We start from the raw sequence: 57448 nt of genomic DNA on the forward strand, positions 1-57448 counted from the left end.
GCGGCGATGGTCTCGCGGCGGATACGACTCTCGGCGAAGGCCACGTCCTCGGCGATGCTCGGGTCCAGGTGGTGGCAGACCATGAGCATGTCCAGGTGCTCGTCGATGGTGTTCTTGGTGAAGGGCCGCGTCGGGTTGGTGGAGCTGGGCAGCACGTTGAGGAAGCCGCAGGCCTTGATGATGTCCGGCGCGTGGCCGCCACCGGCACCCTCGGTGTGGTAGGTGTGGATGGTGCGGCCCTTGAAGGCGCCCAGGGTGGTCTCGACGAAGCCGGATTCGTTGAGGGTATCGGTGTGGATGGCTACCTGGATGTCGAAGCGATCGGCTACCGCCAGGCAGTTGTCGATGGCGGCCGGGGTGGTGCCCCAGTCCTCGTGGAGTTTCAAGCCGATGGCGCCGGCGCGGACCTGCTCTTCCAGCGGCCCGGGCAGGCTGGCGTTGCCCTTGCCGGTGAAGCCGATGTTCATCGGGAAGGCGTCGGCGGCCTTGAGCATCTGCGCCATGTGCCAGGGACCGGGGGTGACGGTGGTGGCATAGGTGCCGGTGGCCGGCCCGGTGCCGCCGCCGATCATGGTGGTGGTGCCGCTCATGAGCGCCTCTTCGATCTGCTGCGGGCAGATGAAGTGGATGTGGGAGTCGATACCGCCCGCGGTGAGGATCATGCCCTCGCCGGCGATGACCTCGGTGGCGGCGCCGATAGGGACGCTGACGCCGGGCTGGATGTCCGGGTTGCCGGCCTTGCCGATGGCGTGGATGCGGCCGTGCTTGAGGCCGACGTCGGCCTTGACGATGCCCCAGTGATCGACGATCAGGGCATTGGTGATGACGGTATCGACCACCTCGGCGGCGGGCAGCTGGCTCTGGCCCATGCCGTCGCGGATGACCTTGCCGCCACCGAATTTCACTTCTTCGCCGTAGACCGTGTGGTCCTCTTCGACCTCGATCCAGAGATCGGTATCGGCCAGGCGCACCCGGTCGCCGGTGGTGGGGCCGAACATGTCGGCATAGGCTTGGCGGGAGATTTTCATAGGCGTTGATCCCGAATATAGGTGGTCCGGTTTGCCCTCACCCCGACCCTCTCCCGGAGGGAGAGGGGGAGGGGCGGGTGGCATCCTGTTGCCTCGTGCAGGGAGTTGTCCCTGAGAGGCTGGGTGTTCTGGTTTGCCCTCACCCCGACCCTCTCCCGGAGGGAGAGGGGGAGGAGCGGGTGGCATCCTGTTGCCTCGTGCAGGGAGTTGTCCCTGGGAGGCTGGGTGTTCTGGTTTGCCCTCACCCCGGCCCTCTCCCAGGGGGAGAGGGGAAGGGCGGGTGTTCCGGTTTGGCTTTTCGCTCCGCGCACTTCTCGCGGAGCAAGAGGTAAGGGCGAAAGGCACGGTCTCTGCTTTTAGCCCCCTCTCCCCTTGGGAGAGGGTTGGGGTGAGGGGGGGCGTAAAGGCGAAGGGCCCGAGCGCCCCTACAACTTCCCCATCACCCGCCCGGCGAAGCCGTAGACGGTGCGCAGGCCAGCCAGCTCGACCAGCTCCACCTCGCGGCTTTGGCCCGGTTCGAAGCGCACCGCGGTGCCGGCGGCGATGTTCAGGCGCATACCGCGCGCCAGGGCGCGGTCGAACACCAGGGCGTCGTTGGTCTCGTGGAAGTGGTAGTGGGAGCCCACCTGGATCGGTCGGTCGCCGCTGTTGGCGACCGTCAGGCTCAAGGTGCGGCGGCCGGCGTTGAGTTCTATCTCGCCGTCCTGGATCTGGTATTCGCCGGGGATCATGGGCGTTGCTCCAGCATGAGTTGCATGAAGGTGAGGTCCAGCCAGCGACCGAACTTGGTGCCGACCTGGGGCATCTGCCCGGTGGTGAGGAAGCCCAGGCGTTCGTGCAGGCGGATGGAGGCCAGGTTGCCGCTCTCGATGGCGGCCACCATCACGTGCTTGTCGCAGGCGCGGGCGCGTTCGATGAGCACCGTCATCAGCCGCGGGCCGATGCCCTGGCCACGCTGGTCGTTGCGCACGTAGACCGAGTGCTCGACGGTGTGGCGAAAGCCGTCGAAGGGCCGCCAGTCGCCGAAGGAGGAGTAGCCCACCACCTCGTCGTTGGCGTTCTCGGCCACCAGGATGGGGTAGCCCTGGTCGGCGCGCAGGTCGAACCAGGCCTGGCGGTTGGCCAGGTCGACGAGGTTGTCGTTCCAGATCGCCGTGGTGTTGGCCACGGCATCGTTGTAGATGGCCAGGAGCGCCGGCAGATCGGCGGGGGTGGCGTCGCGGACGATCAGGCTCATGCTGGCTTCCCTAGGCGATGGGCTGGTGGACGGTGACCAGCTTGGTACCGTCGGGGAAGGTGGCTTCCACCTGGATCTCCGGGATCATTTCCGGAACGCCTTCCATCACCTGGTCGCGGGTCAGCAGGGTGGTGCCGTAGTGCATCAGCTCGGCCACGGTGCGGCCGTCGCGCGCGCCTTCGAGCAGGGCGGCGGAGATCAGCGCCATGGCTTCCGGGTAGTTGAGCTTCACCCCACGCGCCAGGCGGCGTTCGGCCACCAGGCCGGCGGTGAAGATGAGCAGTTTGTCTTTCTCGCGGGGCGTCAGGTCCATGGGTGTTCTCTTTGGCGAAGGGCATCGCGGCCATGGGCCGCTCCTACAATTCTGCGCTTCCATGTAGGAGCGGCCCATGGCCGCGATCACGAAGATATCAGGTACTCCAGATTCGCGGCGGTACGGCGGCGCGGCCGAGCAGCGCCGGGCGCAGCAGGCGCCAGACTTCGATCAGCCAGGCGCGGGCCTGCAAGGATTCGGCGGCCAGACAGCGGGCGACTACTAGGCCGGGGAGTTGGGTCAGATCGCCCCGCACCGGTAGGCTGAGCGCGCGGCAGCGTTCGAGGTTGTCGGCGTCCAGGGTGCCGGTGATCAGGAGAGTAGCGAACACCGGTTGGCCGGCGAGGCCGATGGGCGAGTCCAGCAGGCGATCCGCACCGATGAGACGCTGGCGCTCGTGCCACAGCGGGGTGCCGTCGCGGCGGATGTCCAGGTGCGCCTGGAACAGGCCGTCGGTGAAGCGCTCGGCGCTGGCCGGGCGACCCAGGGCGACGATGTCCCAATAGCAGAGGCGGGCGTCGCCTTCCAACTCGATACGGGTGGCGAGATGGGCCTGGGCGCCGGAGAAGACGATGGTCTCCTGGGGCAGCCATTCCAGGGTGGCGCCGGCGGCCACGCGCAGCTCGATCTGCTGGTACGCGGCGCTGTCGGCGCGATACCACTTGGCCGCGCCGGGGCTGGTGAGTTGGGCCCAGGCGGTCTCGCCGACGCTGACCTCGATATCCAGCCGATCGCCACCGGCGATGCCGCCTGGGGGGTGCACCAGGATGTGTTGGCAGACCTCAGGGCCTTCGGCGTGGAGGTGTTTCTGCACCCGCAAGGGGCCGAGGTGGCGGCGGGTGGTGGGGCGCGTCCAGTCGCCCTGGCGGGCATAGGCCAGCTCCAGGCGCGCCAGCCAGGCGGGGGTGAAGAGGGCAGGGGGCAGGGCGGAGGTCATCGTTTGGGTGAGTTCGTTGTTCTGGTTGGGGCGGTTTCGGTTGGCCTTGCAAGAATCTGACCGGTTGGACAGAGGTTGCCTTTCGGCTGGGTATTGTTAGGGGTGTTTGGCTGATTATCGCGTTTTGATGATGCTTATATTTCGCCCACCCAGACGCATCACCTTCACCGTTTCGGTAGGTTGGCGCTGAGCGGAGCGAAGCCCAACGTTGCGATGGTGCAAAATTGCTTTTATTGGTTCCTCAGCTGCTTACCGAGTTTTGCTGATACCTCTTGTTTCGCCCACCCGGGCGAGTCACTTTTGCCAATCGCGGCAAAAGTAACCAAAAACGCTTGCCCCACCATCCGGCCCTACGCTGCGCTGCGGGTGACTCGCGTTGCTCGCCCTTCGGGCCAGCCTGCGGCTGTTACTCCGCTACGCTACGTCTCGCTCACGCCAGCGCCGTTCCGGGGTCGGCCTACACGGGCCGTCCATGGCCCGTTAGGCCTCTCGCCGCCTCCCTGCGGCTCGACCCGCTCCACGACACTGGCGTTCGCCCTGCTGAACGGGGCGATTCGCCAGCTTGAAAGTGTTGGTTGAAGAGACATGAACAGCCCGTAGCCGTGGATAACGGCAAAGCCTTCCACACTCTGCGATCATGTACATCTGTGGAAAACGCTTCGCGGTTTTCCACGCTACAGATCTCGTGAACACCCAAGCATCAGGCTGGCGTCCCGTCCCCGTCAGTGAGGCCGAGTGTAGGTGTTGCGGAGGGGGATGCGAGGCAGGACGCCGAGCAAGGCGCGAGGGGCAGGAAGCCCCTTCGTGCCGTGCCCCCGGAGCGGCGCCGGAGCGAGGGGACCCGGAGCGCAGCGGAGGGCCGAAGCGTGGGGACAGCGTTTTTGCTTACTTTTTTCGCGACTGAAAAAAGTGAGTCGCCCGGGTGGGCGAAATAAAAACCATCAGGCCACGCGATAAGCAGCCAGGGCAGTGATAATCAAGGCATCGCAGCCAAGGTCGCAATGTTGGGCTTCGCTGCGCTCAGCGCCAACCTACGCGTGCCGCTGCCAGCGGCGCCTAAGCCAACCTAGGCCTGCTGCCGCCACTGCCTTGGACTCACCTGAAACCACCGTCGAAACGCCCGCGAAAAGGCGCTCGTCTCGGAATAGCCCAGCAGCGGCGCCAGGTCGGTGACCGGCAGCCGCTGCCGCAGGTAATGCTGCGCCAGATCGCGGCGGACGCCCTCGACCAGCGCCGAGAAACTCGCGCCCTGATCGCGCAGGCGGCGTTGCAACTGGCTGGTGGAAAGATCCAGGCGCTGGGCGATGGACTCCAGGCTGGGCTCGCCCAGCGGCAGCGCCAGGCGCACCGAGGCGCGGACTTCTTCGAGCAGTTCCACCTGTGGCAGGCGTTGACCGAGTTGGCGGATGGCGTCCTGCACCACCAAGAGGAGCAGCGGATCGTGGTCGGGCATGGCGCGGCCGCGCAGGTCGGCCTTGGGTACCAGCATGGCGTTGCAGGGGTGGCCGAAGCTGACCGGAGCGTCGAACAGCCGGCGGTGCTCGTGCCAGCCTTCGGGGCGCGGGTGTTCGAAGTGCACCGCACGCGGCGCCCAGGTCGGGCCGAGCACGTGGCGCAAGAGATTGAGCAGCATACCCAGGGTCAATTCGGCGTCCTGGCGGCGGGCGACGATGGCGCCATGGCGCACCTGGTAGTCGAAGCGCCAGCAGTCGCCGGCATCCACCAGCTGGATCAGGGTGCTGTGCTGGTGGAAGGGAAAGGCGGCGGCGAAGTTCTGCAGCGCCGCCTCGGCGGTAGGCGAGCAGAGCCCCACGTAGCCCAGCAGGCCGAGCATCTGCGGCTTGAATTGCTGGCCGTAGTGCAGGCCGAAATTGTCGCAGCCGGATTGGGCGGCGGCTTCTTCCAGCACCCGGCAATAGTTGCCCAGCCCGAGGCTGAGGGTGGGGTGCTGCAGCTGTTCGGGGTCGATGCCGGCGGTGCCGAAGATGCGGTCCACATCGCCGCCGTGGCTGGTGATGACGGCATCCAGTCCGCTGGCGGCCGCGGAGAGCACGCCGAGGTTGCGCGACGGTGAGGTCAGGGCGGCGAAGCTGGAGGCGGCCAGAGACATGGGTGGGGTCCGTGGAGAGAGTAGGCACGGATGAAGCAAAGGCTGTGCCCCTGGGCGAGGAATGGCCGCCGGGGACCGTCAAGACGCCGAGGGTTTCACGGTATTACCGTCCTTGCTACGCCACATTCTAGGGCGATCCCTATAGGTGCGCACCCTGGTGGTGCGGTCTCGGGTAGCACTCTGGGAAGAGGGGTAACGCCAACTTGACCCGCGGTCGCAGCGACCGTGCTGACGGGTCAAGTCGGCATGGCCCCAGGCTCGCTAAGCTCGAAAAAGCCGGGCATCGCGGGATCGCGGTGACCCATTTGGATCTTGTCGCTACAAGGGGAGTGGCCTGTCATGAGCAACGAGAAACTCAAGCCGACCCTCGGCACCCTGCATCTCTGGGGCATTGCCGTGGGCTTGGTGATCTCCGGGGAATACTTCGGCTGGAGCTACGGCTGGGGCGTTGCCGGGACGCTGGGCTTCCTGATCACCGCGCTGGTGGTGGCGGTGATGTACACCTGTTTCATCTTCAGCTTCACCGAGTTGACCACCGCCATTCCCCACGCCGGCGGGCCCTTCGCCTATAGCCGGCGGGCCTTCGGTCCGGTCGGCGGTACCCTCGCCGGGATCGCCACCCTGATCGAATTCGTCTTCGCCCCACCGGCCATCGCCATGGCCATCGGCGCCTATCTCAACGTGCAGTTTCCCACCCTCGATCCCAAGCTCTGCGCGGTGGCGGCCTATTTCATCTTCATGACCCTGAACATCCTCGGAGTGAGCATCGCCGCCACCTTCGAGCTGGTGGTCACGGTGCTGGCGGTGATCGAGTTGCTGATCTTCATGGGCGTAGTGGCACCGGGCTTCAGCCTGACCAACTTCACCAGCGGCGGCTGGGCCGGTCAGGACCAGTTCTCCCTGGCCGCGGTGGGTGGCATGTTCGCCGCCATACCCTTCGCCATCTGGTTCTTCCTCGCCATCGAGGGCGCGGCCATGGCCGCCGAGGAAGCCAAGGACCCCAAGCGCACCATTCCCAAGGCCTATATCGCCGGCATCCTTACCCTGGTGACCCTGGCCATCGGCGTGATGATCTTTGCCGGAGGGGTGGGCGACTGGCGCGCCCTGTCCAACATCAACGATCCGCTGCCCCAGGCCATGAAGGGCGTGGTGGGCGAGGGCTCGATGTGGCTGCACCTGCTGGTGGGCATCGGCCTGTTCGGCCTGGTGGCCAGCTTCCACGGCATCATCCTCGGTTATTCGCGGCAATTCTTCGCCCTGGCCCGCGCCGGCTTCCTGCCCCATGGCCTGGCCAAGCTGTCGCGCTTCCAGACCCCGCACCGCGCGGTGCTGGCCGGTGGCGTGGTGGGCATCGCCGCCATCTTCAGCGATGGCGTGATCAGCCTGCAGGGCATGACCCTGACCGCCGCCATGATCACCATGAGCGTATTTGGCGCCATCGTCATGTACATCATGAGCATGCTCAGCCTGTTCAAGCTGCGCCGCAGCGAGCCGAACCTGGAGCGCACCTTCCGTGCCCCCGGTTATCCGGTGGTGCCGGCCATCGCCCTGGTGCTGGCGGTGGTCTGCCTGATCGCCATGGTCTGGTACAACCCGGTGATCGCCAGCGTCTTCGTGGTGCTGATGGTGATAGGCGCGCTGGTCTGCGGTCTCAGCCGTAGACAGAGCGACATCGCCCCCGACGCCGCTTTCGGCGAGGCCTGAGAGCCTACTCAAAGTCTGCTCGCGAGCCTTTGAACAGGCTCTGAGCAGCGCAACTCCAGGAGGTAGCATGAGCGGTTTCCAGCACAGCGTGGGCGGCCAGACCTGGCGCTTCGCCGATCTCAAGGAGCTGTTGGCCAAGGCCACCCCGGCGCGCTCCGGGGATGTCCTGGCCGGGGTCGCCGCTGGCAGCGATGTGGAGCGGGTGGCGGCGCAGATGGCCCTGGCGGAGCTGCCGCTCAAGCACTTTCTCACCGAGGCGGTGATCCCCTACGAGGCCGACGAGGTCACCCGGCTAATCCTGGACAGCCATGATGCCCAAGCCTTCGCCCCGGTCGCCCATCTCACCGTGGGCGGCTTTCGCGACTGGCTGCTGGGTCCGGCGGCGGACGAGACCAGTCTCGCTGCCCTGGCGCCGGGACTGACCCCGGAGATGGTTGCCGCGGTGTCCAAGATCATGCGCATCCAGGACCTGATCCTGGTGGCGCAGAAGGTCCGGGTGGTGACTCGCTTCCGCAACACCATCGGCCTGCGCGGGCGGCTGTCGACCCGCCTGCAGCCCAACCATCCCACCGACGATCCGGCCGGCATCGCCGCCAGCGTCCTCGACGGCCTGCTCTATGGCAACGGCGATGCGGTGATCGGCATCAACCCGGCCACCGACAGCACCAGCGGCATCTGCGAACTGTTGAAGATGCTCGACGCCGTGATCCAGCGCTACGAGATCCCCACTCAGTCCTGCGTCCTGACCCACGTCACCACCAGCATCGCCGCCATCGAACGCGGCGCACCGGTGGACCTGGTGTTCCAGTCCATCGCCGGTACCCAGGGCGCCAACGAAAGCTTCGGCATCAGCCTGGCACTGCTACAGGAAGGCTACGAGGCGGGCCTGTCACAACGGCGTGGCACCCTGGGCGACAACCTCATGTATTTCGAGACGGGGCAGGGCAGTGCGCTGTCCGCCGGAGCGCACCATGGCGTCGACCAGCAGACCTGCGAGGTGCGCGCCTACGCCGTGGCGCGCAAATTCAAGCCGCTGCTGGTGAACACCGTGGTCGGCTTCATTGGCCCGGAGTACCTCTACAACGGCAAGCAGATCATCCGCGCCGGCCTGGAAGATCACTTCTGCGGCAAGCTGCTCGGCGTGCCCATGGGTTGCGATATCTGCTACACCAACCATGCCGAGGCCGATCAGGACGACATGGACATGCTGCTGACCCTGCTGGGCGCGGCGGGCATCAATTTCATCATGGGCATCCCGGGGTCGGACGACGTGATGCTCAACTACCAGACCACCTCCTTCCACGACGCCCTCTACGCCCGCCAGGTGCTGGGCTTGCAGCCGGCGCCGGAATTCGCCTCCTGGCTCGACCGCCTGGGCATCCTGCGGCTGGAAGATGGCCGCTTCCGCCTCGGCGAGGGCTTGCCGGCGCCTTTCCAGCGGGTGTTGGCGCAGATTTAGGGAGGATCGCGGCCGTGTCGATGTGCCGATGCGGCCTTATCGCGGCCATGGGCCGCTCCTACAGGCCTACTCCGTGCCGCGATGAACCTAATAGCTCAGGAGTCTCCCCATGAACCCCAACGACACCGCCCGTCCCGACCCCTGGGCCGAATTGCGTCGGCTGACCCCCGCGCGCATCGCCTTGGGCCGTGCCGGTACCAGCCTACCGACCGCCGCCCAGCTGGATTTCCAGGCCGCCCACGCCCAGGCCCGCGATGCCGTGCATCTGGCCTTCGATCATCAGGCCCTGCGTGAAGGCCTGACCGCCCAGGGCCGCGAGACCCTGGTGCTGAAGAGCGCCGCGCCGGATCGTCATACCTATCTGCAACGCCCCGACCTGGGGCGCAGGCTGTCCGAAGAATCCGCGCGTGAGCTACAGGCCTACGCCGTCGACCATCCCGAGGGCTTCGACGTCGCCGTGGTCATCGCCGATGGTCTCTCCGCTCTGGCGGTACATCGCCACGCGCTGCCGTTCCTCGAGCGCCTGGCCGACCAGGCCCAGGCCGAGGGCTGGCGTTGGGCGCCGGTGACCCTGGTGGAGCAGGGCCGGGTAGCGTTGGGCGACGAGATCGGCGGCCTGCTCAAGGCGCGCCTGCTGGTGATGCTGATCGGCGAGCGCCCAGGTTTGAGCTCGCCCGACAGCCTCGGCCTCTATTTCACCTACGGGCCGCGGCCCGGCCTCAACGACGCCTATCGCAACTGCATCTCCAACGTGCGACTGGAAGGTCTCGCCTATGGCCTGGCGGCGCATAAGCTGCTCTACCTGATGCGCGAGGCGGATCGCCGCAAGCTGTCTGGCGTGCAACTCAAGGACGAGGCCGAGGTGCCGCTGCTGGATGGCGGGCAGGAGAACGCGCGGATCGGCAACTTCCTCACCGATCAGTGAGCGAGCCTGACGCTCAGGCCGGCCTAAGCGTCTTGCGCAGGAAAAACCGTGCGAAGCCAGGCGGATAATCCGTCAGCTCGCCGAACAGCTCATAGCCCAGGCGTTCGTAGAAACCCCGGGCCTGGAATTCGTGGGTGTCGAGCCAGGCACCATGGCAGCCGCGGCTGATCGCTTCGGCCTCGGCGCGCAGCAGCAGCTCCCGGCCGGCACCCTGACCGCGAACGGCTTCGTCCACCGCCAGCAACTGCACATAGAGCCAGCCATAGCTGGTGTAGCCCCAGAGGCCGCCCAGCGGGACGCCCGAGCGTGTCAGGGTGACGACCAGGGCGCGATAGCCGCTCGGGCCGACCTGATCCTCGTTGTACTGCCGGAGCGGTGCGGCTATGGCGTCGCGCAGGTCCTCGCGTGGCTCGTCGGTGAGGCGATATTCCAGGTGTGCCGGGGGCATGGCGTTGTTCTCCGCGCGTACAGGTTCGTGACCACCGGGTTCTCGTGCTTTCGCCGGTGCGTCCCTGGAGTAGCATGAGCTTTTGCCCGGTCGTGGTGAAGCATGGACATTCGTGAAGGGCGGGCCCGGGTCGGCGCGCTGGAGCTGGCCTACGAGGACTGGGGCGATCCCGCCGATCCGGCGCTGCTGCTCATCATGGGCTTCGGCGCCCAGTTGCTGCTGTGGCCGGAGGGTTTCTGCGAGGCCCTGGTGCGGCGCGGCCTGCGGGTGATCCGTTTCGACAATCGCGACGTTGGCCAGTCCTCGCGGCTGAGCTGGCCGGGTGGCCAGCCGCCTTCGCTGTGGCCGGTGCTGGGCCGGGCGCAACTGGGCAAGACCAGCGCGGTGCCCTATCGCCTGGAGGCCATGGCCGCGGATGCCATCGGCCTGCTCGATCACCTGGGCATCGACCGCGCCCATGTGCTGGGCGGCTCCATGGGCGGCATGATCGCCCAGATTCTCGCCGCCGACTGGCCACAGCGGGTGAAGCGGCTGGGTATCCTGTTCTCGTCGACCAACCAGCCGCTGTTGCCGCCGCCGTCGTTCAAGTTGCTCGGCAGCCTGCTGTTGCGGCCACCGGCCGAGCTGCCGCTGGACGCGGCGATCGCGCGGCAGAAGGCGCTGCTGCGCGGCATCGAAAGCCCCAGCTACCGGCAGAGCGACGCCGACCTCGAACGGCTGGTGCAGCGCATCCTGGCGCGCGGCGTGGATGTAGATGGAGTGCAACGGCAGCTGTTCGCCCTGCTCGGCAGCGGTGACCTGCGCCCCTACGCGCGGCGTATCCAGGCACCGACCCTGGTGGTGCACGGCGCCTGCGATCCGCTGCTCAAGCCCGCCTGTGGTCGCGCCGTGGCGCGAGCCATCCCCGGGTCACGCTTCGAACTCATCCCGGAAATGGCGCATGACCTGCCGGCGCCGCTGTGGCCGCGGTTGAGCCAGCTGTTCGCCGACTTCTTCCTGGCGCCCTGATTCCGCGCTCAGGTGGCGGGACGGGGCCTCAGGCCCTCGATGATCAGGGTCTCGAGGCCTTGCAACACCTCGTCGAAGAAGTCCGGGTCGGTCAGGTTGCGCCCGCAGAGGACCTGTACCTGTACCCGGAAGTCCGCGTAATGCTGGGTGGTGGCCCAGATGCTGAAGATCAGGTGGTGCGGGTCCACCGGTGCCAACTTGCCCGCGGCGATCCAGGCGCGGATCACCCTGGCCTTTTCATCCATCAGCTCATGCAGGCTGCCCTGCAACTCCGGCAGCAACAGCGGCGCGCCCTGGACCATTTCCAGACAGAACAGACGGGACTCGGCCGGATAATCGCGGGACATCTCCAGCTTCTGGCGCAGATAGCCACGCAGGGCGTCGAGCGGTTCCTGATCTTCGCTGAAGGTACGCAGCGGGGTCAGCCAGGTCGCGAGCAACTGGCGCAACACGGCCAGGTACAGCTCTTCCTTGTTGCTGAAGTAGTACAGGAGATTGGTCTTGGAGACGTCCGCCTGCAGCGCGACCTGATCCAGGCTGGCGCCATGCAGGCCGAAGCGGGAAAAGATGTCGAGGGCCGCACCGAGGATCTGCGCGCGCTTGGCCTCGATCTGCCGTAGCCGTCGCTGCTGGGCGGCCGGGCTGGGGGTGCGGGACTTGCGTGGGGGCGAAGCGTCACTGGCCTGACTCACGAACTGCTCCTTGGGCCTTATCGATGTCTGACGCGTGCCAGTCACTCGGTTCAGGCACGGTCGCTCGGTTCGCACCATCCTGGCGACGAACAAATGGCGGCGCCGCGATGGCCGCCAAAGGTTCAACTCTAGCATGTGGAATGGCTATTCATGCCCCGGATTCGGGCGTCTTGCACAAACCGGGTGCTCTAATGTGGACCAAATAGTCTGAATCTAATTCGGCGTTCGATCCAAGTGATTGATTGAGTTGAATTTTCAGAACTTGGCAAGCTTTCTGCTCTCATCCTGCAGCAACGGCGCCCTCGGGTGCGTTCCGATTCCTGACTGCGGGAGAGTGCGAGCGATGAACATCGGTGTCTTCATTCCCATCGGCAACAACGGCTGGCTGCTCTCGGAAAATGCGCCTCAGTACCGGCCCACCTTCGAGTTGAATCGCGAGATCGTGCAGCGCGCCGAGCACTATGGCTTCGACTTCGCCCTGTCGATGATCAAGTTGCGCGGCTTCGGCGGTAAGACCGAATTCTGGGACCACAACCTGGAATCCTTCACCCTGATGGCCGGGCTGGCCGCGGTGACCTCGCGCATCAAGCTGTTCGCCACCGCCGCGACCCTGACCCTGCCGCCGGCCATCGTCGCGCGCATGGCGTCCACCATCGACTCCATCTCCGGCGGCCGCTTCGGCGTGAATCTGGTCACCGGCTGGCAGAAGCCCGAGTACAGCCAGATGGGCCTTTGGCCGGGCGACGACTTCTTCGCCAGCCGCTACCAGTACCTCGGTGAATACGCCCAGGTGCTGCGCGATCTCTGGGGCACCGGTCGCTCGGACTTCCAGGGCGCGCACTTCCGGATGGAGGACTGCCGGGTGAGCCCCCAACCCCAGGCGCCCATGGAAATCGTCTGCGCCGGGGCGAGCGATGCCGGCCTGGCCTTCGCCGCCGAACACGCCGACTACAGCTTCGTCTTCGGCAAGGGGGTGAACACGCCCAAGGCCTTCGCCCCGGCGGTGGAGCGGCTGCAGGCGGCCACCGCCAAGACCGGGCGCGACGTCACCTCCATCGCCCTGTTCATGATCATCGCCGCCGAGACCGACGAGGCGGCCCGCGCCAAGTGGGAGCACTACAAGGCCGGCGCCGACGAGGAGGCCATCGCCTGGCTGGGCGCCCAGGCCGCCGCCGACACCAAGTCCGGCAGCGACACCAACGTCCGCCAGATGGCCGATCCGACCTCGGCGGTGAACATCAACATGGGCACCCTGGTGGGCTCCTTCGCCAGCGTGGCGCGGATGCTCGACGAGATCGCCGAGGTGCCGGGTGCCAGCGGCGTGCTGCTGACCTTCGATGATTTCGTCCAGGGCGTGACCGACTTCGGCGAGCGCATCCAGCCGCTGATGCAGAGCCGCCGTCATGTCGACCTGCTCAAGGAGAGTGCCTGATGAACGCTGTGGAAACCCTGGCGGGCTATGCCCTGCCCGCGAGCGACGCCGAAGCCCTGACCCTGCCGGCACGACCCGAGCCGCTGCGGCTCAAGGCCAGCGAGACCGCCCTGATCGTGGTGGACATGCAGAACGCCTACGCCAGCCAGGGCGGCTATCTGGACCTGGCCGGCTTCGACGTCTCGGCCACCGAACCGGTGATCGAGAACGTCGCCGCGGTGGTGGAGACCGCCCGCGGCGCGGGTATCCAGGTGGTCTGGTTCCAGAATGGCTGGGATCCGGAGTACCGCGAGGCCGGCGGCCCCGGTTCGCCCAACTGGCACAAGTCCAATGCGCTGAAGACCATGCGCAAGCGACCCGAATTGCAGGGTCAGCTGCTGGCCAAGGGCGGCTGGGACTACGCCCTGGTGGATCGGCTGCAACCGGCGGCGGAAGACCTGGTGGTGCCCAAGACCCGCTACAGCGGCTTCTACAACACCAACCTGGACAGCCTGCTGCGCGCCCGTGGCATCCGCAACCTGGTGTTCGTCGGCGTCGCCACCAACGTCTGCGTGGAGTCGACCCTGAGGGACGGCTTCTTCCTCGAATACTTCGGCGTCTGCCTGCACGACGCCTGCCACCAGGCCGGGCCCCGTTCGGCCCACGAGGCCGCACTGTTCAACATCGAGACCTTCTTCGGCTGGGTCGCCAGCTGCGCCGACTTCCACACCACCTTCGCCAAGGACTGAGCCGCCATGCCCAAGCAAGCCGTGATCCCCGCCGGTACCGGTACTCCCATCGCCCCCTTCGTGCCTGGCAGCCTGGCCGACGGAATTCTCTATGTCTCCGGCACCCTGCCGTTCGATGCCCAGAACAACGTCGTCCACGTCGGCGACGCCGCCGCCCAGGCACGCCACGTGCTCACCACCATCCAGGGCGTGGTGGAGGCGGCCGGCGGCAGCATGGCCGATGTCACCTTCAACATGATCATGCTCACCGACTGGGCCAATTACGCCGCCATCAACGTGGTGTACGCCGAGTTCTTTCCCGGCGAGAAGCCGGCGCGCTACTGCATCCAGTGCGGCCTGGTGAAGCCCGACGCCCTGATCGAGATCGCCAGCATCGCCCATATCGGCTAGGGCTGCGCTCCGTTTAGCCCCCTCTCCCCCTGGGAGAGGGCTGGGGTGAGGGAAGCCCCAACCACTGAACCACCGAGGACCGCCCATGCATTTCGAACTCCATGGCCGCCAGGACCCGGCGGCCGACACCTTGCTGCTCAGCTCCGGGCTGGGCGGCGCCGGGGCCTTCTGGACGCCACAGCTGGCGGCTCTGGGCGAAAGATTCCGGGTGGTGGTCTACGACCAGACCGGCACCGGCAAGAGCCCGGCCGAGCTACCGGCCGACTACCGCATCCAGCATATGGCCGAGGATCTGCTGGCCCTGGCCGACCGCCTGGAACTCGATAGTTGCCTGTTCATGGGCCATGCCCTGGGCGGCCTGGTGGGACTGCAGGCCAATCTGCTGCGGCCAGGCCTGATCCGCCGCCAGGTGTTGGTCAATGCCTGGAGCCGACCCAATCCGCACACCGGGCGCTGCTTCGCCCTGCGTCAGCGGCTGCTGCGCGACAGCGGCGCCGCGGCCTATGTCCAGGCCCAGGCGATCTTTCTCTATCCGGCCACCTGGATCGCCGAACACGGCGAACGCCTGGCCGCCGACGAAGCCCATGCCCTGGCGCACTTCCCCGGTGAGGCCAATGTGCTGCGGCGCATCGGTGCCCTGTTGGCCTTCGACGTGGACGCCGAGTTGGCGCGGATCGAGGTGCCGACCCTGGTGCTGGCCAATCGCGACGATGTGCTGGTGCCTTGGAATTCGTCCCAGCGACTGGCCGCCGGCCTGCCCCAGGCCACCTTCCAGTTGCTGGAGTGGGGCGGCCATGCCTCCAGCGTCACCGATCCCACCACCTTCGACCGGGTGGTGCTCGACTATCTCAGCCAACCTTCCGAGGAATAGCGCCATGTCCGTTGCCCATGCCTTGCCGCCTGCCACGGCGCCCGCCACCCCGGTCGAACGCGACCTCTTTCGTGGGGCCATGGCGCGCCTGGGCGCTGCGGTCAACCTCGTCACCACCGACGGCCCGGCCGGGCCCGCCGGCTTCACCGCCACCGCCGTGTGCAGCGTCAGCGATACCCCGCCGACCCTGCTGGTCTGCCTCAACCGGGGTGCCTCGGTGCATCCGGCCTTCAGCGCCAACGGGGTGCTCTGCGTCAACGTCCTGGCCGCCGGCCAGCAGGCGCTGGCCAACCTCTTCGGCGGCAAGACCGCCATGGCCGAGCGCTTCGCCGCCGCCAGTTGGACGCGCCTCGCCAGCGGTGCGCCGGTGCTGGACGGCGCCCTGGTGGCCTGCGATTGCCGCATCGCCGGGGTGCAGTCGGTGGGCAGCCACGACCTGCTGCTCTGCGAGGTGCTGGGCGTGGCCGAACCGGGCGGCAAGGGTGGCCTGCTGTACTTCGATCGGCGTTATCACGAGTTGGCGTGAGGTCCGGTCCACGCCGGCACGGTCTCGTTGGGCAGCGCTACCGCCCAGGCCATGGCCTAAGGACGCGCCACTGCGAGCTACCGCGGTGCACGTTGATCGGTCACGGTGCGCCCGGTCGGCCTCGTGATTCAGCTGTTTCACTCAAGTATTTGGTTTAGAAGAACTTTTTAGTTTTTACCAAATGGTCCAAAGATGGCACAACGGTTGCACTTGCCCTGCTGCCGCCCTGCCCGGTGAACGTGCGTCGCGCTGTCTCCTTTCGTCCCACTCGTGAGGTTCGTCATGCCGCTGTCCAGTGTTCCCATCATCGATCTGGCTCCCTACTTCGAGGGTTCGACCGCCGGCAAGCAGGCGGTGGCCAAGGCCGTCGACCAGGCCTGCCGCGATATCGGCTTTCTGGTCATCACCCACCATCAGGTGCCCGAAGAACTGGTCGAGCGCGTCTCGCGCCTGTCGCGGGCCTTCTTCGACCTGCCGCTGGCCGAGAAACGCAAGGCCGATCGGCCGCGTCCGGACCAGGTGCGCGGCTATAGCGCGGTGGCCGAGGAAAGCCTGTCCTACAGCCTGGAAGAGGCGGCGCCCGGCGATCTCAAGGAGTCCTTCTCCATCGGACCGCTGGAGGTCCCAGAGACGGCCTATTACCGCGGCCCCGAAGCCGGGCCGCACTTCGCGCCCAATGTCTGGCCGACGGCCATCCCCGGTTTTCGCCAGGCCTATGCCGAGTACTTCGCCGCCATGAGCGACCTGGCGCGCACCCTGATGCGCCTCTTCGCCCTGGGGCTGGAGTTGCCGGAGACCTACTTCGACAGCCGCATCGATCGCCACATCAGCATGTTCCGCACCCTCTGCTATCCCCACCAGAAGGAGGCGGCGCTGCCCGGCCAGCTGCGCGCCGGGGCCCATACCGACTACGGCAGCCTGACTATCGTCCGTCCCGACGACGCCCCTGGCGGCCTGCAGGTGCGCAATGCCGATGGCGAGTGGGTGGACGTGCCCAAGGTGCCGGGCGGCTTCGTGGTCAACATCGGCGACCTGATGATGCAGTGGACCAACGATCGCTGGGTCTCGACCCTGCACCGGGTGGTGAATCCACCGGCGGATGCCGGTTGCGATACCCGCCGCCAATCCCTGGTGTTCTTCCATCAGCCCAACTACGACACCCTTATCGAATGCCTGCCCGGCTGCGCTACGCCCGGCACGCCGCCGCGCCACGCGCCCATCACCTCGGGCGATCACCTGAGATCCAAATTCGTCAAGCAGACCACCTTCGGCGGTACCCAGTCCGGCGTGCGGGTGGCCTGATGCCGAGCCTCTCCTACGTCAACGTCTTCGCCCAGGACGTGGTGGCCCTGAGCGGCTTCTACCAGCGGGTGTTCGGCTTTCCCGAGATCGAGGCGATCCGCTCGCCAATCTTCCGCGGCCTTGATACGGGCAAGACCGCCATCGGCTTCAACGCGCCGGAGGCCTATGAACTGCTGGGGCTGGGCGATTTCGCCGGCAGTGAAGGCTGCCGCTTCCTGCTCAACCTGGAGGTGGACAGCCGCGCGGAGGTGGATCGGCTGGTGCCGGTGGCCGAGGCCGCCGGTGCGCGCCTGGTGAAGGCGCCCTACGAAACCTACTACCACTGGTACCAGGCCGTACTGCTGGACCCGGAAGGCAACGTGTTCCGTATCAACCACATGCTGTAGACAAGACTAAGGACGAGACGATGCTGAGCAGATGGCTGGGAAGAGTGGCGTGCGTGCTGGCGCTGGTAGGGCTGGGCGCGGTGGCGCGGGCGGACGACGAGGGCTTCACCCTCAAGGGCGAGCCGAAGATCGCCATGCTGTATTTCACGGCCAAGAACGACGGCGGCTGGACCCAGGCCATGGACGAGGCGCGGGTGAAGATCGAGAAGGAGCTGGGCATGAAGATCCAGTTCGTGGAAAACGTGCCGGAAACCGCCTCGGCCATCCGCCCGGCCGCCGAACGCTTCATCAAACGCGGCGCCAATATCGTCATCGGCACCGCCTTCGGCTATTCCGACACCTTCAAGCAACTGGCCGAGCAATATCCCGAGGTGGCCTTCCTCAATGCTTCGGGCACCACCAACGGGCGCAACCTGGAATCCTTCTACGGTCGTACCTACGAAAGCCAGTATCTCTGCGGCATGGCCGCGGGCGCGACGTCCAAGACCGGTAAGCTGGGCTTCGTCGCCGCCAATCCCTTCGGCGTGGTGAACTGGACCATCAATGCCTACGAGCTGGGCGCCCGGCAGATGAATCCCAATGCCACCCTCACGGTGATCTACACCGGCAGCTGGAACGACCCGGTCAAGGAACGCGCCGCCGCCGCGGCGCTGATCGACCAGGGCGCCGATGTCATCGGCCAGCACGTGGACACCCCCACGCCGCAGATCGTCGCCCAGGAGCGCGGCGTCTATGGCACTGGCCACCACCGCGACATGCGCCAATTCGCGCCCAAGGCCACCCTCTGTTCCTCGGTATGGGTCTGGGATCGCTTCCTGGTGCCGGAGCTCAAGCGGGTCATGGCCGGCAACTGGAAGCCCGCGCCCCATGGCGCCTTCGTCTCCATGGCCGACGGCGGCACCGACATCGCCGGCTTCGGCGACGGCGTACCCAAGGCGGCCCAGGAGAAGATCCTCGCCGAGCGCGAGGCCATCCTCAAGGGCAAGCAGATCTACGCCGGTCCCCTGAGCGACCGCGACGGCAAGGAGCGGGTCGCCGCCGGCCAGGTGCTGTCCGACCCGGCGCTGTGGCAGATGGACTGGTTCGTCCAGGGCGTGACGACGCAGAAGTAGCGGTTCTCTCATGCGTAGGGTGGAAAACCGCGCCGCGTTTTCCACGAAAGCGATGCCTGGACAGAGGGCGACCCTCATGAAAAGACATAACGCCCTGCAACTGCGTGGCGTCGGCAAGACCTTCGATGGTTTCCAGGCGCTGCAGCAGGCGGATTTCCTGGTGCGCTGGGGCGAGGTGCATGCGCTGCTCGGCGAGAACGGCGCGGGCAAGTCGACGCTGATGAACATCGCCGCCGGTCTCTATGCACCGGAGACCGGCGAGTTGCTGATGGACGACAACCCTGTACGGCTGCGCGGCCCGGCGGACGCCGCTCGCTTGCGCATCGGCATGGTCCACCAGCACTTCAAGCTGGTCCGGCCCTTCAGCGTCGCCGAGAACGTGCTGCTCGGCCTGCCGGCGGGGGCGGGCAGTCATCGAAGACGCCTGGCCGAGATCAGCGAGCGCATCCGTGAGCAAGCCGCCGCCCTGGGTTTCGCCATCCGCCCCGAGCAGCGGGTGGCGGAGCTGTCCATCGCCGAGCAGCAGCGGGTGGAGATCCTCAAGGTGCTGCTGGCCGGGGCGCGCATCCTCATTCTCGACGAACCCACCGCGGTGCTCACCGATGGCGAGGGCGAGCGGCTGCTGCAGACCCTGCGCGCCCTGGCCGCGGAAGGCGCGGCGGTGGTACTGGTGACCCATCGCATGCAGGACGCCCTGACCTATGCCGACCGCCTCACGGTGATGCGCGGCGGCCGCACCCTGCGCAGCCTGGACCCCGCCGAGGTGTCGGTGGACGAATTGGTGCGCCTCACCGTGGGCGACGCCCAGCCGCTGGCCGATACCCCGCGCAGCACGGCCGGGGCGCCGCTGCTGACGGTACGTGGCCTGCGGACCCCGGAACGCGGCGGCCGGCGGGCCCTGGACGGCATCGATCTGCAATTGCACGCCGGCGAGATCTACGGCATCGCCGGCGTCGGCGGCAACGGCCAGGGCGAGCTGGCCGATGTCTTGATGGGCCTGCCGCAACCCTATGAAGGCGAGGTGCGGCTGGAAGGCTTCGGCGATCTGGCCGCCACCACCAGCGCCGGGCGCCGCGACTTGCGTATCGCCGCCATTCCCGCCGACCGCTATGGCAGTGCCCTGGCCGGGTCCCTGTCGGTGGCCGACAACTTCGCCATCGGTGCGGTGCACAGCGGTCGCTTCGGTGGCTTCGCCCGCCTGGATAGAGGCGCCCAGGAGGCGGCGACCCAGACGGCGGTGGCGCAATTCGATGTCCAGGGCGTGCGCTCGGTGCGGCAGAAGGCGGCGCTGCTGTCGGGCGGCAACGCCCAGAAGCTGGTGATCGCCCGGGAATTCGGCCGCGAGCCGCGGCTGGTGCTGGCCCACAGCCCCAGCCGGGGCCTGGACGTGCGCGCCGGCGCCGAGGTGCAGGCGCGGCTGCTGGCCGCCCGCGAGGCCGGCGCCGCGGTGTTGTTGATCAGCGAAGACCTGGACGAGGTACTGGTCCTCGCCGACCGCATCGGGGTGATGAGCGCCGGGCGCCTCGTCGCCGAATTCCAGCGACCCGCCGATCGCCAGGCGATCGGCCATGCCATGGTGAATCATGCTTGAACCCTTGAATCCGCCGCTGGTGCAGAGTTCGGTCGTGCGACCGCGGCAACCGCTGTTCAGTCGTCGCTACACCCTGGAGATCCGTCAGCAACTGGCCTGGCCCTGGCAGGCCCTGATCCTCGGCCTGGCGCTCTTGCTGGGCCTGGGTCTGTCGGCCGCCATCCTGGTGCTGGCTGGGGTGCCCGCCGGCGAGCTGCTCAACGAATTCGTGGTCGCCACCCTGTTCGATGCCCAGAGCCTACAGGCCACCCTGTTCCAGGCCGCGCCGGTGATCCTGGTGGGGCTGGCCGGTTGCCTGGCCTTTCGCGCGCGCTTCTGGAACCTGGGCCTGGAAGGCCAGATGATCTGGGGCGCCATCGGCGCCACGGCGGTGTCGCTGTTCGAGATCGGCCCGGAGGCCCTGCGCCTGCCGCTGATGCTGGTCGCGGCGCTGCTCGGCGGGCTGCTCTGGGCGCTGGCGCCCTTGCTGCTCAAGCTGCGCCTGGGGGTGAACGAGATCATCGCCTCGCTGATGCTCAACTACATCGCTGCCAACTTTCTGCTGCACCTGGTGTTCGGCCCCTGGAAGGACCCGCGCGACGCCTTTCCCTATTCGCCGCTGTTCCGCCCCTTCGAGCGGCTGCCGGAATTGCTGCCCGGGTTGAGCCTGGCGGTGCCCCTGGCGTTGCTGGTAGCGGTGCTGGCTTGGTGGTTCGTGGCCCTGAGTCGCGCCGGGCTGTACCTGAGATTCGTCGACGCCAATCCGCGGGTGGCGGGCGCCGTGGGCGTGCCGGTGCGCGCCACCATCCTCGCCACGGTGCTGGCCTCCGGTGCCCTGGCCGGGCTGGCCGGCTTCGTGGTGGCAGCGGGGCAGGAGGGGCGGCTGACCCAGTCCTTCTACCAGGGCTACGGCTTCTCCGGCATCCTCATCGCCTTCCTGGCGCGCAACAACCCGCTGGCCGCGGCGGTGGTGGCCTTCCTGGTGGCGACCCTGTTCGTCGCCGGGCGCAATCTGCAGGTGTTCTACCAGATCCCCTTCGCCATGGTGCAGCTGATCCAGGCGCTGATCGTCATCTGCGTGGCCTCTTCGGACTTCTTCATCCGCCATCGGCTCAGACGCAGCCAGGGAGGTGCCGCTTGAACCTGCTCGCCAGCTGGCTGGGTAACGTACCCGACTTCGCCGTGCCCTACGCCCTGGCGGCGCTGGGGCTGATCCTCACCGAGCGATCCGGGGTGCTGGCCCTGCATGCCGAGGGGCTGATGCTGGTCGGCGCCCTGTTCGGCATAGGGGCGCAACTGGCGCTGGGCAATGCCGGCCTGGCGCTGCTGGCGGCCATGGGCGCGGCGGCGCTGGTCTCGCTGCTGTTCGCGGTCATGGTGATCTGGCTGCGCATCAACCAGGTGATCGCCGGCCTGACCCTGGTGTTCTTCTGCCAGGGCCTCACCGGCCTGCTCGGCACCCTCTGGGGCTGGACCAACCAGCCGGTGGCCGGCCTGCCAGCGCTGGCACTCTGGCCACTCTCCGATTTGCCGCTGGTGGGTCGGCTGTTCCAGCAGAACCTGCTGGTCTACCTGACCCCGCTGATCTTCCTCGCCGTCATCGCCTGGCTCGAACGCACCACCCCCGGCCTGCGCCTGCGGGCGGTGGGCGAGAATCCCCAGGCGGCCGATGCGGCGGGGCTCTCGGTGGCGGGCTATCGGCTGCTGGCGATCCTGGCCGGCGCGGCCCTGGTGGGTCTCGCCGGGGGCTACATCGCCGTGCTCAGCACCAAGCTGTGGATCGCCGAGATGACCGGCGGTCGCGGCTGGATCGCCGTGGCCCTGGTGATCTTCGCGCGCTGGTCGCCCTGGCGCGCCCTGGCCGGGGCGCTGCTGTTCGGCTGCATCGAGGCGCTGATTCCGCAACTGGCCGCCGCCGGGGTGCGGCTGTCGCAATACTTCATCCTGATGGCGCCCTATGCCGTCACCCTCGGCGTGATGATCTGGGTCGCCCTGGCCGGGCGTGACCGCCTGAGCCAACCCGGCGCCCTGGGCGAAGCCTTTGTCCGTGAGGAGCGCCGATGAGCCTGCGTGCTTTCGTCTACGAGGAACCCCGGCTGCTGGCGCGGGCGGACTTCGCCGATTACCTGGACCTGGCCACCACCGCGGTGCTGTCCATCGACCTGCACCGCGGCCACCTGGACGCCACGCCGGATTGCCCCTGCCCGGCGCCCCGCGCCCGTGACCTGGTGGCGCCGGTGGATGCCTTCCACCGCCAGGCGCGGGCCCTGGGCGTGCGCATCGTCCACGTGAAGTCGGTGCTGCGCACCAATGGCGCCGATGACCTGGGCGGCATTCCCGCGGCCTGGCGGCGGACCTTTCCGCTGCACGTCGGGCCGATTCCCAATGCCGACGCCCATGCCCTGGAAGGCTCGCCCTGGACCGAGCTGCTCACCGAGGTGCTGCCCGAAGACCTGCGGGTGGAAAACAAGCGGCGGCTGTCGGCCTTCTATCCCACCGACCTCGATTTTCTGCTGCGCAACCAGCGCATCACCACCGTGGTGCTGGACGGTGGCTTCACCGACTGCTGCGTACTCAACACCGCCTTCGACGCCAGCAACCGCACCTACCGGGTGATCGTCTTGCGCGACTTGGTGCGGGGGACCGACGAAGGTCTGGAGCGGGCGGCGTTGAGCATGGTCTCTCTGCACCTGGGACTGGTGATGGAATCCCAGGATCTGCTCGCGGCCTGGGGCGAGGACGGTGCCGTCAGGGCAGCGTCGTCATCCGGCTAAAGGCGCGGAAACGCTCCTTGAGATTGCCGGGCCGGGCGCCCTGCCAGAGCAGGTGCCAGCCCGGCGGCACCGCCACCGGTTCGTGCCACTCGTCCTGCACCACCAGCACCTGGCAGGGCACCTGGCGCAGGCTGACCTGTTCCTGCGGGGGATAACCGCTGTAGACGTGCAGCATGGAGCGCTCCGACTCGCCCAGGCCGTAACTGGCCACGCAGTCCGCCGCCGGGAGTACCCGCTGCAACTCGGTGAAAGGCCGCGCGTAGCTGTTGCCCAGGTCGACCCAGGGCAGCCACAGGGTATTGGCCAGGGTCCAGCTGAGGGTCAGGCCGACGAACCAGGTGCTGGCAGCGCCCAACTGTGCACGCAGCCCGAGCGCTACGCCCCAGCCGACCAGGGCCAGCAGGCCGACCGCCCAGGCCAGGGGGCTCAGTGACAGGCGTTCCGCGATCGGCAGGTGATCGCGCACCAGATGCGGCCAGGGCAAGGCCCAGCCCAGGGCCAGACCGATACCGCCCAGGGCCAGCAGGGCAATGACAGGGGTCCAGAACGCGTAGCTGGCGTCACGGCCGAGGCGGGCGATGGCCGGTGGTGGCTCCAGCCGCGCTGCCAGCAGCGCCAGGGCAGGAAACAGCGGCAGCAGATAGAGGCTGCGGAAGACCGCCGACTTGAGCAGCACCCCCAGGCAGACGAAGGCGTAAAGCACCACCGTGGCCAATCCCGGATGCCGGCCCAGCCGCCTCAGGGGGCTGCCGCCGCGGCGATACAGCTGCCAGAGCGTGGCGCCGAGCAGGACCAGTCCGGTGGGAAAGGACAGCGCCGCCAGGTCCGCCAGGCTGGAAAGCAGGCCGTCGGTATCGCTGTTGCGTGCCTCCAGGCCGAAGAAGCGGCCGATGTTGTTGGTCCATAGCCAGGTATGGAACAGCTCCGGTGCCTGGCGCCAGAGCAGCGCCGGCCAGATCAGCAGCCAGGGCAGGGCGGCGAGAATGGCCGCGAGCAGCCAGCGACGAGTGGCCGGCTCGACCAGGCGCTGTGGCCAGCAGAGCGCGCAGAGTCCTCCGGTGAGACCCAGCACCCCCGGTACCAGCAGGCCCTTGCTCATGAAGGCGATACCCAGGCCGCTGCCGAACAGCAGCCCGCGCTGCCAAGGGTTTTCGCCATCGTGGAGATAGGCGGCGAGGCCGGCCAAGCCCAGGGTGGCGCCGGCCAGCTGGGGCACGTCGGCAATCAACAGATGGCTGTGCTGCACCACGCCGAGCATGCCCAGCAGGGCGAGCAATGCCTGGCGGGCACGCCCGGGCAGCAGCTGTTGGGTCAGCCAGGCCAGGGCCGCCAGGGTCACCAGCATCCAGCCCAGCACCGCCAGCCGCGCGCCGTCCGGCTCACCGAGCCAGGGCGAGAACAGCGAGGCGGTGAGGGCGCCGCTCCAGTACATCAGCGGCGGCTTTTCCATGAAGGGCGCATCGCCCACCCGGGGGATCAGCCAGTCCGGGGTGGTGAGGAAATTCCACACCATACCGAAGGAGTAGGGCTCGTCGGCCTTCCACAACCCACGGCCGAACAGCCCGGCGAGCAGGTAGGCGGCCAGGCAGCAGAGCAGCAGCGTCCGCTCCAGTTGTGCGGCTCTTGGGGCGGCAGGGGAAGAAGAGGGGAGCACGGCAGGGACTCTTGGCAGAATCCTGCCGGTATACGGGATTTGGCTTAGAGGGGGCTTAAGGATGTGACGGGGGGATGACGGGTATGGGCAGGGGGCAATCGCGGCCATGGGCCGCTCCTACAGATCCGATCAACCTGTAGGAGCGGCCCATGGCCGCGATTGCTTTTGGTGTCTTGGCTGGTTATCGAGGTCTGTTGAGGCTTTTTGTTTCGCCCACCCGGGCGAGTCACTTTTGCCAATCGCGGCAAAAGTAACCAAAAACGCTTGCCCCGGACATCCGGCCCTGCGCTGCGCTCCGGGTCCGCTCACGCCAGCGCCGTTCCGGGGTCGGTCCAGATGGGCCGTCCATGGCCCACTGGACCTCTCGCCGCATCCCTGCGGCTCGACCCACTCCACGGCACTGGCGTTCGCCCTCCTGAACGGGGCGATTTCGCCAGCCTGAAAATTTTGGTTGAGGAGCCCGTAGCGTGGACAACGCCGGAGCCTTGTCCACTGATGGTGTGGGTGCCTACCAGTGAAAAACGCTGCGCGGTTTTCCACGCTATGAATCACTATGCCGCCTATTTAAATACCGAATTCTCAGGCTGGCGCCCCGTCCCCGTCAGTGAGGCCGAGTGTAGGTGTCGCGGAGGGGGATGCGAGGCAGGACGCCGAGCAAGGCGCGAGGGGCAGGAGGCCCCTTCGTGCCGTGCCCTCGGAGAGGCACCGGAGCGAGGGGACCCGGAGCGAAGCGTAGGGCCGAACTGTTGGGGTGTGCTTTCTTTTGCTTACTTTTCTTTGCACAAGCAAAGAAAAGTGAGTCGCCGGCAAGGCGAAACAAGAGGTGTCAGCAGAACTCAGTAAGCAGCTGGGCATTTGTAAAGCCAAGATTGCAGCTCCGTAATGTTGGGCTTCGCTTACGCTCAACCCAACCTACGAAAGCAGGCGTCCCTACGCCAGATGCTTCAACCGCTCCACCAACAGCTCATGCAACTTCGGATCACCACAGGCCAGGATGGCCCCGCCCTGCTGGGCGTCACCGCCATCCCAGGCGGTCATGCGCCCGCCGGCGCCTTCGATGATGGGGATCAGCGCCTGAACGTCGTAGGGCTGCAGGCCCGCCTCGATGATCACGTCGACGAAGCCCGAGGCCAGCATGCAGTAGGCGTAGCAATCGCCGCCGAAACGGGCCAGCTGCACCTCGGCGGCCACGGCGTCGAAGGCGGCCAGGCGTTCGGGAGTGTCGAAGATGTCGCGGCTGGTGCACATCAGCCGCGCCTGGGCCAGGCTGGCGCAGGGGCGGGTGCGCAGGGCGGCGCCGTTGCGCCAGGCGCCGGCCGGGGTACCCAGGTAGCGTTCGCCGGTGAAGGGCTGGTTCATCACCCCGATCACCGGGCGGTTGCCGTCGTTGAGCGCCACCAGGGTGCCCCACAGCGGCAGGCCGGTGATGAAGGCGCGGGTGCCGTCGATGGGGTCCAGCACCCAGGTCAGGGGGCTGCTACCGGCAACGTTTTCCTCTTCTTCACCGAGGATGCCGTGGTCCGGATGGGCGTCCTGGATGAGTTCGCGCATGGCGCGTTCGGCGGCCTTGTCGGCCACGGTGACCGGGTCGTAGCGGCGACCGGCGACGGCGGCGTCGCCCTTGTCGTCCACTGCCAGCTGGGCACGGAAGTAGGGCTGGATAGCCACGGCGGCGGCGTCGGCCAGGCGCTCGGCGAAGCGTTCGTAGTAGGAAATCTCGGCAGCGGTCAGGCTCATGCTCATTTCACCAGGCGTGCATCGAGGCTGTTCTGCGCCAGGCGCCGGGCCTGCTCCTGGGTCATGCCCAGGCCTTCGTGCAGGGCTATGAAGTTCTCGGTGACGTAGCCGCCGAAGTAGGCCGGGTCGTCCGAGTTGACCGTGACCTTGAGGCCGCGATCGAGCATCTTGAGGATGGTGTGCTGGCTCATGTCGTCGAACACGCAGAGCTTGGTGTTGGACAGCGGGCAGACGGTGAGCGGGATCTGCTGGTCGATCAGGCGGGCCATCAGGCGCTCGTCCTCGAAGGCGCGCACGCCATGGTCGATCCGCACCACGCCGAGCTGGTCCAGGGCCTCCCAGATGTATTCTGGCGGACCTTCCTCGCCGGCGTGGGCCACGGCCGGAAAACCCTCGGCGCGGGCGCGGGCGAAGACGCGCTTGAACTTGCTCGGCGGATGGCCCTGCTCGGAGCTGTCCAGGCCGACGGCGATGAAATGGTCACGGAACGGCAGCGCCTGGTCCAGGGTGGCCTGGGCGGCGTCTTCGGAGAGATGGCGCAGGAAGCTCAGGATCAGCCCGCTGGTCACGCCCAGTTGCTTTTCCCCGTCGGCCAGCGCCTGGGTGATGCCGCGCACCACCACCTCGAAGGGAATGCCGCGGTCGGTGTGGGTCTGGGGATCGAAGAAGGGCTCAGTGTGGATGACGTTCTGTTCCTTGCACTTCTGCAGATAGGCCCAGGTCAGGTCGTAGAAGTCCTGCTCGGTGCGCAGCACGTCGGCGCCAGCGTAGTAGAGGTCGAGGAATTCCTGCAGGTTGCCGAAGTTGTAGGCGGCACGCAGGGCTTCGACGTCCTGCCAGGGCAGGGTGACGCCATGGCGCTCGGCCAGCTTGAACAGCAGCTCGGGCTCCAGGGTGCCTTCCAGGTGCAGGTGCAGTTCGGCCTTGGGCAGGGCATTGAGCCAGTCGTACATGGAAACCTCGGGATAGCTTGAATCAAGAAAAGATGGACGATTGTCGCACGCTTTGCCCGGTTTTCCGCAGCCCTCCGGGTTCCCCCTGACCGATGTACGGTGGTCCTGGTCGCCAGAAATTCCCAGCATTCCACGCTTTGGGCCAGCAAAAGGCCATAACGCCCGCAGCGGGTCCGAATCTGACTAGAATCGGGAAGCATGGCTCCAAACACCAGGCGTGAGGTATCCGTGCAGACCGTTCAGGATCATGTTGGCGGCAAGAACAACAATCTCAATCTGATTCGCATGCTCGCGGCGCTCGCCGTGGTCTTCAGCCACAGCTTCGCCATCTCCAGCGGCACCCCTACGGCAGAGCCCGGCCGCGAGAGCCTCGGCATGACCCTCGGCGACATCGCGGTCGACATCTTCTTCATCACCAGCGGATTTCTGGTCACCAAGAGCCTGCTCAGCCGCGCCGACATCATCGATTTCGTCTGGGGTCGCGCCCTGCGCGTGGTGCCGGGCCTGCTGGTGATGCTGGTGCTGACCGTGCTGGGCCTCGGTGCCTGGCTGACCCGGGCGCCGCTGCAGGATTATCTGAGCGATGGCGAGACCTGGCTCTACCTGCTGAAGAACACCGGCCTGATCGCCGGCGCCGAGTTCGACCTGCCCGGCCTGTTCGAGGGTAATCCCTTGCAGACCATCGTCAATGGCTCGCTGTGGACGTTGCCGTTCGAGGTGGGCATGTACGGCGCCCTGGCGCTGCTGTGGTTGTTCGTCCTCTGGCTGCGGCTCGACAGCCGGCACTTCCAGCGCGCCATCCTGCTGTTCGCCGCGGGCGCGGCGCTGTTCAAGCTGTTCGCCTACTACTTCTTCGCCAGCGAATCGCACCTGTTGCGGCTGTTCCAGATGTTCTTCCTCGGCGGCGCCTTCTATGTGCTGCGCGCCTACATCCCGCTGTCACGCGCGGCCTTCGTCGCCGCCGTGGCGCTGCTGGTGGTGGCCACCCCCGACCGTGACAGCTTCTTCCTGGTCTACAACCTGGTCCTGGGCTATGTGCTGCTCTATCTCGCCTTCGTCCCGGCCGGACGCATCCGCGCCTTCAACGAGGTGGGCGACTATTCCTACGGACTCTACATCTACTCCTTCCCGGTGCAGCAGACCCTGGCGGCGGTGATCCCCGGCATCGAGGCCTGGACCATGGTGCTGCTCTCCATCGGTATCACCCTGCCGCTGGCGGTGGTGTCCTGGTACCTGGTGGAGCGCCATGCGCTGGGCTATCGCCAGGCCTGCGCGACGGGCACCAAGGCGGTGTGGAAGCGCCTGGCACCGGGGCTGCGGCTGCACTGAGGGGCATGAAGAGGCCGCCGCTGCAGGTGGGACGCGGCGGTTTGGCGCGGATGCGAGCGTTTTGCCGTCTACGGCGGTCGTAACAAGGCATTGCTCATTCAAGGACGCCTTTCTCCATGCTCGCCGCCCTCAAAGACGAAACCCTGCTGCTGGTCGCCATCGGCGCCACGGTGCTGGCCTATGTGTTCGAACACGCGCTGCTCGGCGGCGGCCAGACTCTGGCCCTGGTCGCCGCCGGTGGCCTGATCGCCGCCATTATCTGCGCCGCCATGCGCGTGGCCCACCACGCCGAATTGCTGGCGGAAAAGGTCGGCGACCCCTACGGCACCATGATCCTGACCCTCTCCGCCGTGCTGGTGGAGGTGATCATCCTGGCGATCATGATGAGCCACGACCACTCGCCGACCCTGGCCCGCGACACCATCTACGCCGCGGTGATGCTGGACATGAACGGCATCATCGGCCTGGCCGCGCTGCTCGGTGGCCTCAAGCACGGCGAGCAGCCCTACAACGACGATTCCAGCCGCAGCTACGGCGTGATGATCATGACCGCGGTGAGCATCTCCATGCTGGTTCCCGAGTTCATCCCCTCGGCCCAGTGGCACGTCTATTCCTTCTTCACCATCGGCGCCATGGCACTGCTCTATGCCCTGTTCCTGCGCATGCAGACCGGCCCGCACAGCTACTTCTTCAGCTACAGCTATCCCGAGAAGAAGCGCAAACGTCCGGCCGTCGAAGGGCAGGGCGAGACGGCTGGTCATGGCGAGAGCAGCGCGGCGCTGTCCATCGGCCTGCTGATCGTCGGCATCGTCGCCACCGGCGCCCTGGCCGAGGTGATGTCCAAGTCCCTGGACACCGGCCTGGAAGGCCTGGCCGTCCCCGCCCTGGTGCCGGCGTTGGTGGTGGCGGTGATCTCCGCCAGCCCCGAGATCCTCACGGCGCTGCGTGCGGCCATGGCCAACCGCATGCAGTCGGTGATCAACATCGCCCTGGGCGCCAGTCTGTCCACCGTCATCCTCACCGTGCCGGTGGTGGAAGCCATCGCCCTGTTCAATGGCCAGCCGATCCAGATGGCGATGACGCCGGTGCAAACGGTGATGATGGCCGTGACCCTGATCGTCGCCGCCATCAACCTCAACGATGGCGAGACCAATGCCATCGAGGGCATGACCCACTTCGTGCTGTTCGGTACCTTCATCATGCTGACCATTCTCGGTCTCTAAGGACGCGCCATGATCGACAGCGAGGTCATCAGCAACTACGGCTACGGCGCCGCCGTCCTGGGTGCCCTGATCGAGGGCGATGGCGTCGCCATCCTGGCCGGCATCGCCGCGCGCCATGGCTACCTGCTGTTTCCGCTCACGGCGGTTTGCGTAGCCCTGGGCGGCTTCATCGGTGACCAGACGCTGTTCTTCCTCGGCCGCCGCTATGGCGATGGCATCCTGCGCCGCTTCAAACGCCAGCAGGCGCGCATCGACTGGCTACGCAGCCGCATCCATCGCCACGAGGCGCTGTGGATCATCGGCATCCGCTTTGCCTACGGCTTCCGCCTGATCGGCCCGCTGCTGATCGGCGCCAGCGGCGTACGACCGCGGCGCTTCCTATTCTACAACGTCATCGGGGCGTTGCTCTGGGGCTTCGTGATGACTGGCATCGGCTATGCGGTGGGGGAGATCCTGCGGGATTTCTTCGCCGAGCATCACGTGTCGAAGCGCTGGCTGATCGCGGCGGCGATCTGCGTGGCGGTGCTGTTTGTCGCCGCGCACCTGGTGTTGCGGCGGCGGGAGGAGGTGTAGGGGGAGGGTTGCTGCTTAGGTTGGGTTGAGTGCAAGCGAAGCCAAAGGCTTTTGGGGTTTGAGTTGTTGTACTGGCTGATTATCGCGGTTTGCTGATGGTTTCTGTTTCGCCCACCCGGGCGAGTCACTTTTTTCAAACGCCAAAAAAGTAACCAAAAACGCTTGTCCCCACGTTTCGGCCCTCCGCTGCGCTCCGGGTGCCCTCGTCCCGGCGCCGTGGCGGGGGCACGGCACGAAGGGGCCTCCTGCCCCTCGCGCCTTGCTCGGCGTCCTGCCTCGCAACCCCCGCCACGACACCGGAACTCGGCCTCACTGACGGGGACGGGGCGCCAGCCTGAGGCTTGGGTGTTCGTGGAGCTGTAGCGTGGAAAACCGCGCAGTGTTTTCCACGGGCAGTCCCTCAATCATCGAAACCCAGGAACCTTAAGGCACTGCCTTTATCGCGGCCATGGGCCGCTCCTACAGAAGCCGGATACCCCGTAGGAGCGGCCCATGGCCGCGATTTCAGCTGCGTCAGGTCGTGGTGGCGTTTTACACCGGTGAGCACTCAGCCATCAGTGGACAAGGCTTTGCCGTTGTCCACGCTACGGGTTCTTCAACCAAAACTTTCCGGCTAGCGAATCGCCCCGTTCAGAAGGGCGAACGCCAGGGTCGTGGAGTGGGTCGAGCCGCATGGATGCGGCGAGAGGTCCAGTGGGCCATGGACGGCCCATCTGGACCGACCCCGGAACGGCGCTGGCGTGAGCGAGACGTAGCGTAGCGGAGTAACAGCCGCAGGCTGGCCCGAAGGGCGAGCAACGCGAGTCACCCGGAGCGCAGCGTAGGGCAGGATGGTGGGGCAAGCGTTTTTGCTTACTTTTTTCCGGGGCGCGCAGCCGCGACTGAAAAAAGTGACTCGCCCGGGTGGGCGAAACAAGAAGTACCAACGAAGCTCGATAAATAGCTAGGGCACCAATATGAGAGTTAACCCTGGCAACGTTGGGCTTCGCCGCGCTCAACGCCAGCCCCCAACGAAAAAGGCGCCCCAAGGCGCCTTCTCCAAACCAATCAAACCCCGACTCAGACCTTAACGATCCAGCCTTCCGGAGCAGGCTTGTCGCCGGTCTGGATGCCGGTCAGTTCCTCGTACAGCTTGCGCGTCACTGGGCCGACGTCGGTCAGGCTGTGGAAGACGTGTAGCTTCTCGCCGTACTGGATGCCGCCGATGGGGGTGATGACCGCCGCGGTGCCGCAGGCGCCGGCTTCGACGAACTGGTCGAGCTGGTCGATGAAGACATCGCCCTCTACCACCTCCAGGTTCAGGCGGTCGCGGGCCAGTTCCATCAGCGACATTCGAGTTACGCCCGGCAGCACCGATTCGGAGCGCGGGGTGATGAACTTGCCGTCGCCGGTGATGGCGAAGAAGTTGGCCGAGCCGACTTCTTCGATCTTGCGATGGGTCAGCGGGTCCAGGTAGATGCAGTCGGCGAAGCCTTCGGCCTTGGCCTGGGCGCCGGGCATCAGGCTGGCGGCGTAGTTGCCGCCGACCTTGGCGGCACCGGTGCCCTGGGGCGCGGCGCGGTCGTAGCTGGAAATGACGAAGTTGTGCGGGGTCATGCCGCCCTTGAAGTAGGCGCCGACCGGGATGCCGAACACCACGAAGTGGAATTCGGGGGCGGTGCGCACGCCGATGTTGTCACCCACACCGATGACGAAGGGACGCAGGTAGAAGGCGCCGCCGCTGCCATAGGGCGGAATCCAGGCGTCGTTGGCCTTGACCACCTGCTGGCAGGCGTCGATGAACAGCTCGGTGGGCACCGGCGGCATCAGCAGGCGGGCGCAGCTCTTGTGCATGCGCGCGGCGTTGCGGTCGGGACGGAACAGATTGACCGAGCCGTCCTCGCAGCGATAGGCCTTGAGGCCTTCGAAGCACTGCTGGCCGTAGTGGATGGCCGTGGAGCCTTCGCTGATGTGCAGTTGGTTGTCGCGAGTCAGCTCGCCGGGTTGCCAGCTGCCGTTGCGATAGGTGGCGATGAAGCGGAAGTCGGTCTTGATGTAGTCGAAACCGAGGGTCTTCCAATCGATATCCGCAGCGCTCATAGATCCTCGCAGTGCTCTCCGGCGCCTCGGCCGGTCGTTTCAGGGGGAGTGGCCGTACGCCTCGCCGGCGACGGTTCAAGGGGTGGACGGGAGCGAACTCGTCCTCAGACTGTGAAAGATACCGCTTATCCAGACCGGCGGGGGCACCTTTCAGCCAATCGGGTCTCCAAAGGGTGACGCTGGCCCTTTGCCGCCTCTGCCTGCTGCCTCAGGCTAGGCGCTCCGGTCGCGACCAGGAGCTCGTTTTGAAAACAACGATGGCGTTGCTGGGTGCCCTCACCCTGCCAACGCTGCCGGCGCAGGCCGCCGGCATCTTCACCGATGCCTTCGATACGGCGCTCAATCGCCGAGTCATCGAGTGGCGTGGCGCGCCCTCGCCCGAAGGCATCGTCTTCAGCGTGATCGCCAGTCAGTTCAAGACCAGTGCCGGCCACGCCACCACCGATTTCCGCACCCAGCTCTCCACCTTCGGCGACAGGGTGCGCTTCCATGGCTGCAGCGCCAGTCGCTGGGAAATGAACGGGCAACTCTACCTGCCGCTCAAGGGTCAGTACCGCATGGCCGGGCTGGACGAGCGTTACGGTGAGTACTTCGTCGCTCAGCCCACCCGCCAGGACCTGGAGTGGGTGGCCATGAACACCCGTGTTCACTATCGCCTCTGCCGCCTGCGCGAGACCCTGTCCGCCGAGGATCTGCAGGGCTTGCGCTGGGTACTGCAAGCGGCCGAGGCCGATTAGTGTGGCCTAGCTGAAATCGGTGATCACCGTGACCCCGGTACCCTGGAAGCTATCCATCTGCATCAGCGCCGCGATGGAATCGGCAAGGCTGATTTCCCGGCCAATCAGTTTGTCCGGTGCCAGGGTGCCCTGGCGCAGCATGGCCATCAGCACATCGTAGCGATGGGCCTGCATGCCGTGGCTGCCGAGGATCTCCAGTTCATGGGCGATCACTCGATCCATCGGCAGCGCGGGCGTCGCCTGGTCACCCAGTAACAGGCCCACCTGGACGTGCTTGCCACGTTTGCGCAGGCTGGTAATGGAATTGCAGCAGGTGGTGGGATGACCCAGGGCGTCGAGGGAGACGTGGGCGCCGCCCCCGGTGATCTCCCGCACCGCCTCGGGCACGCTGGTCACCTGGGTGGCATCGAGGGTGGCCACGGCGCCCAGGCGGCGGGCCAGCTCAAGTTTGTCCGCGGCGATGTCGATGGCTACCACCTGGGCGCCCAGGCTGCTGGCGATCATGATGGCCGAGAGTCCGACGCCGCCGCAGCCATGCACCGCCACCCACTGGCCCGCGCTGACCTTGCCCTGGTCGACCACGGCGCGAAAGGAGGTGACGAAGCGGCAGCCCAGGCTCGCCGCAGTGGCGAAGCCCAGCGTCTCGGGCAAAGCGACCAGGTTGAGGTCGGCCTGATGGATGCCGACGTACTGGGCGAAGGAACCCCAGTGGGTGAAGCCCGGCTGGAACTGGTGATCGCAGACCTGCTGGTGGCCGGCATGGCACTGGGGGCAGGCGCCGCAGCCGCCGACGAAGGGTACCGTCACCCGGTCGCCGACCTGCCAGCGGGTCACGTCCTTGCCAACCGCCTCGACGATTCCGGCCAGTTCGTGACCGGGCACATGGGGCAGTTCGATATCGGGATCGTGGCCGACCCAGCCGTGCCAGTCGCTGCGGCAGACGCCGGTCGCCATGACCTTGAGCACCACGCCGTGGGGCTCGGGGGTGGGGTCTGCCACCGTGGTCAGGCGTGGCGGCGCGGAAAAGGCTTCGTAGACGACGGCTTTCATGGGGCGACCTCGAGCGGGAGAATTCCTCCAGTATGGCGGGGCGGCCTGAATTAGCCTGTCTGAATGCCTTCTTGGAAGCCAGTAAGGTGAAATATCCTTTCGTCCACACGCTAGTTATGGAAGGGGCTTTCAATGGGGAAGTTTGATCGTCTCGACGCCGCCATCGTCGAGCGCCTGCAGCGTGATGGCCGGCTGTCCAATGCGCGCCTGGCCGAACAGCTGTCAATGAGTGAAGCCTCCTGCTGGCGCCGGCAGAAGCGGCTGGAAGAGGCGGGCGTCATCGAGGGCTACCAGGCGGTGGTCAATCGGCGGCGCCTGGGAATCGGGGTGATGGCCTTCGTGCAGATCGGGTGCACCCAGCACAGTGAAGAGGTGACGGCGCAATTCGAGGCCATCATCGGCGCTTCGAGCAATGTACTGGCCTGCTACAACGTCACCGGCGAGGCGGACTTCCTATTGCACGTGGTGGCCCGCGACCTGGACGACTACAGCCGTTTCGTCGAGCAGGTGCTGCGCAAGCTGCCGGGCGTGTTCAACATCCGCTCCAACCTCTGCCTGCGTGAGCTGAAAAGCGAGCGGCGCCTGCCGGTGGACTATCTGGTCGACTAGCCCGCCAGCGCCCGCACGGCCTGCCAGGTGGCCGGTGACTCGCCGGCCAGGGCCTGGACCAGGGCGGCCTTGAGGCGGCAGTCGGGCAGGGCGCGATGGGTTTCCTGGACCGGGATGCCCTGTTGGCGGGCGGCCATGGCCAGGGCCTTGCGGCGCCAGCCGTCCTGGTTGCGGCTATCCAGACTCGGCTCCTGCCAGAACTGGGCATAGAGCTGCATCAGGCAATGCAGGCGAGTGCCGTCCACCAGCTGCACCGGTGGCGTCTCGCGCTCCAGTTCCGGCGGCAGCGCCAGGCCGTGCAGGTGGGCGTTGTAGCCCAGCAGGCGGTAATCGAAAGGCATGCCGTAGGCCAGCACGGTGCGGCCCTGCAGCAGCGGCCAGAGTCGGGCGAACACCTCGGGGAAGCGGGGTGCCTGAGCCAGATCGGCATCGGTCAGGCCGTGGATCAGGGTCGCCTCGCGCGGCACGGCGATGGTGGGGCGGACCAGGGTATCGAGCAACACCCGGCCACCGAGGGTCATCACCGCCACCTCGATAAGCTGCGCCTCCTCGCCCAGGCCGGTCGCCTCGGTATCCAGTACCAGCACGTCCTGTTCCAACCAGCGGCGGGCCTGCTCGCGGACGAGCCCTTGCTGGGCGTTGTAGCGGGGAACGGACGACGACAACGAATTCATGACACTGCCTGAAACGGTAATCAAGGAGGCGCCCAGTAACCGAACGAGTCGGCTCTACGACGGGTGTGGGCATTCGATGCAAGATCATCGCCATAGGACACAGAGCTTTTGGTCGGCGCGACGAGTGGACCATTGGGCGTGCCGGGGTCGCCCCGCCCGGCCAGCCTTGCGAGAATGGCGCCCCGAGCGAATGAGAGGAGCGCGATGGCCGTGGCCGCCGCCCAGGGTTTTCTGCTGACACGCCTCTGGCGCGAGACTCCAACCGGAACGGAATTGGTGTTCTGGTTCGCCACCGACGCAGGGCCGCGGCAGCTGCGGATACCGGCCCAACAGGCGGTAGCCTTCGCCCCCGCGGAGCGACGAGCGGACATCGAACGTCTGCTACCGGCCGGGGTGGAGCTGCGCGAGTTGGCGTTGCAGGACTTCCACCGGCGCCCCGTCCTGGGGCTCTATGCGCCGCGTCATCGCACCCTGCGTGACCTGGAGCAGCGGCTCACGGCGGCGGGCATCGAGGTCTACGAGGCCGACATCGCCCCGGCTGATCGCTTCCTCATGGAGCGTTTCATCACTGCGCCGGTCCAGCTGCCGGACGGCGAGTCCGCGCCGCTGCGGCCCGCGCCCGACTACCGTCCGCAGCTGCGTACCCTGTCGCTGGACATCGAGACCAGCGAGCGCGGCGAGCTCTACAGCATCGGCCTGCACGGCTGCGGCCAGCGCCAGGTGTACATGCTCGGCCCGCCTACCGGGGAAGAGGCGGCGGTGGACTTCGACCTGGAATACGTCGCCGACCGCGCCACCTTGCTGGAACGCCTCAACGCCTGGCTGGCGCGCCATGATCCCGACGTCATCATCGGTTGGAGCGTGCTGCAGTTCGACATCCGCGTGCTCCACGAGCATGCCCGCAAGCTGGGTGTGACCTTGCACCTGGGCCGGGGGACGCCCGAGGACGATCGCTACGAAGCCGGCGGTCAGGGGCGGCCGTTCTCCGCTCTGCTGGCCGGGCGGCCGATCATCGATGGGGTGGAGGCGCTCAAGTCGGCGACCTGGGTGTTTCCCTCCTACAGCCTGGAGAACGTCTCGCGCAGCCTGCTGGGCGACGGCAAGGCCATCGACAATCCCCACGACCGCATGGCCTCCATCAACCGGATGTTCGCCAGCGAGAAGAGTGCCCTGGCGCGCTACAACCTGGTGGACTGCGAACTGGTCACGCGCATCTTCGCCAAGACCGAGTTGCTGCGTTTCCTCCTGGAGCGGGCCAGCGTGACCGGCCTGCCGCTGGAGCGCCATGGCGCCTCCATCGCCGCCTTCTACCACCTCTATCTTCCATTGATGCACCGCCAGGGCTTCGTTGCACCCAACCTCGGCGCCCAGCCGCCCGAGGCCAGTCCCGGCGGCTTCGTCATGGATTCCCGGCCGGGGCTCTACGATTCGGTGCTGGTGCTGGACTACAAGAGCCTCTATCCCTCGCTGATCCGCACCTTTCTCATCGACCCGGTGGGGCTGGTGGAGGGCCTGGCGCTGCCCGAGGCCGAGACGGTTCCCGGCTTTCGCGGCGCCCGTTTCCATCGCACCCGGCATTGCCTGCCGGAGATGGTGGCGCGGGTCTGGGAGGGGCGTGACGCCGCCAAGCGCGCCGGCAACGCACCCCTGGCCCAGGCGCTGAAGATCATCATGAACAGCTTCTACGGGGTGCTGGGCACGCCGCACTGCCGCTTCTTCGATCATCGCCTGGCCTCGTCCATCACCCTGCGCGGCCATGCGGTGATGCACCGTACCCGCGAATTGATCGAGGCGCGCGGCCACCAGGTGATCTATGGCGACACCGACTCCACCTTCGTCTGGCTCGGCCACGCCCATGAGGAAGCCGACGCCGAGCGCATCGGCCGCGAGCTGGTGGCGGCGGTCAACGCCCACTGGCGTGATCACCTGCAGGCCGAGCTGGGGCTGGAAAGCCACCTTGAGCTGCAATACGAGACCCACTTCGCCCGTTTTCTCATGCCCACCATCCGCGGCGCGGAGGAAGGCAGCAAGAAGAGATACGCCGGGCTCCGGCCCGGCGCGGACGGCCAGCCGGAACTGGTGTTCAAGGGCCTGGAGACGGTGCGCAGCGACTGGTCGCCCCTGGCCCAGCGCTTCCAGCGCGAACTGTACCTGCGTGTCTTCACCGGTGCGCCCCATGCCGACTATGTACGGGACTTCGTCGCCCGTACCCGCGCGGGTGAGTTCGACGACCTGCTGGTCTATCGCAAGCGCCTGCGTCGGCCGCTGGAGGAATACCAGAGCAACCTCTCGCCCCAGGTGCGCGCCGCGCGGCTGGTGGAAGCGGAAAACGCTCGCCTCGGCCGCCGCAGCCAGTTCCGCCGCGGCGGCTGGATCAGCTACCTGATCACCACCGCTGGCGCCGAACCGGTCGAGCTACCCCATGCGCCACCGGACTACGACCACTACATGGAGCGCCAGCTGGCGCCGGTGGCCGATGCCATCTTGCCCTTCGTCGGTGATCGCTTCGACCGGCTGCTGGATCGGCAACTGGGGTTGTTTTGATGGGAGAGGCGGTCCGGTGCAGGTGGGCGGGTCTCGCGTGGGGTCTATCGCGGCCATGCCGGTGCGCCGTAGCGACCGCTCCTACAGCCTGTAGGAGCAACTGTCTTATCGCGGCCATGGGCCGCTCCTACGGTAGCTTCCGTGCCTGTAGGAGCGGCCCATGGCCGCGATAAGCCAAGGAGTGCGGAGCGGCCGCATCGGCGGAACGCTATGACCGCGATGAGCCTTGCATAGGGTGGCTGACGGCGCAGCCTCATCCACCAGCTTCGCGCCGGGACTAACCGACTACCCTCTCCCGCCGGCGGGAGAGAGGACTATCCGGCGTCGGGCCGCACGCTTCGCCCGCACTCGCGAGTGCTCCGTCAGTCCTATTCCGCGGAGGGTTAAACGTCGGCTGGGTCGCCTCTCTGCAGGATGATGCCGGCCCTCCCGGCGAGCCCTCGTTATACTGAGCGGCTTGGCGTCGTTTCCGTGCGAAAAGGATGGACGACCTGGCCGCGGCGCTCGTGGCAACCACGAATTCTCATGGATTTTCAGACGGCGGATAGATGAGCAACCAGGCGGATGTGGCCAAACCCAACGACTCCAGGCACCTGACCCCGAGCGACCTGCCGTTTCCGGTGGTGGGCATCGGTGCCTCCGCTGGCGGTATCCAGGCCCTGCTGCGCTTCTTCGAGGCCCTGCCGGCGGATTGTGGCCTGACCTTCGTGGTGGTGATGCATCTGTCGCCCGAGCACCAGAGCAATCTCGACCGAATCCTGCAGCGCGCGACCCGCCTGCCGGTACGGCAAGTCACCCAGCCGGTACCCATCCAGGCCGAGCACGTCTATGTGATTCCGCCCGGCGCCGACCTGACCATGAACGATGGCTATCTGCGCCTGAGTCCGGCGGAGCGGCCCCAGGGCGATCACGTAGCGGTGGACCTGTTCTTCCGCGCCCTGGCCGAGGTGCACAAGACCCGCGCCATCGCCATCGTCCTCTCCGGCAACGGCGCCGACGGCTCGGTAGGCCTCGGTCGGGTCAAGGAGCAGGGCGGGGTGACCCTGGCCCAGGCGCCGGAAGACGCCGAGTTCGATTCCATGCCCAGTAGCGCCATCGCCGCCGGGGTGGTGGACTTCGTGCTGCCGGTGGTAGAGATGCCGCAGAAGCTGCTGGAGCTGGCCACGACCCTCAGCACCCTCAACCAAGGCGAGCTGCGCCAGCTGGACCTGGAGTCGCGAGTGCCGGGGCCGTCGAGCAAGGCCATGCAACTGGCGCTGCGCGACATCCTCACCCTGTTGCGCACCCGCACCGGACACAACTTCAAGCAGTACAAGACCGCCACGGTGCTGCGCCGGGTGGAGCGGCGCATGCAGGTCAACGCCATCGCCGACATGCCCGCCTACGCCGGCTTTCTCCATGACCATCCCGAGGAAACCCCGGCGCTGCTCAAGGACATGCTCATCGGCGTGACCAACTTCTTCCGCGACCGTGAAGCCTTCGAAGCCCTGGAGCGCTATGTCATCCCGGAGTTGTTCGAGCACCTGCCGGGCAACGAAGACGACCAGGAGCTGCGCATTTGGAGCGCGGCCTGCTCCAGTGGCGAAGAGGCCTACTCCCTGGCCATGTTGCTGACCGAGCAGGCCGAGCTGTGCCAGTCCGGCGCGCGGTTGCAGGTGTTCGCCACCGATCTCGACGAGCAGGCCCTGGCGCTGGCTCGCCATGGCGTCTATCCCGGTTCCATCGTCACCGACGTCGCCCCCGCCCGGCTTCGTCAGCACCTGCTCAAGGAGCAGAACCAGTACCGGGTGAAGAAGGAGCTGCGCGAGAAGGTGCTGTTCGCCCAGCACAACCTGCTCAGCGATCCACCGTTTTCCCGCCTCGACCTCATCAGCTGCCGCAACCTGCTGATCTACCTGGATCGCGAGGTGCAGGCCGAGATCCTGCACACCTTCCACTTCGCCCTCAAGCCGGGTGGCTACCTGTTCCTCGGCAGCTCCGAGTCGGCCGACGTGCAGAGCAGCCTGTTCGCCACGGTGGACAAGAAGAACCGCATCTACCGCGCCAAGCACACCACCAGCGTGGGCCGCCCGACGCCCATGCTCAACCTCAACCCGGGGATCCACAGCGTGCGCCTGCCACCGCACCAGGTGGGCCGGCGCAAGAAGGTATCCTTCGCCGAGGTGCACCAGCGGGTACTGGAGCAGTACGCTCCGCCGAGCATTATCGTCGACCGCGAATCCAACATCGTGCACCTGTCCGAGCGGGCCGGGCGCTTCCTGCGCTACGTCGGCGGCGAGCCCAGCTACAACCTGCCGGCGCTGGTGCTCGAGGAGCTGCGCCTGGAGCTGCGTACCGCGCTGTTCCAGGCGCTGCAGAGCAACAAGAGCGTCGAGGCGCGCCGCGTGCACATCCAGCGCGACGAGCGCAGCTACTACATCAACATGGTGGTACGGCCCTTCCGCGACAGCGACACCAGCACCGACTACCTGCTGGTGCTGTTCGACGAAGTCGAAGACGTCATGAGCACCGATTCCACCAGTGACCACACCGAGGCCAAGGACAGCGTCCTCACCCAGCTGGAAGCCGAGTTGCAGCGCACCAAGGAGCAGTTGCAGCTGACCATCGAGCAATCCGAGACCTCCACCGAAGAACTCAAGGCCTCCAACGAGGAATTGCAGGCGATCAACGAGGAATTGCGCTCGGCCACCGAGGAGCTGGAGACCAGCAAGGAAGAGTTGCAATCGATCAACGAAGAGCTGATCACCGTCAACTACGAGCTGAAATCCAAGATCGAGGAAACCGGCAAGATCAACGACGATCTGCAGAACCTCATCACCTCCACCGACATCGCCACGGTGTTCGTTGATCGCGGCATGCGCATCAAGAGATTCACCCCGCGCGCCGCCAGCATCTTCAACATCATCGTCAGCGACACCGGGCGGTCGCTGCTGGACATCACTCACCGGCTGGACTACCCGGAACTGGCCGCCGATGCCAACCAGGTGTTCGAATCCCTCGGGCTGATCGAGCGTGAAGTGCGCAGCCACGACGAGCACTGGTACCTGGCGCGGCTGCTGCCCTACCGCACCGCCGAGGATCGCATCGAGGGCGCGGTGCTGACCTTCATCGACGTCACCGAGCGGCGCCTGGCCCAGGATCGCGCCCGCGCCGGCGAGGAGAACATGCGCCTGGTGGCGCAGAACATCCAGGACTACGCCATCGTCACCCTGGACGCCGCCGGCATCATCAACAGCTGGAACGGCGGCGCCACCCGGCTGTTCGGCTACAGCGAGCGCGAGGCCCTGGGCCAGCCGGTGGAGCTGATCTTCACCCCGGAAGACGTCGCCGCCCAGGTGCCGGAAGCGGAAATGCGCCAGGCCGACGAGCACGGCGCGGCCCAGGACGAGCGCTGGCTGAGGCGCAAGGACGGCAGTCGCCTGTATTGCACCGGGGTACTCAGCCGCATGAGCAATGCCTCCGGCGGGCGGGGCTACGCCAAGATCGCCCGCGACGCCACCGCTGACCACGTGCGTTCCAGCGAGGCGGCCACCCAGCAGGCCCAGCAGCGCGCCCTGGGGCAGCTCAAGGACGAGTTCTTCGCGGTGATGTCCCATGAGCTCAAGCACCCGCTCAATCTGATCCAGCTCAACAGCGAGCTGCTGACCCGCTCCCCGGTGCTGCGCGACGTGCCCCTGGCGCGCCGGGCCACCGAGGCCATCCAGCGCGCGGTACGCAGCCAGGCGCAGATCATCGACGACCTGCTGGACCTGTCGCGCATCCGCACCGGCAAGCTCAAGCTGGAGCGGCAGAGCCTGGACCTGGCCCAGCAGTTGCGCGAGATCGCCGAGGTGGTCAGGCCGCTCGCGGGGGAGGTCGAGGTCAGCTGCGTGCAGTTGCCCAAGACCCCGCTGTATGTCCGGGCGGACGCCACCCGCATCGGCCAGATCGTCTGGAACCTGCTCAACAACGCCATCAAGTTCACTCCGGCCGGTGGCCAGGTGGAGATCGCCCTGGGGGTGGACGGCGAGGACGCACGGCTGGACGTCAGGGATACCGGCCAGGGCATAGCTCCCGACTTCCTGCCGCGGGTGTTCGAGATGTTCGGCCAGGCGGAAATGAAATATACCGCGCGCGCCCAGCACGGTCTGGGCATAGGGCTGGCGCTGGTCAAGCAACTGGTGGAGGCCCACGGCGGGCGCATCGAGGCCCATTCCGCGGGGCTCGGCCAGGGTGCCCAGTTCAGCGTCTGGCTGCCGTTGTGCCAGGGCGAGCGGCCCTGCGCGGCGGAGCCCCGTACCGACGGCCGCTCCGTGGCCGGGCTGCGGGTGCTACTGGTGGACGACTCTCCCGACATCGTCGAGACCCTGCAACTGCTGCTGGAGGAAGAAGGCGTGGCGGTCACCGCGGCCACCGAATCCCGCGGCGGCCTGGCGCTGGCCCAGGCCCAGGACTTCGACGTCATCCTCTCCGACATCGGTATGCCGGAAATGGACGGCCATGAATTCCTGCGCCAGATCCGCAGCGGCGACCGCAACGTCGGCACCCCGGCGGTGGCGCTGTCCGGCTATGGCTCGCGGCTGGATGTCGACAAGGCGCGGGCGGCGGGCTTCGCCCGGCACCTGAACAAGCCGGTCAGCTTCGAGGCGCTGATCGCCGTGCTGCACGAATTGCGGGCGTCCGGCTGAAGCCGGAGCGCTGCGCGGGTGGTGACATAGTCAGACGATTCACGGCACACTCGGCTCCAGCCGGGGCGCCGACCCATCCGGGTCGGACGCCCCGATTCCCGCCAGAGGAGCACCGCGATGACCCGCCTCACCGCCAAGGATTTCTCGCCCGAACTGCTCGAACTCTACGACTTCTACGTCCATGGCCGCATCAGCCGGCGCGACTTCCTCGACCGCGCCGGCGCCTGCGCCGCGGTACTGGGGCTGTCGGCCACCGGGGTGCTGGCGGCGTTGAGCCCCAACTACGCCCTGGCTACCCAGGTGGAATTCACCGATCCGGACATCGTCGCCGAATACGTCTACTACCCCTCGCCCCAGGGCCATGGGCGGGTGCGCGGCTACCTGGTGCGGCCGGCCAAAGCCAGCGGCAAGGTGCCGGCGGTGGTGGTGGTGCACGAGAATCGTGGGCTCAATCCCTATATCGAGGACGTCGCCCGGCGCCTGGCCAAGGCCGGCTACCTGGCTCTGGCACCGGATGGCCTGACGTCGATGGGCGGCTATCCCGGCAATGACGACAAGGGTCGCGAGCTGCAGCAGCAGGTCGATCCCGCGAAGTTGATGAACGACTTCTTCGCCGCGGTGGAAACCCTGATGAGTCATGAATTCAGCACCGGCAAGGTCGGCATCACCGGCTTCTGCTATGGCGGCGGGGTGGCCAATGCCGCCGCCGTGGCCTATCCCGAACTGGCCGCGGCGGTACCCTTCTACGGCCGCCAGCCGCGTGTGGAGGAGGTGGCGCAGATCAAGGCGCCGCTGCTGATCCACTACGCCGAGAACGATCCGCGCATCAACGAAGGCGCCGCCGCCTACGAAGCCGCGCTCAAGGCCCAGGGCAAGACCTTCGAGGTGCAGCGCTATCCGGGCACCACCCACGGCTTCCACAATGATTCCACGCCGCGCTACGACGAAGCCGCGGCCAAGCTGGCCTGGGAACGTACCCTGGGCTGGTTCGGGCGTTACCTCGCCTGACATCGACGGAGAAGCCGATGCCGCAACAGCGTATTCCCGCCGTCTATATGCGCGGCGGTTCCAGCAAGGGGGTGTTCTTCCATGCCCGCGACCTGCCACCTGCCGGCCCCGCTCGCGATGCCCTGTTGCTACGGGTGATCGGCAGTCCCGATCCCTATGGCAAACAGATCGACGGAATGGGCGGCGCCACCTCCAGCACCAGCAAGGTGGTAGTGATCGCCCCGTCCTGCCGCCCGGACTGCGACGTCGACTACCTGTTCGGCGCGCCGGCCATCGAGGCGCCGGTGATCGACTGGTCGGGCAATTGCGGCAATCTCAGCGCCGCCGTCGGCCCCTTCGCTATCAGCGAGGGCCTGGTCCAGGCCCCACGGGACGGTTTGGCCACGGTGCGCATCTGGCAGGCCAACCTCGGCAAGTGCATCCTCGCCCGGGTACCCATGGTGAACGGCGAGGTGCAGGAGGAGGGCGACTTCCGCTTCGACGGCGTGGCCTTCCCGGCCGCCGAAGTGGTGCTCGAATTCCTCGATCCGGCCGGCAGCGATGGCAGCGTGCTGCCTACCGGCCGAGTCCTCGACGAGCTGGAGGTCCCTGGCCTCGGCGTGGTCGCCGTGACGCTGCTCAACGCCGGCAATCCGACCATCTTCGCCCGCGCCGAGTCGCTCGGCCTCAAGGGTACCGAGACCCAGGCGCAGGTCAACGGCGATGCGGAATTGCTGCAGCGCCTGGAGCAGCTGCGGGCCGCCGGTGCCGTGGCCATGGGCCTGGCCGCCAGCGCCGCCCAGGCCACCGCGGAGCGCCCGCACACGCCCAAGCTGTGCCTGATCGCCCCGCCGCAGACCTATCGGGTGGCCGGTGGCAAACAGCTGCAAGCGGACGAACTCGATCTCATCGCTCGCATGATCTCCATGGGCCAGTTGCACCATGCCATCCCCGGCACCGGTGCGGTCGCGGTGTCCGTAGCCGCGGCGTTGCCCGGTACCCTGGTCAACCAGCTGACCGGTGACCTCGCCGGCCGCCAGGTGCGCATCGGCCATACCGCCGGCGTCGTCACGGTCGGCGCCCAGGCCCGCGAGGTCGCGGGCAACTGGCAGGTGGAAAAGGCCATCATGAGCCGCAGCGCCCGGCGACTCATGGAAGGCTGGGTGCGGGTACCGGCGGGGGCTAGTGCGCTGCATGGGGCGCGCCCAACAAGACTGAAACCCTGCGCCCAGGCGCCCTCACCCCAGCCCTCTCCCAGGGGGAGAGGGGGCGGTCAAGTCCGGCGCCTGTGACGGCGACGGCGCAATCCTTCGGTCTTATCGCGGCCGTGGCGGTCCGCCGAGGCGGCCGCTCCTACGGGTGGAGGCTTGCTGGCTGATCGTGATGTTGCCGGCCTGAGGTCACCGAACGCCTGCTCGGATAGCCCCCTCTCCCCTCGGGAGAGGGTTGGGGTGAGGGTGCCCCCTCGCCACGAAGCCGCCAGTGGAAAAGGCTGCGCCGTTTTCCACGCTACGTGCTGTATCCGTAAAGCCGTTGTACAGCTGCTCCTAAAGGGAGTAGGGCTCTTGTCTTATCGCGGCCATGGCGGTCCGCCGATGCGGCCGCTCCTACAGTAGCTTCCGTGCCTGTAGGAGCGGCCCATGGCCGCGATCCGCACAGCGTCCTGCTGGATACAGGCAGCGTTGGGCCGCACTGCGCCCAGGGCCAACCGAGGGACGCCGTGGGTGCTTCAGGTCCCTTCGATCAAATCGCGGATACGGATCGCCAGGGCGTCCATGGCGAAGGGCTTGGTCATCACGTGCATGCCGGGCTCCAGGTGGCCGTTGCCGATCACGGCGTTTTCGGCGTAGCCGGTGATGAACAGTACCTTGAGTCCCGGGCGGTGCTGGCGGGCGGCGTCGGCCATCTGCCGGCCGTTCATCCCGCCGGGCAGGCCGACGTCGCTGACCAGCAGGTCGATGCGCACGTCGGACTCCAGCAGCCGTAGCCCGGAGCTGGCGTCGGCCGCTTCCAGGGCGGCGTAGCCCAGTTCTTCGAGGACCTCGGTGACCAGCATCCTTACCGTGGGCTCGTCGTCCACCACCAGTACCGTCTCGCCGTGGCCGACGCGGGGCAGCGCCGGTTGGCTGGCGGCTCGCTCGGCGCTGACGGCGGCCTCGCGGTGGCGCGGCAGGAACAGGGTGACGCTGGTGCCCTGGTCGACCTGGGAATGGATGCGCGCCTGGCCACCGGACTGGCGGACGAAACCATAGATCATCGACAGGCCCAGGCCGGTGCCGACGCCGATGGGCTTGGTGGTGAAGAAGGGGTCGAAGGCCTTGGCGATCACCTCGGGCGGCATGCCGCAGCCGTTGTCGGTCACGGAGAGGGCGATGTATTCGCCGGGCTCCAGGTCGCGCATGCGCCCCATGCGCGCATCCAGGGCACGGTTGGCGGTCTCGATGTAGATGCGACCGCCTTCGGGCATGGCGTCGCGGGCGTTGATGCAGAGATTGAGCAGGGCGTTTTCCAGCTGCGGTGGATCGACCAGGGTCGACCAGAGATCGCTGGCCGCCACCACCTCGATCTGGATCGCCGGGCCCACGGTGCGGCGGATCAGGTCTTCCATGCCGGCCACCAGGCGATTGATGTCGGTGGGCTTGGGGTCCAGCGTCTGCCGGCGGGAGAAGGCCAGCAGCCGGTGGGTGAGGGCGGCGGCGCGAATGGCGGCACCCTGGGCGGCGGTGGTATAGCGTTCGAGATCGTTCAGGCGGCCCTGGCCGATGCGCACGGTGAGCAGGTCGAGACTGCCGACGATGCCGGCGAGCAGGTTGTTGAAGTCGTGGGCCAGACCGCCGGTGAGCTGGCCGACCGCCTCCATCTTCTGCGATTGGCGCAGTTGCTCTTCCAGCAACGCCTGGGCCTCGGCGGCTTCCTTTTCGCGTGTGATGTCGCGCCCGGCGCCGGTGAGGTGGTCTTGATCGGGGTCCAGGGAGAGTGTCCAGGAGAGCCAGTGCCAGCTACCGCTGGCCGCCAGCACACGATTCTCCAGCCGCGCCGGCAGGCCGCTGCGACGCAGCTCGTCGAGGGCCGCCAGCACCTTCGGCAGGTCGTCGGGATGGATGAGTTCGGTGTAGGGCCGGCTGAGCAGTTCCGCTTCGGAATAACCCAGGTGCCGGGACCAGGACGGACTCACCCGCAACAGCTGCCCGGTGAAATCGGCCACCAGCAGCAGGTCTTCGCTGAGCGCCCAGAGCCGGTCGCGCTCGGCGGTGCGGGCCTGTACCTCCTGGCTGAGACTCAGGTTCTGCGCCTGGATCAGCGCCTGGGCGTCACGCTGGGTGGTGACGTCCTGGGCGAAGACGTAGAAGCCGTCCACGGCGCCTCGGGCATCGCGCCGTGGCCGGTAGTGGATGTCGGCGATGCGGCGGCGGCCATCCGGCCAGGGCCAGGGCAGGTCGAGGCGCGCCGGGGTGCCGTCCAGGGCGGCCTGGATGGCTTGCTGGCGGGCGGCGAACAGCGCGGGCGAGAAGACCTCGGGCATGCTGCGCCCGACGAGGTTATCGGGGGCCTCCTTGAACCACCTGGGCGCCTCGGCGTTGGCGAAGCGATAGATCAGCTGGCGATCGACGAAGGCGATCAGGCAGGGCAGGGTGTCGGCCACTAGGCGCAGGTTCATCTCACTGTCGTGCAGCGCGTGCTCCGCGGTGAGGCGCGCGGTGGCCGAGCGGGTGCGACTGGCGACTTCGCGGATGAACTGGAGTTCGTGGGGCGCCCACTGGCGCGGCGTGCGGGAGCTGACGTAGAGCAGGGCGACGAAGCGGTGGTGCTCGAACAGCGGAGTGTTGACGAAGGCGCGGGTGTCCAGGGTCTGCAGGGCGGCGAGGTTGTCGCGGGTACGGGGATCTTCCCGGACGTCTTCGATCACCACCGTCTCGCCGCGCTTGAAGTCCTCGATATAGCTGCCGTAGTCGCGGAAATTCAGGGTGCCCACCAGACTCCGGGCGCCCGGGACGGTCCAGTCGCGCGCCACGGTGATGGTTTCGGCGTCGGCGTCCACCAGGCCATAGCCGACCAGGTGGGCGCCGAGGGTGGTGCCCAGGGTGGCGCAGGCCACCTCGGTGACGGCCGCGATGTCGTCGAGGTGACTGAAGCGCTCGCCGAGTTCCAGCAGCGCCAGGCGATAGCGCTCTTCGTGGCGCTTGGCCTGGGCAGCCAGCTCCCGTTCGGTGACCTCCAGGAACAGCACCAGGAAGCTATCCGGGCCGGCCTTGTGCGCATGGCCTTCGTACCAGCGCCCGTCGTGGTGGAATTGCCGCACGTAGCTGAACGACTGGCCGGTATCGACCACCCGGGTGAAATCCTCCACCCAGCTGTCTTCCAGCCCGGGAAAGAGTTCACGAGCGCTACGGCCGACGGTTTGCTCCGCGCTCAGCCCGAAGTGGTTCGACCAGGCGCGGTTGACCTGGTCGTAGCGCCAATCCCGTCCCCGTCCCTGTTCATCGCGCAGGATGGTGCCGAGGATGAAACCTTCCTCCAGTTGTTCGAACAGGTCGCGCCAGTAGCGCTCGCTTTCCAGCAGGCGCCGCTGGACGTCGCCGAGGCTGAGTTCGCTGGCGCGCAGGGCTTCGCCGGCCAGGTGCTGGGCGGTGCGATCGCGCAGGATCTTGACGAAGCCGGTATGGCGACCGGCGTCGTCGTGCAGCGGGTGCATCTCGCCGCTGGCCCAGAAGCGTGCCCCGTCGCGGCGCAGGTGCCAGCGCTCGTCCTCGGCCCGACCGTCGCGTAGCGCCAGCCGCATTTCCAGGCCGGCGCGGTCGTTGCTATTGTCTTCCGGGGTGAAGAAGCGCTCGGCCGGGCTGCCACGCATCTCCTCGGCGGTCCAGCCCAGCAGGCGTTCGGCACCACTGTTCCAATCGGTGATGATGCCCTTGGGGTCGAGCACGATCATGGCGAAGTCGATGGCGCCATCGAAGATCGCCAGGCGCCGCTGGGTATCCTGCGGCTGCAGGGCGCAGCGGGCGTCGAGGGCGACGCGGAGGCGGTGCACTTCCGCCTGGAGGTCAGCGTAGGAGGGAGTCTGTTCAGCCATGGGGTCGTCGGGGCGGAGGGTAGCCGGTACCTGAGAGTGTGAAGCCTGGAAATCCTAGATAAGAGAGTCCGGCGAGACGCAGGGATTCCGGCAAATTTTTCCGAGCGGTCGGGAATTAAGTCGTCGCTGGCGCATCAGACAGGTGCGGAGGGGTAGCGACCAGCCGTTCATCCGCATCCTGTGATCCAAGTCAGGTAAAGTCGGTCCATATTAGTCGTACTAATGAAGTAGCGTTGCCATGACCGATGCAATAACACCCGCTGCCGTTACCACCGTGCTGGTCGTCGAGGACGATCCGGTGCTGCGTTCCCTGGCGACGGAGGTGTTCGAGATGGAAGGCTACGCCGTGCAGTCCTTCGCCACCGCCGATGCGGCCTGGGCCTGGCTGGACGACGATCCCACGCCACCGAACCTGCTCTTCACCGATGTGCGCATGCCGGGGCGCCTCGATGGCCTGGCCCTGGCCAGGCAGGTACGCCAGCGCTTTACCGAGCTGCCCATCCTGGTCTCTTCCGGCTATACCGGCCAGCAGTACGCCGAGCGCGAAGAGCGCGCACTGTTCCTCGCCAAGCCCTGGACCATCGACCAGTTGCTGGACGCCTGCCACCAGCTCGGCATCTAGCCTAGTCTTGTGCCTGGCGCGTCTGGGCCAGGCGGACTGCCGCATCCACCTCGTCGAGCCGCCAGGGCTTCTGCAGGAAGACCACCCGCGGCGGCAGCCTGGTGGTGATCTCGTAGCCGTAGCCCGAGGTGATCAGCATGGGCAGGTCCGGCCAGCGCTGACTCAGCAGCTGCACCAGTTCACCCCCGCTCAGCTGGCCGGGCATGAGGTGGTCGGTGACCAGCAGGGCCGGCGGCGCCGGCCGCTGCAGCAGCTGCACCAGGGCTTCGTCGGCCGTGTCGAACCTCAGGCAGGTCCAGCCCAGGCTGGCTTCGAGGTGATTGCCCAGCAGTTCGCCGAGCAGCGCGTTGTCTTCGATGACGACGGCATAGGGAAGGGCGCTGACTGGATTCATCGAGCGTTCCGGAATTCACGCGAGGGCGACTTCCGGAAGCTTAGCAGTTTTATGGTATGACTAATTTATATATCCAGGACGATCTTGCCGAAGTGGCTGCCGTCCTTCTGGAAGGCGAAGGCCTGGGCGATTTCCGCCAAGGGGTAGTGGCGGTCGATCACCGGCTTGATCCCGGTACTCTCCAGGGCGCGGATCATCTCCTGCTGATGGCGGCGACTGCCGACGATCAGGCCCTGCAGGCGCTGGTGGCGGCGCATCAGGTTGGCGGTGGGGACCTGGCCCTCGACGCCGGTGAGCACCCCGATCAGCGCCAGGTGGCCGTGGATACGGGCGGCCTGGATCGACTGCGCCAGAGTCGCCGGCCCGCCGACTTCCACCACGATGTCCACCCCGCGACCGCCGGTGATGGTCCGCACCTTGGCTCCCCATTCCGGCTCGTCGCGGTAATTGATCAGGTGATCGGCGCCCAGGGCATAGGCGCGCTGCAGCTTCTCGTCCGAGGAGGAGGTGGCGATCACCGTGGCGCCCATGGCCTTGGCCAGTTGCAGGGCGAAGATGGACACGCCACCGGTGCCCATCACCAGCACGCTGTCGCCGGCCTTGAGGCCACCGTTCACCACCAGGGCACGCCAGGCGGTGAGGCCGGCGGTGGTCAGGGTCGCCGCCTCGGCATGACTGTAGCCCCGGGGTGCGCGGGTGAAGGCCGTGGCCGGGCGCACCACCACCTCGCAGGCGAAGCCGTCGACGCCATCGCCCGGCGTGGTGGAAAAGTCGTCGAGGGGCGGTTCGCCGTCGAGCCAGGTGGGGAAGAAGGTGGAGACCACGGAATCGCCTACGGCGAACTCACTGACGCCCGATCCTACGGCCTCGACCACCCCGGCGCCATCGGACATGGGGATACGACCGTCGGCGGCGGGCATCTTGCCGAGCACGACGCCGAGGTCATGGAAGTTCAGCGAACTGGCCTTGATGCGGACGCGGATCTCGCCGGCACCGGGCTGGCCGGGATCGGGCAGCTCGCAGCTTTCCAACTGATCGAGTCCACCGGGTTTGCGTAGGCGTATGGCATGCATGTCAGGTCTCCTCAGGGGGGGCAGGCCGCGGTTGGCCGGCCGATCCAGAAGGGACCCCAGGCGCCGCGCGGGAATTCAATCCAGCAGACGAGTCAGCCAGAGTTCGCGGGTCAACTGGTAGCTGTCCAGCTCCTCCTCACCGCCACGCAAGGGGAACAGGGCGCGGACCCGTCCCTGGCGGATGAAGCCGTTCTTGAGCAGGACTCGACCCGAGGCGGGATTCTCCGGCAGGTGGCGACCGTTGATGGCCCTCAGCGCCCAATGGTCGAAGCCGAAGGCGACCAGGGTGGCGCAGGCTTCGGTCGCCAGGCCGTGGCCCCAATAGGGCACGCCGATCCAGTAGCCGACATTGGCTATACCCTCACCCTCGCGGCGCAGCGAGATGACGCCGCGCAGTTCGTCGAGAGAGCGATCGACAATGGCGAAGTGGACCTGGCTGTCGGCGGTCCAGGCCGGGGCATGGGTGGCCAGCCAGCCGTAAGCGGCCGCTGGGGTATAGGGATGGGGCACGGTGCCGGTGGTGGCGGCGATCCGCAGGTCGCCGGCCAGGGCCACCAGGGCGGGGACGTCCCGCTCGCGGCAGGGGCGTAGCGCCAGACGTTCGGTCAGCAGGCTCGGTTGCGGCAGCATGGAGGTCCTCCGGCAGAGGCAGGGGAGTCCTCGCGGCGCGCCGCGAGGTCCTCGATTCACGCCTGGCGCAGCCGCGCGGGCGACGGCTCTTCAGTCCGCTCGGCCTGGGTGAGCGAGCCGGTGACGCCACGCGCCCGGATCAGCACGATCTTGAGCTGTTCGTTGATGCGCTCCTGGCGGTCCTGGAAGAAATTATGGAAGACCACGCAGATCAGGGCCACGGCGATGCCCAGGCCGGTGGCGAACAGGGCCGTGCCGATGCCACCGGAGATCTGCCCCGGATCGGACACCCCGGCTGAAGCCAGTGCCTTGAAGGTGTCGATGATGCCGAGGATGGTACCGAGCAGGCCCAGCAGCGGGGCGGCGGTGGTGATGGTCTCGATGATCCACAGGCTGCGCGCCAGCGGTGCCCGGGTGGCCAGGTACTGGGTATCGACCAGATCCTCCAGCGCCTGGTGATCGAGCCGGTCGCGCTGGGCCAGGATCGGCTCGACCATGGTGACCGCCAGCCCAGGTCGCTCGGCCAGGGCGGCCGGTAGCCGACCGCTCTGCTGTACCTCGCGCTGGAGCAGCGCCGTCGCCAGGCGTCCGGCCTGGCGACGGGTGTAGGCGAAGAACAGGCCCCGTTCGATGGCGATGAACAGCGCCAGGGCGATGCAGCCATAGAGGATGTAGAAGGTGGCGTCGTGCAGGAGTTGGGTATTCATGGGGTGCTCCGGGCTCAGAAATGGCCTTCCAGGGACAGGGTCACGGTACGTTCCACGGCGACGTTGTAGATCGGGCTGCTACCGGCATAGCGCTGGTAGGTGACCGCGTTGGTCTGCACGCTGTCCACGCCGTCCAGGTACTTCTTGTCGAACAGGTTGTCGACGTTCAGGCGCAGGGTGGCTTCCTTGAGGAAGCGCTTGTCGGTGGGCAGGTAGATGCCGGCGCCCAGGTTGAATACCGTGCCACCCGGCACGCTTTCGTCATTGGTCAGGTCGCCGTAGAGCTTGCTGCTGTACTTGCCGCCGAAGGTGCCGTAGTAGCGGCCGTTGTCCCAGCCGAGGTTGGCGGCCAGCATGTTGCGCGGCACGTTGGCGAATTGCTTGCCCTTGGTCGGCAGCTCGATGCGCTGGCCGTTGTAGTAGACCGGCAGGTTGTCCTGCTGGATGGAGCGGGTGTAGGTGTAGGAGGTGTAGTAGTTGAAATGGTGGGGCAGGAGGCCGCTCCAGGCCAGCTCCAGGCCGCTGTTGTCGACGTCGCCGCCGTTGAAGTCGACGCTGTCGCCGTTGATGTCCTTGGACGACACCTGGCGATCCTTGAACTTGAGGAAGAACAGGCTGGCCGAGAAGGCCATGGTCTCGCGCTGCTGACGCCAGCCCAATTCCTGGTTCCAGCTGGTTTCCGGGCGCAGGTTGAGGGCGTCGGGGCTGGTGTCGTACAGCACGTAGTTGGCCGGCACGCGCATGTTGCGATTGATGTTGTAGAACAGCTGGTTCTGCGCATCGAGCTGGTAGCTCAGGCCGGCGCTGGGCAGGAAGGCGTCATAGGTACGCGAGCGCTGGTAGGGCTGGGTGCTCAGGTCACCGTGGTTGTCGGCCTTGCGTTCCACCTGCTGGTAGGCGGTGCCGATGTTCAGCGTCCAGTCCGGGGCCAGGGTCCAGGTGTCCTGCACCCAGAGCTTCTGCGCCGGGGTCTCGGTGTAGCGATTGCGCCCCTGGACCCGGTTGCCCTTGGCATCCACCACGCTGCGGGCGTCCGGCCAGAAGTCGCCGTCGGCCTTGCCTGCCGCGTTGATCGGGATGAAGGGCTGGGTCTGGGATTGGCGCGCGATTTCGAACCAGTAGCCGAATTGCAGGCTGTGGGCGTCGTTGACGTCCCAGTTCAGTTTGGTGGTCATGCCCGGGCGCCAGGTCTGGGTGCGCGAGGGGCGATAGTAGACGCCGGAGTTGGGCGTGCCGTCGGCGGCGTAGCCCGCGGCGGTGTTGAGGTTGCTCAGGTCGTAGACGCCGTTGCGGCCGGAGGTGCGATTCAGGGCGCTGGTGGAGTAGCTGCTGCCGCTGCCATCGCCCCAATAGAAATAGGGGTTGAGGGTCAACGCCAGGTTGTCCTGCAGCTGCAGATGGCCGTTGAAGACGGCGCTGAAGTTCTCGAAGGGATTCTTGCCCAGCTCGTAGTAGCTGGCGATCTTGCCGTTGCTGCCGCGCACCGGCGTGCCTGGCGCCGGGGTGTAGCTGCGGCCGTATTGCTCGAACTGGGCCTTGGTCAGCTTGGTGTAGCCGTCGTTGTCCTGGCGGTAGTACTTGAGGATCAGGTTGCCGGTGTTGCCGTTGCCCTGGTCGAAGAAGCTGTTGAATTCCACCCGGTCGCCGCGCACCGCGCCCTTGCCCCGCCACAGCTCGCCCTCGGTATGGGAGGCTGACAGCCAGTTGCTGAAGCCATTGACCTCGCCGGTGTTGAGCCGGGCGAAGGTCCTGGTCAGGCCATTGTTGCCGACCGCCTGCTGGACGAAGACATCGCTGTCCTTGGTCGGCCGCAGGGTGGTGAGGCCGATGTTGCCGCCACTGGAGCCGATGTGCGGGCCGTCCAGTTCCGAGGCGCCCTGGGTGACGAAGATCTGGTCCAGGTTCTCCGGATCGCCCAGCAGGTTGGCGTAGAGGCTGTAGCTGCCCGAATCGTTGAGCGGCATGCCGTCGACGGACATGCCGACCTGGTTGGCGGCGAGGCCGCGCATGGTGAAGTTGAAGCCGGAGATGCCGGTGGCGTCGTTGCTGGTGATGTGTAGGCCGGGGGTGTATTGGAGGCGGTCGATGGCGTTGGCCGTGGCGGTCTGCTTGTCCATCGCCTCGCGGGTGATGGTGGAGCGTGACTTGGTGCTCTGCTCCGGGGGCAGGTAGCCGCCGCCCAGGGTGGTGTTGCCCTGGACACCGATGGTGCCCACGTCGCGTTCGGCGGTGTTATCGGCCCAGACCACGCCGGGGCCCAGACTGGCCGCCATGATGGCGAGATAGAGTTTACTGCGGTTCATCTCGAATCCTCGAAAGGCTGGTAGTTAACGGGGCGAATAGTCGAAGGTGGCGGTGATGCGCAGCTGGCTACGTCCGGCGAAGGCTTCCGCCGGGAAGGGCTTGACCTGCTCGATGCGTCCCAGGCTGGTGAGGGCGGCGCGATTGAGCAGCATGCTGCTGGCGCGCTCTTCCAGGCCGCGGTCGAGGACCTTGCCGTTGCGGTCGACGAGCAGCCAGACCACCACCTTGCCGCTGGGGCGCTCCAGGGACGCCTGGCGGCCGCTGGGGTATTGCTTGTAGCGCTCCAGGTCATCGCGCACGCCGTGCAGATAGCCGCCTTCCAGGGCGCCGGTATCCACCGCCGGTCGTGGCGGTGGCGCCGGTGGGGCAGGCGGTGCCGGCCGGGGGGCGGTCTCCACCACTCTGGTTGGGGCCGGAGCGGGGGCTTCGGTCGGGTGCGGCTTGGCCACGGGTTTGGGGTGAGGCTCGACCCGCGGTTTCGGTTTCGGCTGGGGTTTGGGCTCGATGTGCGGCTTGGGCGACGGAGGCGGCGGGGCGACCGGTTCTTCGGTGACCACCGGCGGCACCTCTGGCTCGGGCTCGGGCTGCACGGTCGGCGGCGGGGGCGGCGGCGTTTCCACCACCGGCACCGGCGGTGCCACGGGGTCGGCTTCCGGCTCGGCGAGGGCCAGTTGCACCGGGGTGGCGTCGTAGTGGGGCTCGATCTTCAGCGGTACCCGCTGCAGGGTCCAGGCGATGAGCACGGCCGCCAGCAGCGCCGGCAACCAGCCGAGGAAGTGACGGGAGCGGTAGAGGGCGTACATGGTCAGCGCTTGCGGGTGGCGATGGAGATGGCGTTGAAGCCACCCTGGCGCAGGCTGTCCATCACCTCCACCAATCGCTCGATGGCGACTTCCTTGTCACCGTTGATGATGATGGTGGTCTGGCTGTCGGGCTTGGCCTGGGCCTTGAGCCGTTCCGGCAACTCGGCCAGGGTCACGGCCTCACCGTCGAGCTGGAGCTCGCCGTTGGCGGCCAGGGTGACGATGGCCTTGTTCTGTGGCTTGAGTAGCTGGGCGCTGCTGGCGCCGGGCAACTGGGTCTTGATGCCCAGGGCGGGAATCACGTTGAGGCTGATCAGCACGAAGAACACCAGCAGGAACATCATCACGTCGATCATCGGGATGAGTTCGATGTGGGCCTTGCGCTTCTTGGGTTCGTCCCAGGCTTTCATGATCGGGGTCTACCGTTGGTCGGAAGCCGGAGACCCTAACAAGCGTCCTTGACGCTTCGGTGACGTGTTCTTTACTTGCCGTTGACGGTTTGACGTCAGTTTTTGGACGACGTCGGACTGTCATCTAAGCCGAGCAGACTACCGCCCCCGAATCGAGTCGCGCCGCTCTAGCGCGCGGGTTAGCCCAGGAATTAGCCGATGTCCTCTCGTGTCATGCCCCTTGCCGCCCTGTCCCTGCTGCTGCTTGGCTGTGCCCATGCTCCGCCTGAATCGGTCACGGTCAACCTGGCGCTGATCAATGATTTCCACGGTTACTTGCAGCCCAATCCGGCGCTGTTCGGCCAGGGCCAGCCGGGGCAATTGGTCGGCGGCGTGGCCAACGTCGGCGGGGTGATCGACCACCTGCGGCAGCAGGATCCCCAGACCCTGGTGATCGGCAGTGGCGACCTGATCGGCGCCAGCCCGGCGGTGTCGGCGCTGTGGGCCGACGAACCCACCCTGCAGGCCATGAACCTGCTCGGCCTGCAACTCTCGGCGGTCGGCAACCACGAGCTGGACAATGGCAAGGCCGAATTGCTGCGGCTGGCCCATGGCGGCTGCGACTCCGACCGGCCAGCCAAGGCTTGCCAGTTCGAACCGCACTGGCAGGGCGCGCGCTTTCCCTATCTGGCCGCCAATCTGCTGGACGCCCAGACCGGCAAGCCGCTGTTTCCGGCCTATCGCATCCTCACCGCCCACGGTCAGAAGATCGCCTTCGTCGGGGCGGTGCTCAAAGAACTGGACCAGGTGGTGGCGCCCAAGGGCCTGGTGGGCCTGAAGGTCACCGACGAGGCCGACAGCATCAAGGCGCTGATTCCTGAGTTGCGCGCCCAGGGCGTGGACGCCATCGTCGCGGTCATCCACCAGGGTGGTACCAGCGAGGACCCGGGCCGTGACTGCCACGACCTGCAGGGCCCCATCGTCGAGGTGGTCAAGCGCCTCGGCCCGGCGGTGGACCTGGTGGCCAGCGCCCATAGCCACCAGGCCTACACCTGCCACGTAGGGCGGATACCGGTATTCCAGGGTGGCGCCTACGGCCAGTTGGTCAGCCATGTGAGCCTGCAGATCGACCCGCGCCAGCACCGGGTCACCCGGGTGCAGGTGGAAAACCTGCCGGTGATTCCCCGCCAGTATCCGGCCGATCCGCAACTGGCCGCGCTGGTGGCCCGGGTGGCGGCGCGCAGCCAGGCGGTACTGGAGCGGCCCATCGCCCGGCTGGGTACGCCGCGTCTGGAGAAAGGCGTCAACAGCGCTGGAGAAAGCGCCCTGGGCGACCTGATCGCCGATGCCCAGTTGGCGGCGGCGCGGCCCCTGGGGGCGCAGCTCGCCCTGACCAACAGCGGCGGCATCCGCAATGAGCTGGCCCTGGCACCTGGCCAGGAACGGCTCACCTATGCCCAGTTGTTCAGTTGCCAACCCTTCGCCAATCGCCTGACCCTGATCGACCTGACCGGCGCTCAGCTACGTGAGCTGTTGGAGCAGCCATGGCGCCGCGATCCTGTCGAGCCCTTCCAGGTATCCGCCGGCTTCACCTACGCCTGGGACGCCCGGCGTCCGATCGGGCAACGGGTGGTACCTGGCAGTGTGCGCCTGGATGGCCAGGCGCTGGATGATCGGCGGATCTATC

48 protein-coding genes and 1 pseudogene (2 of these 49 only partly in view) are annotated in these 57448 nt (G+C 67.0%); 27 read left to right on the plus strand and 22 right to left on the minus strand.

The window, feature by feature from the left end:
* The 6 genes from ureC to QZ471_RS21365 all read right to left on the minus strand — a co-directional run.
* Positions 1-1028, minus strand: the 5' portion of a protein-coding gene (gene ureC, locus QZ471_RS21340) for an urease subunit alpha (protein WP_295467597.1). Its footprint begins 673 nt before the window's first position; 1028 of the gene's 1701 nt are visible here — the first part of the coding sequence; its start codon is at positions 1026-1028; the stop codon falls past the left edge of the window.
* A gap of 425 nt (positions 1029-1453) precedes the next feature.
* Positions 1454-1759 carry an urease subunit beta gene (locus QZ471_RS21345; RefSeq protein WP_145006515.1) on the minus strand — a complete coding sequence of 102 codons (306 nt, stop codon included), beginning with the start codon at positions 1757-1759 and terminating at the stop codon, positions 1454-1456.
* Positions 1756-2265 (minus strand): GNAT family N-acetyltransferase, encoded by a 510-nt coding sequence (locus tag QZ471_RS21350; RefSeq protein WP_295467600.1) that lies wholly within the window; start codon positions 2263-2265, stop codon positions 1756-1758. The genes QZ471_RS21345 and QZ471_RS21350 overlap by 4 nt, the downstream gene beginning before the upstream one ends.
* A 10-nt stretch (positions 2266-2275) precedes the next feature.
* Positions 2276-2578, minus strand: coding sequence for an urease subunit gamma (gene ureA, locus QZ471_RS21355; RefSeq protein ID WP_007162996.1), 303 nt, complete (start codon positions 2576-2578; stop codon positions 2276-2278).
* 97 nt (positions 2579-2675) lie between these two features.
* The gene (locus QZ471_RS21360) at positions 2676-3515 is read right to left on the minus strand and encodes an urease accessory protein UreD (protein ID WP_295467606.1); all 840 of its coding nucleotides are present in this window, start codon (positions 3513-3515) and stop codon (positions 2676-2678) included.
* Between the two features lie 1066 nt (positions 3516-4581).
* A complete protein-coding gene (locus QZ471_RS21365) occupies positions 4582-5625 on the minus strand; it encodes an AraC family transcriptional regulator (protein ID WP_295467608.1) in 1044 nt (347 codons plus the stop codon).
* 339 nt (positions 5626-5964) lie between these two features.
* Between QZ471_RS21365 and eat the strand changes: the two genes are divergently transcribed.
* The 3 genes from eat (at position 5965) to eutC (ending at position 9713) form a co-directional block, all read left to right on the plus strand.
* Positions 5965-7329 carry an ethanolamine permease gene (gene eat / locus QZ471_RS21370; protein ID WP_295467610.1) on the plus strand — a complete coding sequence of 455 codons (1365 nt, stop codon included), beginning with the start codon at positions 5965-5967 and terminating at the stop codon, positions 7327-7329.
* Positions 7330-7396: 67 nt separating this feature from the next.
* Positions 7397-8788 carry an ethanolamine ammonia-lyase subunit EutB gene (locus QZ471_RS21375; RefSeq protein ID WP_295467612.1) on the plus strand — a complete coding sequence of 464 codons (1392 nt, stop codon included), beginning with the start codon at positions 7397-7399 and terminating at the stop codon, positions 8786-8788.
* Between the two features lie 109 nt (positions 8789-8897).
* Positions 8898-9713, plus strand: a complete 816-nt coding sequence (eutC, locus tag QZ471_RS21380; protein WP_295467614.1) for an ethanolamine ammonia-lyase subunit EutC — start codon at positions 8898-8900, stop codon at positions 9711-9713.
* 13 nt (positions 9714-9726) lie between these two features.
* On the opposite strand, the gene QZ471_RS21385 is transcribed toward eutC, so the two are convergent.
* Positions 9727-10161: a GNAT family N-acetyltransferase gene (locus tag QZ471_RS21385; protein ID WP_295467616.1), complete on the minus strand. Its 435-nt coding sequence runs from the start codon at positions 10159-10161 to the stop codon at positions 9727-9729.
* 102 nt (positions 10162-10263) lie between these two features.
* Between QZ471_RS21385 and QZ471_RS21390 the strand changes: the two genes are divergently transcribed.
* Entirely contained in the window at positions 10264-11169 is a 906-nt protein-coding gene (locus tag QZ471_RS21390; RefSeq protein ID WP_295467618.1) for an alpha/beta fold hydrolase, read from the plus strand.
* An 8-nt stretch (positions 11170-11177) separates the two neighbouring features.
* Here the strand turns inward: QZ471_RS21390 and rutR are convergent, their stop codons facing one another.
* Positions 11178-11861, minus strand: a complete 684-nt coding sequence (gene rutR / locus QZ471_RS21395; RefSeq protein WP_295467620.1) for an HTH-type transcriptional regulator RutR — start codon at positions 11859-11861, stop codon at positions 11178-11180.
* A 343-nt stretch (positions 11862-12204) separates the two neighbouring features.
* On the opposite strand from rutR, the gene rutA reads away from it, so the two are divergent.
* From rutA to QZ471_RS21455, 12 genes are all read left to right on the plus strand, one after another.
* The gene (rutA, locus tag QZ471_RS21400; protein WP_295467622.1) at positions 12205-13293 is read left to right on the plus strand and encodes a pyrimidine utilization protein A; all 1089 of its coding nucleotides are present in this window, start codon (positions 12205-12207) and stop codon (positions 13291-13293) included.
* A complete protein-coding gene (rutB, locus tag QZ471_RS21405; RefSeq protein WP_295467624.1) occupies positions 13293-14021 on the plus strand; it encodes a pyrimidine utilization protein B in 729 nt (242 codons plus the stop codon). The genes rutA and rutB overlap by 1 nt, the downstream gene beginning before the upstream one ends.
* 6 nt (positions 14022-14027) lie before the next feature.
* A complete protein-coding gene (gene rutC / locus QZ471_RS21410; RefSeq protein WP_295467626.1) occupies positions 14028-14411 on the plus strand; it encodes a pyrimidine utilization protein C in 384 nt (127 codons plus the stop codon).
* An 85-nt stretch (positions 14412-14496) separates the two neighbouring features.
* Entirely contained in the window at positions 14497-15282 is a 786-nt protein-coding gene (rutD, locus tag QZ471_RS21415) for a pyrimidine utilization protein D (RefSeq protein ID WP_295467628.1), read from the plus strand.
* A 4-nt stretch (positions 15283-15286) separates the two neighbouring features.
* Positions 15287-15808 carry a flavin reductase gene (locus QZ471_RS21420; RefSeq protein ID WP_295467630.1) on the plus strand — a complete coding sequence of 174 codons (522 nt, stop codon included), beginning with the start codon at positions 15287-15289 and terminating at the stop codon, positions 15806-15808.
* Positions 15809-16090: 282 nt separating this feature from the next.
* Entirely contained in the window at positions 16091-17110 is a 1020-nt protein-coding gene (locus QZ471_RS21425) for a 2-oxoglutarate and iron-dependent oxygenase domain-containing protein (RefSeq protein WP_295467632.1), read from the plus strand.
* Positions 17110-17496 carry a VOC family protein gene (locus QZ471_RS21430; RefSeq protein ID WP_295467634.1) on the plus strand — a complete coding sequence of 129 codons (387 nt, stop codon included), beginning with the start codon at positions 17110-17112 and terminating at the stop codon, positions 17494-17496. Before QZ471_RS21425 ends, QZ471_RS21430 begins: the two co-directional genes overlap by 1 nt.
* 20 nt (positions 17497-17516) lie before the next feature.
* Complete coding sequence (locus QZ471_RS21435) at positions 17517-18608, plus strand: BMP family ABC transporter substrate-binding protein (RefSeq protein WP_295467636.1); 1092 nt, start codon at positions 17517-17519, stop codon at positions 18606-18608.
* A gap of 76 nt (positions 18609-18684) precedes the next feature.
* Complete coding sequence (locus QZ471_RS21440; protein ID WP_295467638.1) at positions 18685-20199, plus strand: ABC transporter ATP-binding protein; 1515 nt, start codon at positions 18685-18687, stop codon at positions 20197-20199.
* A complete protein-coding gene (locus QZ471_RS21445) occupies positions 20192-21319 on the plus strand; it encodes an ABC transporter permease (RefSeq protein ID WP_295467640.1) in 1128 nt (375 codons plus the stop codon). Before QZ471_RS21440 ends, QZ471_RS21445 begins: the two co-directional genes overlap by 8 nt.
* On the plus strand, positions 21316-22242 hold the full coding sequence (locus QZ471_RS21450) for an ABC transporter permease (protein WP_295467642.1): 927 nt from the start codon (positions 21316-21318) through the stop codon (positions 22240-22242). Before QZ471_RS21445 ends, QZ471_RS21450 begins: the two co-directional genes overlap by 4 nt.
* Positions 22239-22952: an isochorismatase family cysteine hydrolase gene (locus QZ471_RS21455; protein ID WP_295467644.1), complete on the plus strand. Its 714-nt coding sequence runs from the start codon at positions 22239-22241 to the stop codon at positions 22950-22952. Before QZ471_RS21450 ends, QZ471_RS21455 begins: the two co-directional genes overlap by 4 nt.
* On the opposite strand, the gene QZ471_RS21460 is transcribed toward QZ471_RS21455, so the two are convergent.
* The 3 genes from QZ471_RS21460 to QZ471_RS21470 form a co-directional block, all read right to left on the minus strand.
* Positions 22927-24606, minus strand: coding sequence for a hypothetical protein (locus QZ471_RS21460; protein WP_295467646.1), 1680 nt, complete (start codon positions 24604-24606; stop codon positions 22927-22929). The genes QZ471_RS21455 and QZ471_RS21460 overlap by 26 nt on opposite strands.
* A 930-nt stretch (positions 24607-25536) precedes the next feature.
* The gene (hisN, locus tag QZ471_RS21465; RefSeq protein WP_295467648.1) at positions 25537-26343 is read right to left on the minus strand and encodes a histidinol-phosphatase; all 807 of its coding nucleotides are present in this window, start codon (positions 26341-26343) and stop codon (positions 25537-25539) included.
* Positions 26344-26345: 2 nt separating this feature from the next.
* Positions 26346-27296, minus strand: a complete 951-nt coding sequence (locus QZ471_RS21470; RefSeq protein WP_295467650.1) for an adenosine deaminase — start codon at positions 27294-27296, stop codon at positions 26346-26348.
* Between the two features lie 228 nt (positions 27297-27524).
* Here QZ471_RS21470 and QZ471_RS21475 point away from each other — a divergent pair, with 228 nt between their 5' ends.
* From QZ471_RS21475 to QZ471_RS21485, 3 genes are all read left to right on the plus strand, one after another.
* The gene (locus QZ471_RS21475; RefSeq protein WP_295467652.1) at positions 27525-28625 is read left to right on the plus strand and encodes an acyltransferase; all 1101 of its coding nucleotides are present in this window, start codon (positions 27525-27527) and stop codon (positions 28623-28625) included.
* A 116-nt stretch (positions 28626-28741) separates the two neighbouring features.
* Entirely contained in the window at positions 28742-29848 is a 1107-nt protein-coding gene (locus QZ471_RS21480) for a calcium:proton antiporter (RefSeq protein ID WP_295467654.1), read from the plus strand.
* A 9-nt stretch (positions 29849-29857) separates the two neighbouring features.
* Entirely contained in the window at positions 29858-30421 is a 564-nt protein-coding gene (locus QZ471_RS21485) for a DedA family protein (protein WP_295467655.1), read from the plus strand.
* Between the two features lie 1059 nt (positions 30422-31480).
* On the opposite strand, the gene QZ471_RS21490 is transcribed toward QZ471_RS21485, so the two are convergent.
* Positions 31481-32500, minus strand: a complete 1020-nt coding sequence (locus tag QZ471_RS21490) for a branched-chain amino acid aminotransferase (protein WP_295467657.1) — start codon at positions 32498-32500, stop codon at positions 31481-31483.
* 245 nt (positions 32501-32745) lie between these two features.
* Here QZ471_RS21490 and QZ471_RS21495 point away from each other — a divergent pair, with 245 nt between their 5' ends.
* Complete coding sequence (locus QZ471_RS21495; RefSeq protein WP_193756433.1) at positions 32746-33237, plus strand: hypothetical protein; 492 nt, start codon at positions 32746-32748, stop codon at positions 33235-33237.
* A 6-nt stretch (positions 33238-33243) separates the two neighbouring features.
* On the opposite strand, the gene QZ471_RS21500 is transcribed toward QZ471_RS21495, so the two are convergent.
* The gene (locus QZ471_RS21500; RefSeq protein ID WP_295467660.1) at positions 33244-34287 is read right to left on the minus strand and encodes a zinc-dependent alcohol dehydrogenase family protein; all 1044 of its coding nucleotides are present in this window, start codon (positions 34285-34287) and stop codon (positions 33244-33246) included.
* A gap of 132 nt (positions 34288-34419) precedes the next feature.
* Between QZ471_RS21500 and QZ471_RS21505 the strand changes: the two genes are divergently transcribed.
* Positions 34420-34896 (plus strand): Lrp/AsnC family transcriptional regulator, encoded by a 477-nt coding sequence (locus QZ471_RS21505; protein WP_295467662.1) that lies wholly within the window; start codon positions 34420-34422, stop codon positions 34894-34896.
* On the opposite strand, the gene QZ471_RS21510 is transcribed toward QZ471_RS21505, so the two are convergent.
* On the minus strand, positions 34893-35570 hold the full coding sequence (locus QZ471_RS21510) for a 3'-5' exonuclease (RefSeq protein WP_295467664.1): 678 nt from the start codon (positions 35568-35570) through the stop codon (positions 34893-34895). The two genes, QZ471_RS21505 and QZ471_RS21510, sit on opposite strands and share 4 nt — an antisense overlap.
* 210 nt (positions 35571-35780) lie before the next feature.
* Between QZ471_RS21510 and QZ471_RS21515 the strand changes: the two genes are divergently transcribed.
* From QZ471_RS21515 to prpF, 4 genes and pseudogenes are all read left to right on the plus strand, one after another.
* Positions 35781-38114, plus strand: a complete 2334-nt coding sequence (locus QZ471_RS21515) for a DNA polymerase II (RefSeq protein WP_295468301.1) — start codon at positions 35781-35783, stop codon at positions 38112-38114.
* Positions 38115-38662: 548 nt separating this feature from the next.
* A complete protein-coding gene (locus QZ471_RS21520) occupies positions 38663-42781 on the plus strand; it encodes a CheR family methyltransferase (protein WP_295467666.1) in 4119 nt (1372 codons plus the stop codon).
* Between the two features lie 117 nt (positions 42782-42898).
* Complete coding sequence (gene yghX / locus QZ471_RS21525; RefSeq protein WP_295467668.1) at positions 42899-43789, plus strand: YghX family hydrolase; 891 nt, start codon at positions 42899-42901, stop codon at positions 43787-43789.
* A gap of 17 nt (positions 43790-43806) precedes the next feature.
* Positions 43807-44943, plus strand: a pseudogene (gene prpF, locus QZ471_RS21530) (2-methylaconitate cis-trans isomerase PrpF); the annotation flags it as partial.
* Positions 44944-45497: 554 nt separating this feature from the next.
* Here prpF and QZ471_RS21535 read toward each other — a convergent pair.
* Positions 45498-48839, minus strand: a complete 3342-nt coding sequence (locus QZ471_RS21535; protein ID WP_295467670.1) for a PAS domain S-box protein — start codon at positions 48837-48839, stop codon at positions 45498-45500.
* Between the two features lie 238 nt (positions 48840-49077).
* Here QZ471_RS21535 and QZ471_RS21540 point away from each other — a divergent pair, with 238 nt between their 5' ends.
* Positions 49078-49461, plus strand: coding sequence for a response regulator (locus tag QZ471_RS21540; protein WP_295467672.1), 384 nt, complete (start codon positions 49078-49080; stop codon positions 49459-49461).
* Position 49462: 1 nt separating this feature from the next.
* Here QZ471_RS21540 and QZ471_RS21545 read toward each other — a convergent pair whose 3' ends face one another.
* The 7 genes from QZ471_RS21545 to QZ471_RS21575 form a co-directional block, all read right to left on the minus strand.
* Positions 49463-49855, minus strand: coding sequence for a response regulator (locus QZ471_RS21545; protein WP_295467674.1), 393 nt, complete (start codon positions 49853-49855; stop codon positions 49463-49465).
* 65 nt (positions 49856-49920) lie between these two features.
* On the minus strand, positions 49921-50928 hold the full coding sequence (locus QZ471_RS21550) for an NAD(P)-dependent alcohol dehydrogenase (RefSeq protein ID WP_295467676.1): 1008 nt from the start codon (positions 50926-50928) through the stop codon (positions 49921-49923).
* 75 nt (positions 50929-51003) lie between these two features.
* Entirely contained in the window at positions 51004-51558 is a 555-nt protein-coding gene (locus QZ471_RS21555; protein WP_295467678.1) for a GNAT family N-acetyltransferase, read from the minus strand.
* A gap of 56 nt (positions 51559-51614) precedes the next feature.
* Positions 51615-52265 (minus strand): MotA/TolQ/ExbB proton channel family protein, encoded by a 651-nt coding sequence (locus QZ471_RS21560; RefSeq protein ID WP_295467680.1) that lies wholly within the window; start codon positions 52263-52265, stop codon positions 51615-51617.
* A 14-nt stretch (positions 52266-52279) separates the two neighbouring features.
* Positions 52280-54568 carry a TonB-dependent receptor gene (locus QZ471_RS21565; protein ID WP_295467682.1) on the minus strand — a complete coding sequence of 763 codons (2289 nt, stop codon included), beginning with the start codon at positions 54566-54568 and terminating at the stop codon, positions 52280-52282.
* A gap of 24 nt (positions 54569-54592) precedes the next feature.
* The gene (locus QZ471_RS21570; RefSeq protein WP_295467684.1) at positions 54593-55372 is read right to left on the minus strand and encodes an energy transducer TonB; all 780 of its coding nucleotides are present in this window, start codon (positions 55370-55372) and stop codon (positions 54593-54595) included.
* Positions 55373-55374: 2 nt separating this feature from the next.
* On the minus strand, positions 55375-55782 hold the full coding sequence (locus tag QZ471_RS21575) for a biopolymer transporter ExbD (protein ID WP_295467686.1): 408 nt from the start codon (positions 55780-55782) through the stop codon (positions 55375-55377).
* A 198-nt stretch (positions 55783-55980) separates the two neighbouring features.
* On the opposite strand from QZ471_RS21575, the gene QZ471_RS21580 reads away from it, so the two are divergent.
* A protein-coding gene (locus tag QZ471_RS21580) for a bifunctional metallophosphatase/5'-nucleotidase (protein ID WP_295467688.1) crosses the window boundary here: on the plus strand, positions 55981-57448 show its 5' portion. 191 nt of this gene lie beyond the right edge of the window; only the first 1468 of its 1659 coding nucleotides appear in the window; it begins with the start codon at positions 55981-55983; the stop codon falls past the right edge of the window.

This window comes from uncultured Pseudomonas sp., from assembly GCF_913774235.1.
Taxonomy (GTDB): Bacteria; Pseudomonadota; Gammaproteobacteria; order Pseudomonadales; family Pseudomonadaceae; genus Chryseomonas.

Coding starts and splice junctions, on each gene's coding strand:
- QZ471_RS21345 (WP_145006515.1), bottom strand. CDS start 1,759: ATGATCCCCGGCGAATACCAGATCCAGGACGGCGAGATAGAACTCAAC.
- QZ471_RS21350 (WP_295467600.1), bottom strand. CDS start 2,265: ATGAGCCTGATCGTCCGCGACGCCACCCCCGCCGATCTGCCGGCGCTC.
- ureA (WP_007162996.1), bottom strand. CDS start 2,578: ATGGACCTGACGCCCCGCGAGAAAGACAAACTGCTCATCTTCACCGCC.
- QZ471_RS21360 (WP_295467606.1), bottom strand. CDS start 3,515: ATGACCTCCGCCCTGCCCCCTGCCCTCTTCACCCCCGCCTGGCTGGCG.
- QZ471_RS21365 (WP_295467608.1), bottom strand. CDS start 5,625: ATGTCTCTGGCCGCCTCCAGCTTCGCCGCCCTGACCTCACCGTCGCGC.
- eat (WP_295467610.1), top strand. CDS start 5,965: ATGAGCAACGAGAAACTCAAGCCGACCCTCGGCACCCTGCATCTCTGG.
- QZ471_RS21375 (WP_295467612.1), top strand. CDS start 7,397: ATGAGCGGTTTCCAGCACAGCGTGGGCGGCCAGACCTGGCGCTTCGCC.
- eutC (WP_295467614.1), top strand. CDS start 8,898: ATGAACCCCAACGACACCGCCCGTCCCGACCCCTGGGCCGAATTGCGT.
- QZ471_RS21385 (WP_295467616.1), bottom strand. CDS start 10,161: ATGCCCCCGGCACACCTGGAATATCGCCTCACCGACGAGCCACGCGAG.
- QZ471_RS21390 (WP_295467618.1), top strand. CDS start 10,264: ATGGACATTCGTGAAGGGCGGGCCCGGGTCGGCGCGCTGGAGCTGGCC.
- rutA (WP_295467622.1), top strand. CDS start 12,205: ATGAACATCGGTGTCTTCATTCCCATCGGCAACAACGGCTGGCTGCTC.
- rutB (WP_295467624.1), top strand. CDS start 13,293: ATGAACGCTGTGGAAACCCTGGCGGGCTATGCCCTGCCCGCGAGCGAC.
- rutC (WP_295467626.1), top strand. CDS start 14,028: ATGCCCAAGCAAGCCGTGATCCCCGCCGGTACCGGTACTCCCATCGCC.
- rutD (WP_295467628.1), top strand. CDS start 14,497: ATGCATTTCGAACTCCATGGCCGCCAGGACCCGGCGGCCGACACCTTG.
- QZ471_RS21420 (WP_295467630.1), top strand. CDS start 15,287: ATGTCCGTTGCCCATGCCTTGCCGCCTGCCACGGCGCCCGCCACCCCG.
- QZ471_RS21425 (WP_295467632.1), top strand. CDS start 16,091: ATGCCGCTGTCCAGTGTTCCCATCATCGATCTGGCTCCCTACTTCGAG.
- QZ471_RS21430 (WP_295467634.1), top strand. CDS start 17,110: ATGCCGAGCCTCTCCTACGTCAACGTCTTCGCCCAGGACGTGGTGGCC.
- QZ471_RS21435 (WP_295467636.1), top strand. CDS start 17,517: ATGCTGAGCAGATGGCTGGGAAGAGTGGCGTGCGTGCTGGCGCTGGTA.
- QZ471_RS21440 (WP_295467638.1), top strand. CDS start 18,685: ATGAAAAGACATAACGCCCTGCAACTGCGTGGCGTCGGCAAGACCTTC.
- QZ471_RS21445 (WP_295467640.1), top strand. CDS start 20,192: ATGCTTGAACCCTTGAATCCGCCGCTGGTGCAGAGTTCGGTCGTGCGA.
- QZ471_RS21455 (WP_295467644.1), top strand. CDS start 22,239: ATGAGCCTGCGTGCTTTCGTCTACGAGGAACCCCGGCTGCTGGCGCGG.
- hisN (WP_295467648.1), bottom strand. CDS start 26,343: ATGAGCCTGACCGCTGCCGAGATTTCCTACTACGAACGCTTCGCCGAG.
- QZ471_RS21470 (WP_295467650.1), bottom strand. CDS start 27,296: ATGTACGACTGGCTCAATGCCCTGCCCAAGGCCGAACTGCACCTGCAC.
- QZ471_RS21480 (WP_295467654.1), top strand. CDS start 28,742: ATGCTCGCCGCCCTCAAAGACGAAACCCTGCTGCTGGTCGCCATCGGC.
- QZ471_RS21485 (WP_295467655.1), top strand. CDS start 29,858: ATGATCGACAGCGAGGTCATCAGCAACTACGGCTACGGCGCCGCCGTC.
- QZ471_RS21490 (WP_295467657.1), bottom strand. CDS start 32,500: ATGAGCGCTGCGGATATCGATTGGAAGACCCTCGGTTTCGACTACATC.
- QZ471_RS21500 (WP_295467660.1), bottom strand. CDS start 34,287: ATGAAAGCCGTCGTCTACGAAGCCTTTTCCGCGCCGCCACGCCTGACC.
- QZ471_RS21505 (WP_295467662.1), top strand. CDS start 34,420: ATGGGGAAGTTTGATCGTCTCGACGCCGCCATCGTCGAGCGCCTGCAG.
- QZ471_RS21510 (WP_295467664.1), bottom strand. CDS start 35,570: ATGAATTCGTTGTCGTCGTCCGTTCCCCGCTACAACGCCCAGCAAGGG.
- QZ471_RS21520 (WP_295467666.1), top strand. CDS start 38,663: ATGAGCAACCAGGCGGATGTGGCCAAACCCAACGACTCCAGGCACCTG.
- yghX (WP_295467668.1), top strand. CDS start 42,899: ATGACCCGCCTCACCGCCAAGGATTTCTCGCCCGAACTGCTCGAACTC.
- QZ471_RS21535 (WP_295467670.1), bottom strand. CDS start 48,839: ATGGCTGAACAGACTCCCTCCTACGCTGACCTCCAGGCGGAAGTGCAC.
- QZ471_RS21540 (WP_295467672.1), top strand. CDS start 49,078: ATGACCGATGCAATAACACCCGCTGCCGTTACCACCGTGCTGGTCGTC.
- QZ471_RS21545 (WP_295467674.1), bottom strand. CDS start 49,855: ATGAATCCAGTCAGCGCCCTTCCCTATGCCGTCGTCATCGAAGACAAC.
- QZ471_RS21550 (WP_295467676.1), bottom strand. CDS start 50,928: ATGCATGCCATACGCCTACGCAAACCCGGTGGACTCGATCAGTTGGAA.
- QZ471_RS21555 (WP_295467678.1), bottom strand. CDS start 51,558: ATGCTGCCGCAACCGAGCCTGCTGACCGAACGTCTGGCGCTACGCCCC.
- QZ471_RS21560 (WP_295467680.1), bottom strand. CDS start 52,265: ATGAATACCCAACTCCTGCACGACGCCACCTTCTACATCCTCTATGGC.
- QZ471_RS21565 (WP_295467682.1), bottom strand. CDS start 54,568: ATGAACCGCAGTAAACTCTATCTCGCCATCATGGCGGCCAGTCTGGGC.
- QZ471_RS21570 (WP_295467684.1), bottom strand. CDS start 55,372: ATGTACGCCCTCTACCGCTCCCGTCACTTCCTCGGCTGGTTGCCGGCG.
- QZ471_RS21575 (WP_295467686.1), bottom strand. CDS start 55,782: ATGAAAGCCTGGGACGAACCCAAGAAGCGCAAGGCCCACATCGAACTC.